Consider the following 56,499-nt stretch of genomic DNA (forward strand, 5'->3'; position numbering starts at 1 on the left):
GAACCGCATCCATGCGCGTTGCGTCAACCTGCTCGCACCGGCCGTTCTGTCGACGCGCGGCCTGAAGGCCATGCTGCTCGACGAACCGGTGCTGAAGAAGCAGTTCGAGCTGATCCACTCAACCAACCGCATCCTGTTCGGCGTCGGCGATATCGGGCCGGGCTCGACGGTGCGCGGCTCGGGCATCGCCAGCGGTGCCGAGATGGACGCCTATGTGCGGCAGGGGGCGGTCGCCGTCATCATTGGCCGCTTCATCGACAGCCAGGGCCGGCCGATCGGCGGCGATCACGACGAGCGCATGGTCGGCATCTCGCTGGACGAACTGAAACAGGTGGAGAGCCGCATCTGCGTTGCCGGCGGCCCGGTCAAGATCGCGGCCATCATGGCCACGCTCGAGGCCGGCTATGCCACGCATTTCGTCACCGACGTCGCGACGGGAGAGGCGCTGCTGGCCGGTTGAGCCGTTCGCCGGGTGCGAGCACGACGCCGGCCGTGGCGCCATGTTTGGAAGGAGAACCGCATGCCTGGCGAGCGTTACGTTGTCGGCATGGATTCATCGACCCAGTCGGTCAAGGCGATCGCCTGGACGGCGGACGGGACGCCGCGTGCCGAAGGCCGCGCCCCGCATGCCATCAGCACGCCCGCGCCGCGCCATGCCGAGCAGAACGCCGACGACTGGTGGATCGCCGCCCAGGCCGCCCTGCGCATGGTGACCGGGCAGGTCGATCCCGGCCTGATCGACGGCATCGCCATCTCCAACCAGCGCGAGACGATGGTGTTGCTTGACGCTGACGAGCGGCCGCTGGCGCCGGCGTCATTGTGGCTCGACGGGCGGGCGCACGAGATGGTCGACGTGCTGGCTTCCGAGGTCGGGCGCGAAGAACTGCACGCCATATCCGGCAAGCCGGTGGACGTGATCCCTTGCGTCTATCGGCTGCGCTATTTTCGCGAGCACCAGCCCGACTTGCTCGACCGCGCCAGATGGATCTTCAGCGTCCACGACTTCCTGACCATGAAGCTGACCGGCCGAGCCTCGGCCAGCTGGACCAGCGCCGACCCGTTCGGCATCTTCGATATCCGGCGCAAGGAATGGTCGAAGCCCATCCTCGACGCGCTCGGCATCGACGAGGCGAAACTGCCGGCGCTGCACCGGCCCGGCTCGGCGATCGGCACGGTGAGCGCCGAGGCCGCCGCCGCAACGGGCCTGCGGGCCGGCACGCCGGTATTTGCCGCCGGCGGCGACGGCCACTGCGCAGCACTTGGGGTCAGCGCCATCAGCCCCGGCATCGTCTATCTCAATCTCGGTACGGCCGTGGTGGGCGGCATGTGGTCGGCGACGCCGCAGATCAGCCGTTTCTGGCGCACGCTGGTTTCCCCCACCGGTGAGGGCTATCTTCTGGAAAGTTGCCAGCGCGGCGGCGCCTATTTCGTCAACTGGCTGCTCGACACCTTCGCCGGAGGACGGGCCGATCCGGCCATCTTCGCCCGCATGGAAGAGGAGGCGAGCCGGCTGCCGATCGGGTCCGAGGGCGTCATGGTCTGCTCCTACCTGCTCGGCTGCATGGATCCGCATTGGGACGAGAACGCGCGCGCCACCTTCACCGGCATGGGCGCGACGACCGGCATGCGCCATCTCTATCGCGCCTCGCTGGAAGCGATCAGCCTCGAATTCGCCCGCGCGCTCGAGCAGATGCGGTCGATGGGCTTGCAGCCCGACCGCATCCTCGCCATCGGCGGCGGCGCCGGCAGCCGCCTGTGGCGCAAGATGCTCGCCGACTCCACCGGCTTGCCGGTGGTCAGCAGCCTGTCGGACGAAGCCTCGGCGCTGGGAGCGGGCATGGCGGCCGCCGTCGGCGCCGGCTGGCATGCCGATTTCGCCGCGGCCACCGCAGCGATGACCCGCACGGCGGGCCAAATCGATCCGGACCCGGCGGCCTATCCAGCATGGCAGGCTCTGTCCCGACGTCAGGCGAAACTCTACGAACTTGCCCGGCTTACCCAAGAGCCGATCTAGCCGTGCCGCGCGACCGGCACACAACCACGAACAGGATGAAGACCATGAGTAACGAACGTGCCTTGCGGGAAGAGATGGTGGCGATCTGCCGGCGGATGAATTCCAGCGGCATCAACCAGGGCACCGCCGGCAATCTGTCGGTGCGCTCCGGCGACGGCTTCCTCATCACGCCGTCGTCATTGCCCTACGACACGATGACGCCCGACGATATCGTCGAGATGGGCTTCGACGGCACCTATGTCGGCCGCCGGCCATCGTCGGAGTGGCGCTTCCACCGCGACATCCTGAAGGAGCGCGGCGACATGAACGTTGTGCTGCACTGCCACTCGGTCTACGCCACGACGCTGGCCTGCCATCACAAGACCATCCCTAGCTTCCACTACATGACCGGTGTGGCCGGCGGCACCACCATACGCTGCGCCGAATACGCCACCTTCGGCACGCAGGCGCTGTCCGACAATGCGCTGGCCGCGCTGAAGGACCGCAAGGCCTGCCTGCTCGGCCAGCACGGCCAGATTTCGCTCGGCACCAACATGGAAGGCGCGCTCTGGCTGGCCATCGAGGTGGAGACGCTGTCGCGCATCTATGTGCAGGCGCTCACCCTCGGCGAGCCGCCGGTTCTCTCCGACGAGGAAATGGGACGCGTCATCGACCAGATGAAGCGCATGAGCTACGGCCTCGGCCCGGAGGCGGAAGGTTCCAACGACGTCGCCCGCCCGCGCAAGGCCTGACGCCGGCAACCGTACCTGCATGCGGGCGGCGCGTCAGACGATGCCGCCGCCGCCCGAAGCGACAGCCGGCCGCTCGCCGGCGACCTTCCTGCGATAGCCGCTGGCGCGATAAGCCGCGATCGGATCAATCGCCCCGCCGCGATTGAAGCGCGCCATCGCCAGGATCGGCTCGACGTCGGTGCGGAAGGCGGTTTTCAGCGTCTGCGTCGCCATCAGCGCATCGTTGTCCTGCTGGTAGCCGGCGAGCGCTTCGCGGTCGACCAGCAGCGCCGCCGCGTAGGCGCGCTGCACCTCGGCGGCCGACAGCATCAGGCTTTCGATCGGGTCGGTGACGTTGTGGCTCTGGTCGAGCATGTGGGCAGGGCGGAAATCTTTCGCTCCCGCAAGCTCCGCATCGACCAGTTCATTGAAGACGAGGAACAGGCGGTAGGGATCGATCGAGCCGGCGTCGAGGTCGTCGTCGCCGTATTTGGAATCGTTGAAGTGGAAGCCGCCCAGCTTGCCGAACTGGATCAGCCGCGACACGATCATCTCGATGTTGACGTTCGGCGCGTGATGGCCGAGATCGACAAGGCAATAGGCCCGCTCGCCCGTTTCCCTGGCGATGATGTAGTTGGTTCCCCAGTCCTGCACCACCGTCGAATAGAAAGCCGGTTCGTACATCTTGTGCTCGGTGAACAGCCGCCAGTCGTCCGGCAATTCGGCATAGATGGCTTTCACCGCCTCGAGATAACGTTCGAAGGCGCGGGCGAAGTTCACCTGGCCGGGAAAATTCGAGCCGTCGCCGATCCAGATCGTCAGCGCTTTGGAGCCGAGTTCCTTGCCGATCTCGATGCATTCGATGTTGTGCTCGACCGCCTGGCGGCGCGTGGCGGCGTCGGTGTGCGACAGCGATCCGAACTTGTAGGACAGGCTTTGTCCGGCGCCGTCGGAAAAGGTGTTGGAATTCATGGCATCGAACCCCAGCCCGAAGCGCGAGGCCGCCTGCTTCAGCCGCTTCGGGTCTGCCCTGTCCCAGGGAATGTGGAGCGAAACGGTTGGCGTTGCGCGCGTGAGCTGCTGGATGACGGCGCAATCCTCGATCTTGTCGAAGATGTCGCGCGGTTCGCCGTCGCCGGGGAAGCGGGCGAAGCGGGTGCCGCCGGTGCCGACGCCCCAGGAGGGAACCGCGACGCCGAAGGCTTCCACCTTTTTCAGGATGGCGTCGATGGCCATGCCGCGCCGGTCGAGCTGTTCGCCGAGCGCGGCGTAGTCGGCGCGCATGGCCTTTTCCCGGCTTCGGTTGTTTTCCGCGACGCCGTCTTCGGCAAGTATCGCTTCCATCGTCTTGTCCTCATCACCAGTAGAAGCCCGGCAGGGTGAAGCCGGGCACGACGCCGTAGCGCTTATAGAGCCGCCGTCTCTCGTTCTCGTGGCTAGTCGCCAGGATGCCGGTCTCGACCAGCGCCGTCGCCAGACCGGCTTCGGCGCCGCCGGCGATATCGTGCTCGACGCTGTCGCCGACGCAAACGACACGCGCGGGATCGGGGTTCCCGGCCAGCGCCAGTGCCGCCGTGTAGATTTCGGGAAACGGCTTGCCGATCCAGGTCACCGGCCCGCCGAGTTCGGCGTAAAGTTCGGCGATCCGTCCAGCGCCGAAGCTGGGGCCGGCCGGCGTCAGCATGATCTTGTCGGGATTCGTACACAGGCACGGCACGCCGCGCCGCGCAGCCGGACCAAGCAGCTTCTCGTAGTGCGCAAGGTCGTAGCGGTCGCTCTCGGAGGCCGATAACAGCACCACATCCGCCTGCGCGCCGTCGTCGACAAGCTGCAGCGGCAGCCCGTCGACCGCCGACGTGTCGCCGTCGCGCGCCACCAGCAGGCAGCGGCGGCCCGACTGGCCGGCATCGGCAAGCTGGCGCCAGGCGACCTCGCCGGACGACAGGAAATGCGACCAGCTTCCCGGCTTGAAGCCGAGCTTGACCAGCCGCGCCTCGTTAGGTGCCGACCGCTTGCCGGAATTCGACAACAGCACCGTCGTCTTGCCCGATGCCGTCAGCCGTGCGAGCGCCTCGACTGCGCCCGGATAGGGGGCCGTGCCGTCGTGCAGCACGCCGAACTGGTCGATAAAGAAGACATCGAAACGGTCGGCCAGGGCGCCTGTGCCGGAAAGAGCGATGGGCGCGGTCATGCCAGAAGGCCCGCCGCACGCGCGCCGGCCAACGCAAGCCGCGCGGTGCCGGCCGCCGCTTCCTGCGACCGGGCGTCGAGGAAGGGAACGCCGAGCCTGCGTTGCCGGATGCGCGTCCAGGCGGCGTTGGCCGCCCCGCCGCCGACGCTGCGCATCGATTTCAGCTGCGGCGCGCCGAGTTCGGCCAGCCGGCGGTAGCCAAGCGCCTCGATGGCCGCGATGCCTTCCAGCATTCCTTGCAGGAAGGTTGCGTCGCTTTCCGGGCGCGGCGTGAGCCGGGGCGGATAGACCGGATCGGCTATCGGAAAACGCTCGCCGGGCTTAAGCAGCGGATAGTAGCCGAGCTCGGTGTCGGCCTCGGGATCGATTTCGGCGCTGAGGGTGCGGATGCGGTCGATGTCGAAGAATTGCCCTAAAACCTTGCCGCCGCTGTTGGAGGCGCCGCCGGCCAGCCACATGCCGAGGATGCGATGGCTGTAGACGCCGTAGCGCGGCGCGAAGATCGGTCTGTCCGACAACAGTTTGAGCGTCAGCGTCGAGCCGAGCGCCGTGACGCCGTCGCCGAGAGCGCTCGCCCCCGTCGCCAGGAACGATGCGCAGCCGTCCGTCGTTCCCGCCACCACCAGCGTATCGACCGGCAGGCCGAAACGGTCGGCTGCCTGCCGGGAAATACGGCCGACGGGCGCGCCGGCCGCGACGACACGGGGCAGCAGCGCCATATCGAGCCCTGTCGCTGCCATCCAGTCCGGCCAGCGCGCGGCGACCGGATCGTAGCCGGTCTTCAGCGCATTGTTTTCGTCGGTCGTGTCGAAATGGCCGGTGAACTGGCCCATGATCCAGTCGGCCTGATGCAGCACGCGCTCCAGGCCGCGCACCGATTGGTGGTGAAGCGCCTTGGCGAGGCCGGAGGTCGGGCCGTTCGCCGCCGACCCGGCCGGGACGATCGGTGCGATGCGCTCGACGATTGTAGGGTCGGGAACGGCATCGTTGTACATCAGCGGCGCGTCCAGCGGAATGCCGGCCGCATCGACGGGAAGGGTGGTGCCGGACGTGCCGTCCACGGCGAGCGCCCGCACCGCATGGCGGGAAATCGTGCCGAGCAGTTCCGCCAGCGCCAGTTCCACGGCGCGCAGCCATGTCTGCGGGTGGCGCGGATCGGGTCCCGTCGCATCCATCGCGCACGCGCCTTGCCCGACGAGCCGTTCGGCGGCGTCCATCGCCACCGCCCGCACGCCGGATGTGCCGACATCGATGCCGATGAAGAGGTCTGCCGTCATCGCTTCGCCGCCGCGGCGTCGAGTTTCTGGCGGTATTTCTCGGCGTCCCAGTTGGTCAGCTCGTGATTCTCGTCTTCGCTCAGATAGCGCAGCGGCGCGCCTTTCGGGATGCGCGTGGCGACGTCGGCGAGGCAGCGCGCCATGGCGTCGGCGCTGGCGCTGGCGTCGGCGCGCATCAACACGCCGAGGCCCGGAAACAGGATGGAGGCCGGCGCCGATCCGATCCTGCGCCGGACATCGGCGGGCGTTTCGCCCGGTTGCGCGACGGTCGAGCCGACGCCGAGGAAGATGACGTGGTCGGGGTAGAGGCTGCCGCCAGCCGCGATCGCCGTGGCGGCGGCGTCGAGCGCGACCGCATGGGCCGCGCGATCCGCCGGCAAGCGGTAGCCGGCGGCATCGGCCAGTTGCGCAAGCCGTTTCGTATCGGCCGGCGGTGTGGGCCGTGCGTCCTGCCTCAGGTGCTGCTTGACCGTGCGCAGCAGCGCTTCCGCTTCGGCGACGCTTTCGGCGGCGACGACAAGGCCGTGGTTGCCGAGGATAAGCACGTCGGGGCGTTGCGCGCGGTGCAGCGCAATTCCCTTCGCCAGCGGCAGGCCGGGCCGGTGATACGGCACATAGGCCCAGTTGAAGCCATCGAGGCGTTGGCCGAGTTCGGCAACCGCGTCGGTGCGGACTGCCAGTGCGATGGTGTCGACGCAATGCACATGGGCGACGACGCGCTGCGGCATCAGCGCATGCACGGTCGTCTCGATCGACGGCCTGAGGCCCGAAGGGTTGCGCGCGGCAATGGTGAAGCGGTGCGCCTGTTCGGCGGCGGGATCGCCGGCTTCGACCGCTGCGAGCAGCGGCGTCATTTCCACCGGCACCATGATGTCGCGCTCCAGTGCGTGCGCCAGCCATGTCCCGGATGCCTTGATCCAGAGCGTGTCGCCGTCCTTGATGGAGGTGTTGCCGCCGGCGGCCTGCGTCAGCGACGGGTCGGAGCCGACGGCCGCCGAGAAGGCGCGCAACGCCGCCATTTCGGCTTGCAGGTCGGCGGTATCGGGTGCGCTTGTCATGGTTCGGTCGTGAGTTTTCGGGGCACGAGAGAAAAGGGGCGGGAGGCGCTGGCGCGCCTCCCGCTTCGACCTAGAAGTCGAAATCGTTGATGTTGTCCTTGGTGAAGACGAACGGCGCGCCGAGCAGGATCTCCGAGCCGTTGATCACCGACAGGTCGCCGAGCTTGCCGGCCTTGACCGAGGTCGCGCCGGGCGCCAGCGTGCCGTCAGCGGCGGCCCGCAGCACATAGGCGGCGGCATAGCCGAGGTCGACCGGGTTCCAGAGAACCACCGACTTGACGCAACCCGCCCCAACGTAGGGCTTCATAGCGTTCGGCGTGGCCAGGCCGACGACGGCGACGCTGCCGCACTTCTTGGCCTGCGTCACCGCGTCGGCTGCCGCCGGCGTCGCCACCGAAGTCATGCCGAAGATACCCTTCAGCTCATCGCCGTATTTGTTGATGAGCGTGTTCGACTGGTTGAACGACAGGATGTTGTCTTCCTGCGCTTCGACCGTCTCAAGCCACTTCATCTTCGGATGGCATTTCGCCTGGTAGGCCGCCATCTCCGAAATCCAGCGCGCCTGGTTGGGCGTGGTGAAGGTGGAGGTGACGATGGCGAAGGAGCCTTCCTCACCGATCTCGGAGGCCATGGAATCGACCATCGCCTTGGCGATGCCGTTGAACTCGGCCTGGTTGACGAACCACTGGCGTGCGTCCGGCTCCGAATTGGCGTCGTAGCCGACGACGTTGATGCCGGCGGCAAGCGCCTTCTTCAGCACCGGCGAGATGGCGACGGGATCGTTGGCGGCGAACAGGATGCCGTCGACGCCGCTGGTGATGTAGTTGTCGATCAGCGTGATCTGGTCGTCGATGTTGGCCTTGCTCGGACCGTCGGTCTTGGCGTTCATCGTGCCCATTTCCTTGGCGGCGTCGGCGATACCTTTCGACGTCGCGTTGAAATAGCCGATGCCGACGAGCTTCGGCACGTCCACCACGGTCAGCGTCTTGCCCTTGCGGTCGGGCGGGTTGGTCGGCTGGCCGCCGTCGTAGGGCTTCGCCTCGGCGGTCGCGGGCGTGGCGTCGCAGGCGAGCGGGTTGGTCGGCAGGTCGTCGCCGCCCGTCCAGGCGGATTGGGCGTGGCTCAGGCTTGTCGAGAATGACAAGGCAAGAAGCGCGGAAAGTACGATTTTGTGCATTTCATCCTCCAAATAATCGTCCGGACACTGATGAGCGGCAGTGAAGGACGGTCTTCTCCCATTTATCGAGTGCCGCTCCTCTCGAAGATCGCGCTGGCGAGGACCGCCAGGATAAGCACGATGCCGATCAACATGATCGTACCGTCGCCTTTGACGCCCGCCAGCGACAGGCCGTTCTTCAGCGCCTGGATCAGGCACAGCCCGAGCACCGTGCCGAGCACCGTGCCTCGCCCGCCGAAGATAGACGTGCCGCCCAGCACCACCGCCGTGATGGCGTCGAGCTCGATGCCGGAGCCCATGTCCGAGCGCGTCGTCGAGACGCGCGAGACGAAGATGACGGCGGCGACGGCGGCGGCGAATCCCGACATCGTATAGAGGGCGAGCTTCGTGCCTTCGACCGAAAGGCCGGAAAAGCGCGCCGCCACTTCGTTCGAGCCGATGGCGTAGGTGGTGCGGCCCCAGCGCGTATAGGCAAGGATGACGGCCGCGACGACCGCCGCGATCAGCAGGATCCAGAGCTGGGTGGGCACGCCCAGCACCTCGCCCTGGCCGAGCACGTAGAACCAGTCCGGATAGCCGCGCACCGAGCGCGCCTGGCTGATGCCTTCGGCAAGTCCGCGATAGAGCGCCAGCGTCGCCAGCGTGGCGATCAGCGCCGGAACCCGGAAGCGGGTGATGATGAGGCCATTGACATAGCCGGCAAAGGTGCCGACGGCGATCGCCGCCACCGCTGCGGCCGGCAGCGGCACGCCGAGGTTCTTCCAGAATACGCCGGTCAGGATCGCCGTCAGGCCGAGGATCGAGCCGACCGAAAGGTCGATGCCGCCAGTGGCGATGACGAAGGTCATGGCAATGGCGATCAGGCCGGTCTCGGTCATCAGCCGGCCCTGGTTCAGTAGGTTGGCGACCGTGAAGAACCTGTCCGACTGCCATGACAGAACGACCAGCGCCAGCACCAGCAGGATGGCCAGGAACGTTTCGTGGCGAATGAGGGATCGAAGCGTCATCGCCGGCTCCTACACGGTCCGCCGGCGGCGCAGCATGTCGGCCAGCACCGTCGCCAGGATCAGCAGGCCGATCACCGCGCGCAGCCAGTAGGCCGAGACGTTGACGAAGATCAGCGCCGAGCCGATGGTGGCGAACAGGATCGCCGCCAGCGTCGAGCCGATCACGGTGCCCGATCCGCCCAGGATCGACACGCCGCCGATGACGGCGGCCATGATGATGGTGAGTTCCAGGTTCGGCGGCACGGTCGACTGGATAACCTGCAACTGGGTGGCGAACAGGATCGTCGCCAGCCCGGCGAAGAAGCCGTTCAGGATGAAGACCGCGACGATGCGGCGCTCGATCGGAATACCGGTGGCGACGGCAGCCTCCGGGTTGCCGCCGACTGCGTAGAGCGAGCGGCCGAAGGCCGAATAGCGCATCCAAAGTGCGGCAAGCACGGTCAGCACGATCATCGCGACCAGCGGCACCGGCAGGCCGAGCCATTTCTGCTGGGCGATCAGGAAGGCCGGCGGCAGGTCGCTGATCCAGGTGCCGCCGGTGACCGAGATCAGCCCGCCGCGCAGGATCGACAGGGCGCCGAGTGTCACCACGATGGAGGGAATGCGGAAATAGGCGACCAGGATGCCGATCAGCCCGTTGATCGCCATGCCGACCAGGACGGGGAAGAACCAGGCGACCCAGATCGGATAGCCGGCGACCGCCAGCGTGCCGGAGATCGTCGCCAGCACGCCGATCAGTGCGCCGATCGAGACGTCGATGTTGCCGGTGATGATGACCATCGCCATGCCGATCGCGGCGACGGCGATATAGGCGTTGCCGGAAAAGATCGACGTCAGGTTGTTGGCCGAGATGAAGCGGGGGTTGACTGCCGTCACCGCGATGAACAGCACCACGATGGCCAACAGCACGATGAGTTCCTGGCCGTAGTCGGCCATAAGCCGGCGCAGGAAGCCCGGCCGCTGCAGGCTGGTCTGCGGCCGCACGGGAGGCAGGTCGACGCCGCTCATCGCCATCACGCGGCCTCCTTGTGCGCGGTCATGGCGGCTCCGACCCGCTCGGGCGTCGCCTCTTCGCGGCTCAGTTCCTCCATGATACGTCCGCCCGCCATGACAAGCACGCGGTCGCTCATGCCCAGCACCTCGGGCAATTCGGACGAGATCATCAGGATCGCCACGCCCTGCCTGACCAGTTCGCCCATGATGGTGTGGATTTCGGCCTTGGCGCCGACATCGACGCCACGCGTCGGTTCGTCGAGGATCAGCACCTTGGGGCTGGTTTCCAGCCATTTGGCGATGACCACCTTTTGCTGGTTGCCGCCGGACAGTTCGCCGACCGGCTGGCCGATGCTGCGGCAGCGCACGCCGAGCCGCTTGACGGCTTCCGTCGCCCGTCTGGCCTCCTGGGCCGCGCGGATGAAGATGCCGGAGGACAGCCGGTCGATGGTCGCCATCGAGATGTTCTTGCGGATCGCCATCGGCTTGACGAGGCCTTGCAGGCCTCGGTCCTCGGGAACGTATGCGATGCCGAGGTCGCGCGCCTGCCGCGGCGAGCGGATCGCCACCGGCTTACCGTCGAGCACAACCGTTCCGGACGTGGCGGGCGTCATGCCGAACAGCGTCAGCGCCAGTTCGGTGCGGCCGCTGCCGACCAGCCCGGCGATGCCGAGGATCTCGCCCTTGCGCAGCGAAAACGAGATGTCGCGCACCTGCCGGCCCCGGTTCAGCCCGTCGACCTGAAGGACCGTGTCGCCGATCGCCGCTTCGACCTTCGGGAACAGGCTGTCGATCGGCCGGCCGACCATGAGGGAGACAAGCTGGCGCTCGTCCACCTCGCCGATGTCCTTGGTCGCCACATGCGCGCCGTCGCGCAGCACGGTGACGCGGTCGGCCAGCGCAAAGATTTCGGGCAGGCGGTGGCTGACATAGACGATGCCGACGCCGCGTTCGCGCAACTGGCGCACGATCCCCATCAGCCGTTGTACGTCGGCCTCGACGAGCGAGGCGGTCGGCTCGTCCATGATGAGGATTTTGGCGTCGCGCGAGAGAGCCTTGGCAATCTCCACCCTTTGCCGCTGCGCGACGGAAAGCGTAAGCACCTTGGTGTCGACATCCAGTTCGCGGGTGTCGAGCTGGTCGAGCAGGTCGCGGGCGCGGCTGCGCACGGCGCTCCAGTCGATGGCGCCCGAAGAGGTGCGAGGATAATGGCCGAGAAAGATGTTTTCGGCGACCGACAATTCGGGGAACAGCAGCAGTTCCTGGTAGACGGTGGCGATCCCGGCGGCGGTTGCATCGCGCGGCGAGGTGAGCTTGATTTGCCGCCCGTCGACCGTGATCGTGCCGCCGTCCGGCATATAGAGCCCGGACAGGATCTTGATCAGTGTCGACTTGCCGGCGCCGTTCTCGCCGAGCAGTGCATGGACTTCGCCCGCCCGCACGTCAAAGCTCACGTCCTTCAGCACCTTCACGCCGGCAAAGGCCTTGGAGACGCCGGAGAGCGTGACGAAAGGCGTGTCCGCGCTCATGCCCTGGCTCCCTTCGCATTTCGGCGCGCGTCGTCGCGGCGCGATTCGGCCTGCGCGCGCCAGGCGTCGCGATAGGCTTCGAGGCCCGCGATGGCGCTGGCCGTGATCGCCTGCGTTTCATCCTTGAAGGGATGATGGCCGAGCGCGTCGAAGGCGAGCGCCGCGGCCCCGGTCGCCGAACCTTCGCTCATCGCCGAGCGCACGAAGCGCTGCGCCGGCCGCAACTGCGCCAGCATTGCGCCAAAGAGATCGATGCGAGCGAGCCCGCCGTCGACGATCACCGTGTTGTCGGAGCGGATGAGATCCAGCGAGAAGTCGGTCATCATCACCACATAGAGAGCTGCGACCGCCGCGCGCTCCTCGCCGCTGACCTCGCCGCCGACGATTTCTCCGGTCGTCTCGGGAAAGGGGCCGCCGGCGGTCCACGACGGCATGGCGTAGACGCCGCGCCGTATCACCGCTTCGACGGCAGCCGGGCCGATCGGCTTGTTCCAGCCCCCGGCGATGTCGTCGTATTCGCGCCCGCCCATGAACCGCAGCGACGGCGCCGGTTCGCCCCGCACCGTGACGTTGGAGATCATGTCGCGCTCCTGCTGGAGCGCCGACAGCGGGCAGTCGAGGTTGATGATGATGACCCAGGTGCCGGTCGACACCAGGGTGAAATCGGACAGGCCCGTCATGCGGTAGTAGGCGAGCGCCGCGTTGGAATCGTGGACGCCGTTATGCACGGCAAGGTCCCGCGCCGATCCATCGGCAAGCGGCACGGTCACGCTGTCGACCACTGCTCCGGCGGGGGCGATTTCCGGGAACAGGTGCCGCCAGCCGAGCTTATGGACGAGGGAACTGTAGTCGCGCTTCAGCGGCGCCCAGGCCTGCGTGTGCGCGCCGAGGTAGGAATATTCCGACAGTTTGCGGCCGGTCAGCCGCCAGCCCCAATATTGCGGATAGCACAGGATGGCGTCGGCGCCGGCAAAGGCCTCGGGCTCTTCCTTCTGCAGCCAGTAGATGTGGCGGGTGATGCAGAAGCCGAGCGGCAGGTGCGGGGTGAAGGTTTCGGAAAAGTCCGGCAGTTGCGGATCGATCTCGGCGGCGACGGAGGGCGGGATTTCCTGTTCGTAGTCGAGGATCGGATGCCTGAGGTCGTCGTCGCCGCTAACCAGCGCGAATGTGCAGCCATGGGCGGAGACGATGACGCGCTCGACGCCGTGCCGCTCGACTGCGCCGGCCAGTTCCGCCCGCATCCAGGCTTCGAGCCGCTCGGCGTCGAGCACGCTCCTGCCGTGATGTGTCAGCCAGACGGGCTTGGTGCGGCGCTCGTCGAGGACGGCTCCGTCGCGCGAAAAGACGAACAGCTTGGAATTCGTCTTGCCGAGATCGAAGACCGCCAGCGCACCACTCATGGCGCCCCTCCGGCGATTCTCACGGCGACGCCGGCGCTTTCCAGCATGCGGGCGGCAGCGTCGCTGAGACCGTCGTCGGTGATCAGCGTGCCGACCCGCGCGAGCGGCAGCGCGACGTTGCGGGCGTGGATCGAGAATTTGCGGCTGTCGGCCAGCACGACGATCTGGTCCGCCGTCTGGCTTAGTTCCTGGATAGAGCGGACCATCAGCGGATGGGATTCGAGCAGGCCCTCGGCACTGATCCCCTGGGCGCCGAGAAAGAACTTGGAGCCGTAGAAGGCGGTCGGCGCGGCCGAGGAATAGATCACCCGCGGCTCGCGGTGCAGGTCGCCGCCGGCCACGGTCAGGCTGCACGAACCGTTCTCGCCGAGATAGGCCGCCAGCGGCATCGAATTGGTGAACAGGCGGATGTTGCGGTCGGCGAGCTTGACGCCGAGATGGAAGCAGGTCGAGCCGCCGTTGACGATGACAGCGTCGCCGTCCTTCACCAACGTGGCGGCGAGATCGGCGATCTGCCGCTTCGCCTCGACCGCGAGATCGCGGTTCTCGTCATAGGGGCGGGCGAAGACGGCGCCGGACGTCTCCAGCGCGGATACGCCGCCATAGACCTTCCGCGCATCGCCGGACTCGTCGATCTTGTCGATGTCGCGGCGCACCGTGGCGGCGGAGACGCCGAGGCGCTCCTGCAACTCGCGAACCGATGCGAAAGGGCGATCCCGCAAAAGCTCGACGATCTGCCGCTGGCGGGCCAAATCGTTCAAATTGTCCTCCCTGGCCGGTCATCCTCCTGACCTTGAAGCAGGTTACGCAAAACGGTGATGTTGGCAAGCCTGTTTTGAGAGACTTCAATCATTTTGCAATGCAATACGATTACATTGCGCTGCAAAATGAGCTATTTGCATCTTTTGATGATTGACTTTTTGCACGCAAGCTTCTGAATAGAGCGAGGGCGCACGGCGCCATCCGGAGGTCCATTCATGCCCGACAAACGTTCAGCGCTGCTCGCCAACCTGTGGGATGAGAAGAAGGCGGCCGCCATGAGCGAGCCTGAGCGTCTGGTGTACCGCTCGAACCTTTTGGGTTCCGACAAGCGGGTCACCAATTACGGCGGCGGCAACACGTCCTCGAAGATCATGCAGAAGGACCCGCTGACCGGGGAGGCGGTGGAGGTCCTGTGGGTCAAGGGGTCCGGCGGCGACAGCGCCTCCATCAAGCTGGACGGTTTCGCCACGCTCTACATGGACAAGCTGTGGGCGCTGAAGGGGCTCTATCGCGGACCCGACCACGAGGACGAGATGGTCGGCTACCTGCCGCACTGCACCTTCAATCTCAACCCTCGCGCCGCCTCCATCGACACGCCGTTGCACGCCTATGTGCCGAAGCCGTTCGTCGATCACATGCATCCCGATGCCATCATCGCCATCGCCGCGGCGAAGGACTCCAGGGCGCTGACGAAGACCGTCTTCGGCGATGCGATCGGCTGGCTGCCCTGGCGGCGGCCGGGCTACGAGCTCGGCCTGTGGCTGGAGAAATTCTGCAAGGAGAATCCGAAGGCCAAGGGCGTCGTGCTGGAGAGCCACGGCCTGTTCACCTGGGGCGACACGCCCGAAGAATGCTACCGGACCACGATCGACACGATCAATGCGGCGATCGAATGGTTCGACGGGCAGACCAGCGGCAAGCCGGCCTTCGGCGGAGCCGCCGTCAAGGCGCTGGCGCCGCAGGAGCGGCGCGCTGTCGCCGCCCGCCTGATGCCGAAGATTCGCGGCATGATTTCCGGCGCGGTCAGCAAGGTCGGCCACTTCGACGATTCCGAGGCGGTGCTGGAATTCGTCAATTCCCAAAAGCTGCGCCCGCTGGCGGCGCTCGGCACCTCCTGTCCCGACCATTTCCTGCGCACCAAGATCAGGCCGCTGGTGATCGACTTCGACCCGGCCAAACCGGATGTCGACGCCGTCGCGGCGCGGCTGGCCGACGACGTGGCTGCGTACCGAGCGGACTATCAGGCCTATTACGACCGTTGCCGGCACGACAATTCGCCCGCCGTGCGCGATCCCAACGCCGTCGTCTACCTGATACCGGGCGTCGGCATGCTGACTTTCGCCGCCGACAAGGCGACCGCCCGCATTTCGGGCGAGTTCTACGTCAATGCGATCAACGTCATGCGTGGCGCCTCGGCGGTGTCCGCCTATGTCGGTCTGCCGGAGCAGGAGGCGTTCGACATCGAATACTGGCTGCTCGAGGAAGCCAAGCTGCAACGCATGCCCAGACCGAAATCGCTTGCCGGGCGCATCGCGCTGGTGACCGGCGGCGCCGGCGGCATCGGCAAGGCGACGGCGATCCGCCTGTTGCGCGAAGGCGCCTGCGTGGTGCTGGCGGATATCGACGCGACGGCGCTGGAGGTCGCGAACAGCGAGCTCGGCACAGCGTTCGGCAAGGACTTCGTCCGGTCCATCAGGCTCGACGTCACCAGCGAGGCCGATGTCGCCGCCGGCTTCGCCTCGACGGCGGTCGAATTCGGCGGCCTCGACATCCTCGTCTCCAATGCCGGCATCTCGTCTTCGGCTCCCATCGAAAACACCGAACTGTCGATGTGGAACCGCAACATGGACATTCTCGCCAAGGGCTATTTCCTCGTTTCGCGCGAGGCCTTCCGGCTTTTCAAGCAACAGGCGGTCGGCGGCAACGTCGTCTTCATCGCCTCGAAGAACGGCCTTGCCGCTTCGCCGAACGCAGCCGCCTACTGCACCGCCAAGGCTGCTGAAATCCATCTGGCGCGATGCCTGGCGCTGGAAGGGGCGGAACATCAGATCCGCGTCAACACCGTCAATCCCGATGCCGTGCTGCGCGGTTCGAAGATCTGGACCGGGGAATGGCGCGAGCAGCGCGCGGCCGCCTATTCGATGCAGCCGGACGAACTGGAAGAGCACTACCGCAAGCGCTCCATGCTCAAGCGCTCGGTCTTCCCGGAAGACATCGCCGAGGCGGTCTACTTCCTCGCGTCCGATATGTCGGCCAAGTCCACCGGAAACATCGTCAACGTCGATGCCGGCAACGCCCAGAGCTTCACCCGCTGAAGCTGGGTACAGCGTCAGGGCGGGGCGCCGGCAGCAGGTTCAGGCCTTCGGCGCGCAGATCTGCCAGGCGTCATAGGCTGCGACGACCGTTTCCGCCTGCGCCTTGTAGCCGGCTACCAGAGCGTCGCCGTAGATCGTCTCGTCGGGATATTCGGTGATCAACGTCACCGGCACGCTGGAGCGCTCGTCCAGCGAACAATGGCATGGAAAGCCGTTGATCATCTGGAACCCTGCATCGCCGGCATGGATTTCGTAAAGGGCAATCTGCCTGCGGTTGAGGTCGGCGAGGCCCGGCACCTTGCCCAGTCGCCTGGTCACGCTATCCAGCATCGTCATGGCCGGCTCTTCCCATCCCTGATGGTAGCGCAGGATAAGGAAAAAACCCTTCGGCAGCGTCCACATCTCGAAGCCGCGCGGAATGTATCCCATCAGCGGCCGGGTCCATTCGTGCGACGGGTAGCCGTGCAGGTTGACATGCAGTGTCGCACCGGTGAGGCGCTGGGCGACAGCTCGGATTTCCTTCTCCCACAGCTTGTCCGATGACCGGTATTCCAGGTCGTCGCCCAGCGCGGTGTAGCGCGCGGCGTGGTGCATGTGGTTCGGGTTATCGCGGCACAGGCGCTGGTGCAGCGCATAGCCGTCCGGGTTTTCGACCGGCGAAACGGTGAAATGCGCGTTGGGCTTGCTTGTCAGCGCCTGTCCGCCGAACAGCGCGCCGAGCACCCCGGTCACCTCGTTCGGATGCTGCCCGCCGCTAACCATGACCGGAACGTCGCTCCCCGACACATGGTGCGCGACGATCCTGCGGCCGCCGACCGAGCGCACGTCGAACGGTGTGCCGCCCACCTTCTTCAATTCGGCCGCGATGCGCGCGAAACCCGGTGCCGAGCGTATGGGTTCCGAAGGCCGGTCGTTCGCCTTGGTCGCGAAGCGGCGGATCGGCCGCACCTCGACACGCGCGCTGATCTTTTCTCCTCGACCGACGACCATCGGCACGATGCGGCCGGGTTGCAGCGTCCGGTCTCCCGGCGCGCGGCCGGAACGCCTATGGAAGACGTCCAGAAGCGTGAAATAAAGGTCCTCGTGCAGCGCCTCCCTGAGGCTCACGGCTTCCTGCTGGAAGTCGAGCGGCTCGTCTTCGGCGGGAAAGGCGACGTCGACGGCGAGTTCAGGAAAGAACGGTTCGCTCTCCGGCCAATCGGCCGTCGTCGCCGCCGTGCAGATCGCCTCGAACAGGCGCTCGTAGTCCGTCTCCAGCCGTTCGCCGGGACCCTTGCCGTCGCGGATGATCCAGCCTGTCGGCGATACCGTCGGCCGGTCCTGCGCGTCGCCATGCAGCCGGTTGGGCGCCAGCACCGCATGGGTCTCCCGCCGGCCATCCTTGAAACGCAAGTCGACGTCGTAGACGAAACCATCGCCCTGCCGTGGCTCGAAAGCGAGGTCGACGCCTTCGAGCAGGCCGGCAAGAGGATAGGCCTCCAGCCGGAACCGGTTCGCCGCGGCCTGTTTGTGGATTGGATAGGCGATCCTTGCGGCGACCAACTCGGTACGCTCGACCTCTTCCAGGAAGAAATGAAGCAGCGGCTTGTAGGCGCTGCGGCAGCGCGCGGAAATGCCGGCCTTGGCGAAACGCGCCTCGGCCTCGCGGCGATGCCTGCGGTCGTCGAACGTCCACAGCTCCAGTGTGGAGGTGCCGCGCTCAGCCTTGAGGACGGTATCCAGCGTGCGCTCGAAGCGCTTGTCGAGCAGCACGGTCATCGCGACGTCCTTCCGGTCGGGTCGAGACTGTCACGCAGCCAGTCGCCCAGGAGATTGAGGCCGAGCACGGTCAGCAGGATGGCGAGGCCGGGGAAGACACTGACCCACCATGCCGTCTGCAGATAGGTGCGCGCATCGGCCAGCATGCCGCCCCAGCTCGGAATGGTCGGGTCGACGCCGAGGCCGAGGAAGGTCAAGCTGCTTTCGAGCAGGATGTTGTTGGCGAAGTTCAGCGTTGCCAGCACGATCACCGGACCGAGCAGGTTGGGCAGCAGATGGCGCAGGATGATGTTGCGGTCGGCCACGCCGATGGCGCGCGCCGACAGGATGAATTCGCGTTCGCGCAGCGACAGCACCGACCCGCGGACGAGGCGGGCATATTGCACGCATTGTGACACGATCAGCAGGACGATGGTGTTGATCAGGCTGCCGCCGAGGATGGCGAAGAAGGTGATGGCAAGCAGGATGAAGGGCAGGGCGAGCTGCACGTCGACGAAGCGCATCAGGAGTGCGTCCCAGGCGCCGCGATAGTAGCCGGCGACCAGCCCCATCGCCACGCCGACGAAGATCGAGCCGACCACCGAGGCGAAGCCGACGACGAGCGAGACCTTGCCGCCGGTCACCACGCGCGCCAGCACGTCGCGGCCGAGCGGATCGGTGCCCAGCACATGCGCGAAGCTCTGGAACGGTGCCGTCAGGCGAGCGGCGAGGTCGATCTTGGTGCCGCCGTCGGGAAACAGGAGCGGCGCAAACAGGACGGCAAGGCAGATCGTGCCGAACAAAAGGATGCCGACGACGAACTCCATCGCCTTGAAGCGGTTGAGACGCCCGGATGTCGTTGCATTGGCCATGTCACTGCGTCCTGATGCGTGGGTCGATCAGCCCGTAAGCAAGATCGATCAGAAGGTTGACGCCGATGATGAGAGCCGAGAGCACGGTGATGACGGATTGCAGCACCGGATAATCGCGCGCGGCGACCGCGTCGAAGGCGAGCGTGCCCATGCCCGGCCAGTTGAACACGCGCTCGACGACGACGATGCCCCCGAGCAGGCCGCCGAACTGCACGCCGAGGAACGTCAAAAGCACGATGGCGCAATTGCGCAACGCGTGCTTGTAGAGCACCTTGGTTTCGCTCAGGCCCTTGGCGCGGGCGACCATGACATATTGCGAGCGCAGCGTGTCGAGCATGGTGGTGCGCACGAGCCGCACGTTGGTTGCCGTCAAGATCAGCCCCATGGTGACGGCCGGCATGATGTAGCTGGAAAAGCCGTCATAGCCGGACGGCGGCAGCCATTGCAGCGCGATGGCGAACAACAGCACCAGCATCGTCGCCAGCCAGAAATTCGGGAAGGACAGGCCGATCAGCGAAAAGATACGGATCGCCTGGTCCGGCCATTTGCCGCGCGTTGTGGCGGCTTTCACGCCGAGCGGAATGGACAGCATGATGGAGACGAAGAGCGAAGCGAAAGCGAGCGTCAGCGTCGCCGGCAGCGCCGTGCCGATCAGTTGCGATACCGGCGTGCCGCCGACGAAGCTGCGGCCGAAATCGAGCGTCAGCAACCCTTTGAGGAAACCGAAATACTGCACGTAGAACGGCCGGTCGACGCCGAGCGCGACTCGGATGCGCTGCAGGTCCGCCTCGGTGACGGTGCCGCCGCCCTGCGCGCTGATCAGCGCCGGGTCGCCGGTGAGGCGTATGGCGAAAGCGACGACCAGCGTCACCACGAGAACGGTGAAGATCGCCTGCAGGATGCGTTTGGTCAGAAAGCCGATCACGGGGCCGCTCCGATTTGGGAAGGACGCCGCGCAGGGTGCGCGGCGTCCGCAGTGGTCACGCCTAGTCGACGGTCACTTCGTTGAGCTTGATGCGGTTGTCGGGAGCGGGCGTGAAGTTCTTCACCCGTTTGTTGACGCCGTAGATGGCGTTGGAATTGTAGAGCGGCAGTTCCAGCGCCTTGTCGTTCACATAGGCGGCGATCTGCTTAAGCACCTTCTCGCGCTCGGCCGCATCGGTCATCGGCCGCTGCGATTCCAGGAGCTTGTCGAGTTCGGCGTCCTTCTCGTAGGGGTTCCACTTCTCGCCGCTGTGATACATCGAATAGGCGGTGTTGTCGTAGTCGAAGGTCCAGCCGCCCCACTTCTGCTGGAACAGCGCGCCCGTCTTGCCCTGCGGGATGATGTCGTTGAGCAGCACGTTCAGCTCATAGGGCTTGATGGTGGGGTTCAGGCCGACGGCCTGCAGGTAGCTGCTCACTGCCTGCGCCACCTCGTTCATCGTCGCGTCATTGCCGCGGATGTCGATCTGCAGCGGCGCGCCCGGCTTGACGCCGGCCTCGGCCAGAAGCTTCTTCGCCCCTTCCGGATCGAAGGGCAGGCCCTTGAGGTCCGGATCGTAGCCGAGCGAGAGCGAGCTTTGGAAGCTGACGATCTCCGAGGCCTGGCCGGCAAGGATGGCATCGACGATGGTTTTGCGGTCGACGGCCATGATGATCGCCTTGCGCACGCGCACGTCGGCGGTGATGCCGTCGCGGGTGTTGAAGCGCAGCGCATCGACCGTCGGCCCCGGAACGCTCATCAGTTCGAGGCGGGAATCGCCCTTGATGGTCGGCACCATCGAGATCGGGATGATCGGCGGCACGACGATGTCGACGCGGCCTGCCTGCAATTCGGCGACGGCGGTGGCCGGCTCGGTGATGAACTTGTAGTCGAGTTCGGAAATCTTCGGCGCGCCGCCCCAATAGTCCGGGTTCGCTTCGAGCTTCACACCGATCTTCGGCTCATAGGAGATGAACTTGAAGGCGCCGGTGCCGACCGGGTGGGTGTTGAAGTAATCCTCGCCCTTTTCCTTGATGTAGTTCGGCGGCACGATCATGGCGCCATAGCCGGCGAGCTTGGTCAACAGCACCGGATCGGGGCTCTTCAGGATGAAATCGACGGTCGAGGGATCGACCACCTCGACCTTTTCGATCGCCGCGTAGTTGGATTTCTGCGGCCCCTTCGAGCCTTCGTCGCCGAGCAGGCGGTCGAAGGTGAATTTCACGGCGTCGGCGTTGAAGGGCTCGCCGTCGTGGAACTTGACGTTCTGGCGCAACTTGAAGGTGATCTTCTTGCCGTCGTCCGACACCTGCCAGGATTCGGCCAGGCCAGGCACCAGCTTCAGGTCCGGCCCGCGATAGGTCAGGCCATCGAAGATGTTCGTCGCTACGGTCGCCCAGGCCACCAGGAAGATGTCGACCGGGTCCCAGCTGCCGGGGTCCTGAGACAGCGAAACCGTCAGCTTGCCGGCGGCGAGGGACGGCGAAGCGGCAATGAGGGCGGTGGACATTGCCAGCGCACCGAGCAGCGATCGGGTTAGTTTAAGTGTCATGCGTTGGTTCCTCCTGTGGATTGTTCCTAACCGGCGACGAAATGGCCGGTTTCGATCTCGCTCATGGTGACGATGGCCGGTTCGTCGCCGACCGGGCGAAGCGGGCTCGGGATCTCGCCGGTGGGGACCGGCGTATCGCGGCGGACCGTGGGATCGGCGACCGGAACCGCCGACAAGAGCCTTTTGGTGTAACTGTGCGCGGGCGTCTCGAATACCTGCCTGCGTCGGCCGAGCTCGACGATCTGGCCGAGATAGAGCACGGCGACACGGTGGCTGATCTTCTCCACCACCGCCATGTCATGGCTGATGAAGAGATAGGCCAGGCTGCGCTCGGCCTGCAGGTCCATCATCAGGTTGATGATCTGCGCCTGGATCGAGACATCCAGCGCCGACAGGGATTCGTCGGCGACGATGAGTTCCGGATCGCAGGCGAGCGCCCTGGCGATGCAGACGCGCTGGCGCTGGCCGCCGGAAAACTCGTGCGGATAGCGGCCGGCATGCGCCGCCGTCAGGCCGACGCGCTCCAGCAACTCATGCACCTTGCGCCTGGCATCGGCGGCAGACATCAGCCTGTGCGTCAGGATCGGTTCGGCGATGGAAAAGCCGGCGGTCTTGCGCGGGTCGAGAGACTCGAACGGGTCCTGGAAAATGTACTGGATCTTCTGCCGCAGTGCGTGACGCTCGGCCTTGTTCAGGTCCGTCAGCTGGCGGCCGCGGAACGAGATCGTGCCCGAGGTCGCCGCCTGCAATTGCTGGATGGTGCGCCCGATGGTCGACTTGCCCGATCCGGATTCGCCGACGAGTGCCAGCGTCTCGCCCGGATAGATGGAGAAGCCGACCTTCTCGACGGCGTGGACGCGATGGCTGACGCCGCCGAACAGGCCGCGCTTGACGTCGAAGCGCACGACAAGGTCGCGCACTTCCAGAAGCGGCGCCGCGTCGTAGCGGGCAGTATCCTGGATACGCTCCTCTTCGGCCGCGGTCGTCACGCCGTCGTCGGTTGCGGCGGTCAGCGGCGTGCGCAGGGGCAGGTCCTTGCCCTGCATGGCGCCGAGCTTCGGCACGGCGGCGAGCAGCGCCTTGGTGTAGGGCTGCACGGGCTTGGCGAAGATGGTCCTGACGTCGCCTTCCTCGACCTTGCGGCCATTTCGCATCACCACCACGTCGTCGGCCATTTCCGCCACCACGCCCATGTCGTGGGTAATGAAGATCACGCCCATGCCGAATTCCTTCTGCAGGTCGCGAAGGATGGCTAGAATCTGCGCCTGGATCGTCACGTCGAGCGCCGTGGTCGGCTCGTCGGCGATCAGCAGCTTCGGCTTGCAGGCCAGCGCCATGGCGATCATCACGCGCTGGCGCATGCCGCCTGACAGTTGGTGCGGATAGCGCTTCAACTGGCCCTTCGGGTCGGGCAGGCGCACCTTGGCCAACAGCTCCGCCGCCGCCTCCAGCGCCTGCGCGCCGGTCAGGCGCTCGTGCAGGATCAGCGCCTCGCTGATCTGGTCGCCGATGGAAAAGACGGGGTTGAGCGAGGTCATCGGCTCCTGGAAGATCATGGCGATCTCGTTGCCCCGGATCGAGCGCATCTGGTCCTGGCTGAGCGCCAGAAGGTCGACCGGTCCCTTGCTGCTTTGGAACAGGATCTTGCCGCCGGCGAAGCGGGCGCCGGCCATGTCGGCCAGCCGCATGATCGAAAGGGCCGTCACCGACTTGCCGGAACCGGACTCGCCGACGATGGCAAGTGTGCGTCCGGCCTCGACCGAATAGGACAGATTGTCGACCACGCGGCTGGCACCGAATTCGACGCTGAGGCCCTCGATCGACAGGATCGGATTGCTCATTCCTCAACCTCCGCCGCTTCGGTCGTGTCGGCATCGGCGGGCGCGATCCGCGCGATGACGGCGCCGGCAGTTTGCATCGATCCCGCCTTCGCCAGAAGCGTTATTCTGCCGCCGTGCGGCGCCGCCACGGTCGTTTCCATCTTCATGGCGTCCATCACGGCGACGACGTCGCCCGTCTCGACACGGTCTCCATCCGATACGCGCCACAGTGCGAGCACGCCCGGAACCGGCGCGTGTACGGCATTTTTGTCCGGCGTGGGCGAGGAGGGTTCGACCGGGATACCTGCTGGTCGTCCGAGCAGACCGAGCAGCGCGTCGGGAATGCCGATCTCGACGAGCCTGCTGTCGATCTCGATCCTGCCGCGCAACATGCCAGCCTCGACCACTGGCGCCGGACGCCTGCCGGCGTCCAACACCCCGGCAAAATCCGTCTCGATCCAGCGGGTGTGGATGGCGAAGCTTTTCGAGAAATCCGGATGGTCGAGCGCGGCGCGGTGGAAGGACAGGACCGTCGGCACGCCCTCGATGCGGAATTCGCCGAGTGCCCGCCGTGCCCGGGCAATGGCCTCGTCGCGCGTCGATCCCCAGACAACCAGCTTGGCTATGAGGGAATCGAACAGCGGCGGCACCGTCGAGCCCGTTTCGACGCCGCTGTCTATCCGAACACCCGGACCCGACGGCGGTGCGAACAGGGAAATCGCGCCGGCCATCGGCAGGAAGCCGCGGCCTGGGTCCTCGACGTTGATGCGGAACTCCAGCGCATGGCCGCTCGGTTTCGGCGTCTCAGTGAAGGAGAGCGGCAGGCCTTCGGCGATGCGGAACTGCTCGCGCACGAGGTCGACGCCGGTCGTTTCCTCGGTCACCGGATGCTCAACCTGGAGGCGTGTGTTGACTTCAAGAAAGGAGATCACGCCGTCGGCGGAAAGCAGGAATTCGACTGTGCCGGCGCCGGTATAACCGGCCGCCTTGCAGATGGCGCGCGCCGCCTCCTCGACGCGTTCGCGCTGTTCGTCGGTCAGGAACGGCGCCGGAGCTTCCTCGATCAGCTTCTGGTTGCGGCGCTGCATGGAGCAATCGCGCGTGCCGACGACGACGACGTTGCCCAGCCTGTCGGCCAGCACCTGCGCCTCGATGTGGCGCGGCCGGTCGAGGAACTGTTCGATGAAGCATTCGCCGCGCCCGAAGGCGGCTGTGGCTTCGCGTGTGGCGGAATCGAAAAGCTCCTCCACTTCGTCCATTTTGCGCGCGATCTTCAGGCCGCGACCGCCGCCGCCATGGGCAGCCTTGATGGCGATGGGCAGGCCGAATTTTCGGGCAAAGGCGAGTGCCTCGGCGGCGGTGGCGACCGGCCCGTCGCTGCCGGCGACCAGCGGCGCGCCGACGGCGCGGGCGATGTCGCGCGCCTGAAGCTTGTCGCCCAGCGTCTCGATAACCTTCGGGGAAGGCCCGATCCAGGTCAGGCCGGCGTCGATGATCGCTTGCGCGAACTCGGCCCGCTCCGACAGGAAGCCGTAGCCCGGATGGACGGCATCCGCGCCGGAACGCTTCGTGATGGCGATCAGCTTGCCGATGTCGAGATAGGTATCGCCCGCCTTTTGCCCATTGAGCGCATAGGCCTCATCGGCCATGCCCACGAAGGGTGCGTCGCTGTCGGCATCGGCATAGACCGCCACCGATGCCAGGCCGGCGTCCTTGCAAGCCCGGACGATGCGGACAGCGATCTCGCCGCGATTGGCGATCAGAACCTTCTTCACGACGCGGCTCCGATCTCGGCAAAGGGGCCGAGCGCGTTGAAGCGCACCTTGGCGCCGATGGGGACTTGCCCGGCAAGGTCGAGATGGTGGGCTGCCACGTTGGCGATGACCGGATAGCCGCCGGTCAGCGGATGGTCGGCGAGGAAGAGCACGGGCTGGCCGCTTGCCGGCACCTGCACGGCGCCCTGCACCGTCGCCTCACTCGGCAGTTCGCGCGTGTCGCTGCGTTCGAGAGCGGAGCCCTTCAGGCGGATGCCGACACGGCTCGATTGCGGCGTGACCTCCCAGTCCTGTGACAGGAAGCTTGCGATGGCCTGCAGCGTGAACCAGTCCGTGCGCGGCCCCAGCGTGACGTCGAGCGTCACCACCTCGCCGGCCTTCGGAAGGTCGGGATGGATCGTCTGAACTGTCGAGACGAGCGCACCCATCGGCGCAGCCAGAACATCGACACGATCACCTGTCGTGAGCGCGCGCGGCCCGATCTGCGCCAGCGTATCGCCCGAGGCGCTGCCCAGCACCGGCTCGACGGCGAAGCCGCCGCGCAGGGCCAGATAGGAGCGGAAGCCATGCGTCGCCTCGCCGATCGAAACCGTGTCGCCGTCTTCCAGTGCCATGGCTGCATCGTTGGCCGCGGCGAGGGTGGCTCCATTCGCCGCCTCGATGGTGATAGAGGCCGGTGCTCCGGTCAGCGCCATGACGCCGGCGCCCTTCATCCTGAAACGAAACCGGCCGAAGGTGATTTCGAGCGCCGCCGTGTCCGGTGGGTTGCCGACCAGCCGATTGGCCGCCTTGAGGCTCGCCTTGTCGGCGGCGCCGGAGATGCTGACGCCCTGGCTGGCCTGTCCGGGGCGCCCGAGATCTTGGAATAGGACCGGAAAGGCAGCGTCGAGGATGTGCATCTGCGCGGCCGCGATCTCCTTGCCCGCCACTTGCCTCGACGCCTTGCGCCGGTGCGCGGCGATTGCCGTAGGGCGGTGCGATCCAGCCATGTCGACAAAGCGGACACGATATCCCGGTTGCAGGATCGTGGCCGGATCGCGCCCCAGATCGAACATTGCGAGCGGCGTAGAACCAATCAGCTGCCAGCCGCCGGGGCTGGTTTTCGGATAGACGCCGCTGAATGCTCCCGCCAGTCCCACGGCTCCCGCCGGCACCTGCGTTCGCGGTGTCTTGCGGCGCGGAACGTCGAGCAGCGGATCGCCACCGGCGAGGTAGGCGAAGCCGGGCGCGAAGCCGGTGAAGGCAACTGTGTAGTCGGCGGCCGTGTGGCGTTGCACGACTTCCGCCTCGCTTATTCCCAGCAGTGCGGCGACCTCGGCAAGATCCTCGCCATCGTAGCGAACCGGAATTTCGACCAGCGGGCCGGTCGCTGCCGGGGCGGTCGAGAGGTCGCGGCCGGAAATCTCATCGACCAGACGTGCTGGCGGCAACTGGCTTGGGTCGAACGCGACGAGCAGGGTGCGCGCCGCCGGGATGAGTTCCGAAATCCCGGCAATCGGCTCGTTCTCGAGCGAAGCAAGCAGGGCGAGCGTCGTTTCCAGATCGGGGAGTTCGACGAGGATACGGCCTGCGCGGACGGGAAGAAAGCGCAGTACCGGGTGCCGGCCGGCGATCGGCGAGCCAGCGGCTCCAGCAGGCGATGTTTTCGCCAGCGCGGTCACCGCGCCTCGGCCTTGCCGGAAAACGGCTGCACGGACAGGCCGGCTTCTTCCAGCCCGGCCCGCAGGCGCCGGGCGATTGCCACAGCGTCGGGGCTGTCGCCATGGACGCAGACGGATTGGGCTTCGATGGCGACGTCGCCGCCGTCGATCGACCGGATGACGCCCTCCTTGACCATGCGCACGATCCTCTGCGCAATCTCCTGCGGGTCGTGCAGCACCGCGCCCTTCTGGCGCCGGGAGACGAGCTGGCCATCGGTTGTGTAGGTCCGGTCGGCGAAGGCTTCCGCCACGACGGTCAGGCCGGCGGCGCGGGCCTGCGCGATCAGCGGCGATCCCGCCAGCGCCATCAGGACAAGACCGGGATCGACGCTGCGGATGGCGGTGATGACGTCGCTGGCCTGCCGTTCTTCGTGGGCGATGGTGTTGTAGAGTGCGCCGTGCGGCTTGACGTAGGTGACGGTCGTGCCGGCCGCCGCCGCCAGACCCTTCAGCGCGCCGATCTGGTAGATGACGTCGCCGACCAGCTCTTCGCTCGACGGGTCCATGTTGCGGCGTCCGAAGCCGGCAAGGTCGCGGTAGCCGACATGCGCACCGATGGCGACGCCGCGCCGGCAGGCAGCCTCGAGCGTGCGCAGGATTCCGGCAGGGTCGCCGGCATGGAATCCGCAGGCCACGTTGGCGCTGCTGACGATGTCCAGCATCGCCGCGTCGTCGCCCATCGTCCAGGCGCCGAAGCTTTCACCCAGGTCGCTGTTGATGTCGATTACCGGCATGACGGGGCTCCATCGCGGCAAAGGCGGCCTTGGGGCATCCGGAGCGAGCGGCTGCAATCAGGACAAAAAGCGTGAATGCCGATGAGCGTCACCGAACGGACCCCTCCCAAGGTCTCCATCTCTCCTGGCATCCCTTAGCAGAAAGTGACTGGCTTGTCCATATTGTTCAACAATCTTATCATAGTAGTATACAATATGGGAAGCGACGGCCGCCTATTTGGTGGGCTGTGTTCCCGGACCGGGTTGAAGCGGGGCCGGTCAGATCGTAAGTCTCGGCTCGGCCGGTTCCTCGGAGATCGGCGCCATGATGGAGCGCACAGTGACTGCTCGCCCTGACGCCGATGCGGCCGGTTCGCTCTCTTCCCTTGTCGAGCGGCAGGCGACCGGCGTCGCCCAATCCCACCGCATCGCGGCACGTCTTCGCGAGCGCATCGTCGCCGGCACGCTCAAGCCGGGTGCGCATCTTTCCGAAGCGGCGTTGAGTGAGGAACTGGACGTCTCGCGCAACACCTTGCGGGAGGCGTTCCGGGTGCTTGCCAAGGAAGGCATCCTGAACCATGAGGTGAACCGGGGCGTGTTCGTCTCGATCCCGAGCACGCAGACCATCGTCGATGTCTACCGCGTGCGGCGGCTGGTGCAGTGCGCGGCGTTGGCCCAGGGTTATGCCGGGCATCCGGGCGCCGTCCGCATGCGCGCCGCCTTGCAGGAAGCCGAGCGCTGCCGCGGCATCGGCGACTGGCTCGGTGTCGGCAGCGCCGACATTGCCTACCACGCGGCCATCGTGGAACTGGCCGACAGCCCGCGTCTTTCGGCCTTCTTCGGGCAGGTTCTTCTGGAACTGAGGCTCGTCTTCGGCCTGCTGCCGAATGCCGAGCATCTGCACGCGCCCTTCGTCGATCGCAACCGGGCCATTCTGGGCCTGCTCGAGGACGGCCGGTCAACGGAAGCCGCACAGGCGCTCGAGACCTATCTCGGCCAGGCCGAACGCCTCATCCTCTCGGCCTATTCGCCCCTCTCGAAATAGACCGCGCGACCGCTCGCCCGTCGCGATCGATGTGTCTTGAGCCGTGCATTCGGCCGCGATGGCACGCCGCCTTGCGCTGCCGGTTTGTTCGCTTGCCTTTCAAACTCATATGTGAATATGATCTTCACAAGAGAAGATCGGGAGGATCGATCATGCGATCGCGCGGCGTCACGCCGGTGCGATGCATGCTTTTCCCGCAGCGGATGGACAAGTCATGACCAGCTTCGCACCGACCGTTGGCGTTGCCTCCACTCATCCCGCCGATATGCCGGCCGATCATGCCGGCCTGCCGGTGTGGAATGCCGAGAACTGGTTCTACGAGGACTGGCCGGTCGGCCAGAAGATCCGCTCCTTGCGCCGCACCATGGCCGAAGGCGACAGCCATCTTTTCAATGCGCTGGTGCTCGACATCCACCCTTACGTGCAGGATCAGATGTTCGCCGAGCGCGAAGGCATTTTCGGCAAGCGACTGGTTGCCGGCGCTTTCGTCTTTTCCGCCGGGCTCGGCCTCGTCGCCACCAACTGCGTCAACGCCTTTTCCTATGGCTACGACAAATTGCGCTTCATCAAGCCGGTCTTCATCGGCGACACCATCTATTCGATCCGCACCAACCTGGACAAAACCCCTCGCTACAAGGAGATGGGGCTGATCCGCGCCAGCTACGAGGTGTTCAAGGGTGAGGGCGAACTGGTGCTCTATTGCGAGCATCTGCAGACGGTTAAGTACAGGAATCCGGCTGATTTCGCCGGCAAGACGGAGAAGTGACGATGGCCGCCGCTGACCTGCCGCTCGCCGATCTGCCCCTGGCCGGTCTCGTCGTTGTCGACATGAGCCAGTTCCTGTCGGGGCCGTACTGTTCGCTCAGGCTTCTCGACCTCGGCGCCCGCGTCATCAAGGTCGAGCGGCCGGACGGCGGCGACCTGTCGCGCCGGCTCTATCTCAGCGATACCGAGATCGGCGGCGATTCCACCATCTTCCACGCCATCAACCGGGCCAAGGAAAGCTTTGCCGTCGACCTGAAGAACGAGGATGATCTGGCGGCCTTGCGCGGCCTGCTCGCCCATGCCGACGTGCTCATCCAGAATTTTCGCCCGGGCGTCATCGAGCGCCTCGGCCTCGACTATGAGCACGTCAAGGCGCTCAACCCGCGTCTGGTCTATGCCTCGATCAGCGGCTACGGCGAGGAGGGGCCATGGGTGAAGCGGCCGGGCCAGGACCTGCTCGCCCAGGCGCGTTCCGGCATCATGTGGCTGAACGGCGACGAGGAGCAGGGGCCGGTGCCGTTCGGCCTCGCCGTCGCCGACATGCTGGCTGGCGCCGCCTGCGCGCAGGGCATCCTCGCCGCACTGGTGCGGCGCGGTATCACTGGCAAGGGCGGCCATGTCGAGACGAGCCTGTTCGAGGCGTTGATCGATTTCCAGTTCGAGGTGCTGACCACCCACCTCAACGATGGGCAGCGCCTGCCGCGCCGCTCCTCCTTCCGCAGCGCCCATGCCTATCTGGCAGCGCCCTACGGCGTCTATCCGGCCAGCGACGGCTTTCTGGCGCTCGCTATGATGCCCATTTCGAAGCTCGCCGATCTCTTGCAGATCGAGGCGCTTGCGCCCTATCGCGACGAACCCGCGACCTGGTTCACCGCGCGCGACGAGATCAAGGCCATCATCGCCAGGCGCATCGCCGAGAAAACCGTCGACGAATGGCTGGCGATCCTGGAGCCCGCCGACGTCTGGTGCGCCAGGGTTCTGAACTGGCGCGAGATGCTGGACAGCGACGGCTTCAAGGCGCTCGACCTGTTGCAGACGGTGACGCGCGAGGACGATGTCGCGATCCACACCACGCGCTCGCCGCTGAGGGTCGACGGCGTGCGGGCAAAGGTCGAGCGGGCGGCGCCGCGCATCGGCGAGCACAGCGAAAAAATCCGCATGGAGTTCGGCCTGTGAGCGGCGTGCGCTTGAAAGGCATGACCTGGAGCCATCCGCGCGGCTATGACCCGATGGTCGCCTGTTCCGCGCTCTGGGAGGCCAAGACAGGCGTTTCCATCGCATGGGAAAAACGCTCGTTGCAGGATTTCGAGTCCTTCCCGGTGGAGGAACTGGCGCGCGCCTACGACCTCATCGTTATCGATCATCCGCATGTCGGTCAGATCACCGCCGAAAATTGCCTGGCGCCGCTCGACGTGGCGGGACGCGAGGCGGAACGTGAAGCGCTGGCCGCCGGAAGCGTCGGTCGCTCCTATCCGAGCTACCGGTGGCAGGACCGGCAATGGGCCTTTCCCATCGATGCGGCCGCACAGGTACAGGCCTGGCGGCCTGACCTGATCGATGCGCCGCCGGCGACATGGGCGGACGCGCTGGCCCTTGCCCGGCAGGGACGAGTGCTGCTGCCGCTCAGGCCACCGCATTCGCTGATGGCGTTCTATACGCTCGCCGCCAATCTCGGCCGGCCCTGCGCCGTCGAAGGACCGGGTGACCTGATCGACCGCGAAACCGGCGAAACGGCCTTTGCCATGCTCGCCGAAATGGCGGCGCTGGTCGATCCGCACTGTCTCGCGATGGACCCGATCGCGGTGTCGGAAAAGATGGCCGAGGCCGGTTCGCAGATCGCCTGCGCGCCGCTGATCTACGGCTATGTTTCCTACGCTATGGCTGGCTTCCGACCGCACCGGCTGGCCTTCGGCGACATTCCGGCGGCAGGCGGCGACGGTCGGGTCGGCTCCGCGCTCGGCGGCACCGGCATCGCCGTATCGGCCCTTTCCACGGCGAGGGACACGGCCATCGACTTCGCTTATTGGATTGCCAGCGGTGCCGTGCAGCGCGGCCCCTATGCCGCCGCCGGCGGTCAGCCTGGCCATGCCGACGCCTGGCAGGACGGTGCGGTCAACGCCGCCACCGGCGATTTCTATCGCGCCACGCGCGCGACCCTCGAAGGCGCCTGGGTGCGTCCGCGCCACGACGGCTATATGGCCTTCCAGCAAGCGGCGTCCGACGCCATCAACGAAGGCCTTGCCGCAAGGCGGTCGGCTGCGGCCGTGATCGCGGACCTGAACCGCCTCTTTCGCGGCAGCTTTTCCAAGCGCCCGGTCTGAGCGGAATTAGGGCGTCGTCCCGACGTCTGAGCCCGCCAGCTTCGACAGGCGGGCAGTGGCCTCCTGAAGCAGCGCGATCGTTTTGGTGATGTCCGGGGCGGTTGGGGCGTTGACCAGCGTGATGTAGGGAATGGTGAGCGCCGCGATGCCGCGCCCGTCCGAGCCGAGGACCGGTGCGGACAGATTGTAGACGCCCGCCGTCTGCAGCGAGGCCATCATCTCGTAGCCGCGCTGGCGCACCTGGTCGAGCCGGGCGAAGAAGTCCGGCGACTGCTTCATCTCCTCGTTGCTACGCAGGTGTTCGGCGATCATCATTGCGCGCTCCTCAGGCGAGCGGAACGCCAGCAGCACATGGCCCGAACCGGTGTCGAAAAGGCTGATATGGGAGCCGACGCGGATCGAGATGCCCCAGTAGTGAGGCGCTTCCTGTTGCGCGATGACGACGGCGTTGCCACGGTCGAACACGACGAGCTGGTTGGCCTGCCACGAGGTCTCGGCCAGTTCGCGCATGATCGAGGTGGCGTAAGAGACGAGCCGGCGCACCGGCGCGTGAAGTTGCGCCAGCCCGAACAGTTTCAAAGTCAGCGAATAGCGGTCGCCGTCGGGGCGCGTAACGTAGCCGCGCCTCACCAGCCGGTCGAGCATCCGGTAGAACTCATTCGGGCTGCGGTCCAGCCGCTTGGCGATCTCGGCCTGGGTCAGGCCGCCGTCCACGCTGGCAAGCAGCTCGAGGATGTCCAGCCCCTTGTCGAGCGCCGGTGCGCGGTAGCGGTCGTCCTCGTCGTCCTGCACCATGGCCTCTCTGGTGAATTTCAATCTTCATATACGCAAGCGGTCGGCGTTGGGAAGATATTTGGCTTGACCGGCCGTAAATATTTTGTTTGCATATGAATGAAGCAAGTGGACAGCTTCAAATCACGGGCAGCCGACGGATGCCCCAGGGAGGATATTCATGAACAGACTGCTTTCCGGCGTCGCCGCCGGTGCATTGCTGCTGGTGTCGGGCGTGGGCATGGCGCAGGCGGCCGATCTGCCTGGCAAGTTTCCCGGCGTCACCATCGATGCCAAGCTGATCGGCGGCCAGCAATACGAGAAGCTCTACGAGCGCATCGGTGAATGGGAGAAGGCGACCGGCGCCAAGGTCAACGTCCTGTCGAAGAAGAACCACTTCGACCTCGACAAGGAAATCAAGTCGGACATCGCCTCCAACTCGATCACCTGGTGCGTCGGCTCCAACCACACCTCGTTCGCTCCGCAATATCCGGGCATCTATGTCGACCTGAACACGCTCCTGCCGAAGGAGGAGATTGACGCCTTCGTTCCGGCCAACATCGCCGCCGCGACCCTGGACGGCAAGCTGGTGATGCTACCGCGTGCCCAGTTCGACGTTTCGGCGCTCTACTACCAGAAGAGCCTCTATCAGGACGAAGCCAAGAAGAAGGCCTACAAGGAAAAGTACGGCGAGGAACTGGCGCCGCCCGACACGTTTGACGAGATGGCCCAGCAGGCTGAATTCTTCGCCAACCCGCCGGATTTCTACGGCACGCAGTTCGCCGGCAAGGAAGAGGCCATCAACGGCCGCTTCTACGAGATGCTGGTGGCCGACGGTGGCGAGTATCTCGACAAGGACGGCAGGCCCGCCTTCAATTCCGAGGCCGGCGTGCAGGCGCTCGACTGGTTCGTAAACCTCTACAAGGCCAAGGCCGTGCCGGCCGGCACCACCAACTACCTGTGGGACGATCTCGGCCAGGGTTTTGCGTCGGGCACCGTCGCGCTCAACCTCGACTGGCCGGGCTGGGCCGGCTTCTTCAACGACCCGAAGTCGTCCAAGGTAGCCGGCAATGTCGGCGTCAAGGTGCAGCCCAAGGGCTCGTCGGGCAAGCGTTCCGGCTGGTCGGGCGCGCACGGCTTCTCGGTGACCGAGAACTGCGCCAACAAGGAGGCTGCCGCCTCGCTGGTGTGGTGGCTGACCAACGAGGACAGCCAGAAGCTGGAAGCCGCCGCCGGCCCGCTGCCGACGCGCACCGCCGTGTGGGAATGGGATATCGAGCAGGCGAAGTCCGATCCTTACAAGACCGAAGTGCTGCAGGCCTTCCAGGAAGCCGCCAAGAACGCCTTCCCGGTGCCGCAGACGGCCGAGTGGATCGAGATTTCCAACGCTGTCTATCCTGAGCTCCAGGCTGCTATCCTTGGCGACAAGACGTCCAAGCAGGCGCTGGACGACGCGGCCGCCAAGGCGACGCAGATCCTCGAGGATGCCGGCAAGCTCTGACTTGTGCTTCCTGCGGCGCCGTCGCGATTGCCCGGCGCCGCTTCCTTTTTTCGCCCCATCGCCGATAGTCTGCATCGAGCAGGGGCGTCGCCCCATGCTCCGTTCGCGTGGCGCCCCAGGGATTGTCTTCGCATGAAAGCCAGGCGGCTATCCGCACCCACCCTCCTGCTGCTGCCGGCCGTGATCGTGCTGGCGGCGGTGGTCGTGGTGCCGCTCATCCTGTCGTTCTATTCCAGCTTCACGCCTTTCCGCCTGACCCGGCCCGAGACCTTCTTCACCTTCATCGGCCTGCGCAACTACCAGCGCATCCTCTCCGACTGGAATTTCTGGATCGCCTTCGGCCGCACGGTGCTGTTGCTGACGGTGGCGCTCAACCTTGAAATGCTGCTCGGCCTCGGCCTCGCCCTGCTGGTCGAAAAGGCGACGCGCGGCCAGCGCGTGCTGCGCACCATCATGATGTTCCCGATGATGTTCTCGCCGATCCTCGTCGGCTTCCAGTTCAAGTTCATGTTCAACGACAATATCGGCCTGGTGAACAACGCCCTGCAATCGCTCGGCCTGACCGAACGGGCCATTCCCTGGCTGATCGACGGCAAGCTCGCCTTCGCCGCCATCTCGATCGCCGAGATCTGGTCCTCGACGTCGATCTTCGCCATCCTGATCCTGGCCGGCCTGCTTGCCATGCCCAAGGAACCGGTGGAGGCCGCACGCGTCGACGGCTGCACGCCCTGGCAGACGTTCCGCTATGTCACCCTGCCGTTCGTCATGCCGTTCGCCTACATCGCCATGACGATCCGCTCGCTCGACGTGGCGCGCGCCTACGACATCGTCAAGATCATGACAGACGGCGGGCCTGCCGGCCGCACCGAGCTCCTGTGGACGCTGATCGCGCGCACCGCCTACAGCGACGCGCGCATGGGGCAGGCCAACGCCATGGCTTATGTCTCGATCCTTTTGTCGATCGTCTTCACCGTCTATTTCTTCAGGAAGCTCGCTGCGGCGCGCACCCAGATCGGCGCGGAGTGGTGACGATGGACGCCAACGCATCCGCCCGCCTGAAGCGTCGCATCGCCACGGTCGCCCACCGCGTCGGCCTGTTCCTCGCCATGCTGGTGATCTGCCTGCCCGGCCTGTGGATCGTGCTTTCCTCGCTGCGGCCCACCGTCGAGATCATGGCCAAGCCGCCGGTGTGGATCCCGCAGCAGGTCTCGTTCGACGCCTATGTCGCGATGTTCTCCGGCGTCGGCAAGGGCGGCATTCCCGTCCTCGACTATTTCCGCAATTCGCTCATCATCTCGGTCACCTCGACGGTCATCGCCATCGCCATCGGCATGGCCGGCGGCTACGCCTTCGCTCGCTACCGCTTCCGCGGCAAGTCGGCGATGTTCCTCGGCCTGATGCTGACGCGCACGGTGCCCGGCATAGCGCTGTCGCTGCCGCTGTTCTTCGTCTATGCCAAGCTCGACATCATCGACACGCATTTCGGCCTGATCCTCGCCTATGTCGCGCTCAACGTGCCGTTCACCATCTGGCTGATCGACGGGTTCTTCAGGCAGGTGCCGAAGGATCTGGCAGAAGCGGCCCAGATTGACGGCTGCACGCGCTGGCAGGCCTTCTGGCAGGTCGAGTTCCCGCTCGCCGGGCCGGGTATCGCCTCCTCGGGCATCTTCGCCTTCCTCACCTCGTGGAACGAATTCGCCCTCGCTTCGCAACTCACGCGCTCGGTCAACTCCAAGACGCTGCCGGTCGGCTTGCTCGACTACACCGCCGAGTTCACCATCGACTGGCGGGGCATGTGCGCGCTGGCGGTGGTGATGATCGTACCGGCGCTGCTCCTCACCTTCATCGTCCAGAAGCACCTCGTCGGCGGCTTGACCTCCGGCGCGGTGAAAGGCTGATTTTCATGGCGACCGTATCCCTGAAAAAACTCACCAAGCGCTATGGCACGATGGAGATCGTCCACGGCATCGACCTCGATGTCGGCGATCGCGAGTTCATCGCGCTGGTCGGCCCGTCCGGCTGCGGCAAGTCGACGACGCTGCGCATGATCGCCGGGCTGGAAGAAATATCGGACGGCACGATCGAGATCGGCGGCCGCGTCGTCAACGACCTGCCGCCGCGCTCGCGCAACATCTCCATGGTGTTCCAGTCCTACGCTCTCTACCCCCACATGACCGTACGTGAGAATCTCGGCTTCTCGCTCAAGATCGCCGGCGCGCCGAAAGAGGACATGGAGCGCCGGGTGGCGGAAGCTTCGGCCATCCTCGGCCTCGACGCGCTGCTCGAACGCCGCCCCTCTCAGCTTTCGGGCGGCCAGCGCCAGCGCGTCGCCATGGGCCGCGCCATCGTGCGCGATCCGGATGTCTTCCTGTTCGACGAGCCGCTGTCCAACCTCGACGCCAAGCTGCGCACGCAGATGCGCACCGAAATCAAGAAGCTGCATGCCAAGGTTAAGTCCACCGTCATCTACGTCACCCACGACCAGGTCGAGGCGATGACGCTCGCCGACCGCATCGTCATCATGCGCGACGGCTATATCGAGCAGGTCGGCACGCCGGACGAGGTGTTCAAGCGGCCGGCAACGCGCTTCGTCGCCGGCTTCATCGGCTCGCCGCCGATGAACTTGCAGGAGGCAACGGTGGCGGACGGCAAGCTGGTTTTTGCCGGCGGCCAGAGCCTCCCGCTGCCGAGCCGCTTCAAGTCGGCCGTCAGCGCCGGCGACAAGGTGGTGTTCGGCCTGCGGCCGGACGATCTCTATCCGGTCGGCCATGGCCTGCATTCCGGCGACGAATCCGACGTTCATGAGTTGGAAGTGCCGGTAACGGTAACCGAACCGCTCGGCAACGAGACGCTGGTGTTCGCCGAATTCGACGGCCGCGACTGGGTCTCGCGCATGCTGAACCCCAGGCCTTTGAAAGCTGGCGACCGCGTTACCATGAGCTTCGACCTGTCTCAGGCGCATCTGTTCTCCGCCGAAACCGGCAAATCGCTGAGGACCTGACGATGGCCAGGATCGAGAAGGTCGAACTGCGCATGGTCGACCTGGTGCCGAAGGTGAAGCGCACCGACGCCATCCAGAGCTTCGTTTCCCAGGAGACGCCGATCGTCACCGTCACCGACGCCGACGGCGCGGTCGGCATGGGCTACAGCTACACCATCGGCACCGGCGGCTCCTCGGTCATGCGGCTTTTGGCCGACCATCTGGCGTCGCGGCTGATCGGCCGCGATGCGGATAGGATCGAGGCGATCTGGCACGAGCTGGAATTCGCTACCCACGCAACCACCATCGGCGTCATCACCGCGATCGCGCTCGCCGCCATCGACACTGCGCTGTGGGATCTGCGGGCGAAGAAGCAAGGCTTGCCGCTGTGGAAACTTGCCGGCGGCGCCAAGGATCGCTGCCCGCTCTACACCACCGAGGGCGGCTGGCTGCACATCGAGACCGAGGCGCTGGTCGAGGATGCCCTGGCGGCCAAGGCCAAGGGGTTCACCGGCTCCAAGGTCAAGATCGGCAGGCCGCACGGCGCCGAGGACTTCGCCCGACTTTCGGCTGTGCGCAAGGCGGTCGGCGACGGCTACGAGATCATGACCGACTGCAACCAGGGCTTTGCCGTCGACGAGGCCATCCGCCGTGCCGAGCGGCTGCGCGACCTCGATCTCGCATGGATCGAGGAGCCCCTGCCCGCCGACGACATCGACGGCCATGTGCGGCTGTCCAATTCCACGGCGACGCCGATTGCGGTCGGCGAGTCCCTCTATTCGATCCGCCATTTCCGTGAATACATGCAGAAGGGCGGCTGCTCCATCGTACAGGTCGATGTCGGCCGCATCGGCGGCATCACGCCCTGGCTGAAAGTGGCGCATATGGCGGAAGCCTTCGACATGCCGGTCTGCCCGCATTTCCTCATGGAACTGCATGTCAGCCTCGCCTGTGCGGTACCGAACGGCAAATATGTCGAATACATTCCCCAGCTCGACGAACTGACGGGGCAAAAGATGCGCATCGAGAACGGTCACGCACTGGCGCCGGACGCTCCCGGCCTCGGCATCGACTGGGATCACGACGCGATCAAGGCGCGCAGCATCGCCGAATTCAACGCCACCGTTACCGAGCGGAGAAACTGAGATGCAACGCATGGGCATGGTGCTTGGCCTGAAGCCGGAAAAGGTCGAGGAGTATGTGCGCCTGCATGCCGCCGTCTGGCCGGATGTGCTGGCCACGATCTCGGCCTGCAATATCAAGAATTACTCGATCTACCTGAAGCGGCCGGAGAACCTGCTGTTCTCCTATTTCGAATACCATGGCACTGACTTTGCCGCAGACATGGCGAAGATGGCGGCCGACCCGAAGACGCAGGAATGGTGGGCGGTGTGTATGCCTTGCCAGGAGCCCTTCGAGACGCGCAGGGATGGCGAATGGTGGGCCTCGATGGACGAAGTTTTTCATCATGGATGAGGGGATCGCCATTCCTTCGCCCCGTAAACGGGGAGAAGGTGGCCCGAAGGGTCGGATGAGGGGCAGCGCCAGTATTGGGAGGTACGCGCCGCCCCTCATCTGCCTGCCGGCATCTTCTCCCCGTAAACGGGGAGAAGGACGCTAATGTTTGACCCTGCCGCCCTCGCCCAGTCCTGGCCGATGCCGTCGAAGCCGCGGCCGATCGTCACTTTCGGTGCCGGCTCGATCGTCGGCGACGCGCATTTCCCTGCCTATAGGAGGGCGGGTTTTCCAATGACCGGCCTTTACGACCCCGACCATGCCAAGGCGCAGAAGCTGGCATCGGAGTGGGGCGTCGAAGCTTTCGCTTCGGTGGCCCAGGCAGCTTCCGTCGAAAATGCCATCTTCGACCTTGCAACGCCCCCTTCCCGTCACGCCGAGGTGTTGAAAGCGCTGCCGGACGGCGCGGTCGCGCTGATCCAGAAGCCGATGGGCAACAATCTCGTCGAGGCGACGGAAATCCTGGAAATCTGCCGTGCCAAGAAACTTTCGGCGGCGGTCAACTTCCAGCTTCGTTTCGCGCCGATGATGCTGGCGCTGAAGGATGCGATCGCGAAGGGCTGGCTCGGCGAGGTGGTGGATTTCGACGCTTGGCTGGCGCTCGACACGCCATGGCAGCTCTGGGAGTTCCTGCTCAAGGCGCCGCGCGTCGAGATCGCCATGCACTCCATCCACTATCTCGACCTGATCCGGCAACTGCTCGGCGATCCGGCCGGCGTTCACGCCAGGACGCTGGGGCATCCGAACCATACGGTGGCGCAGACGCGCACCAGCGCCATCCTCGACTACGGCGAGACCGTGCGCTGTTCGCTGTCGATCAACCACGACCACAAGTTCGGCCGCCGCCATCAGGCCTGCGAATTCCGCATCTCGGGCACCGAGGGCGCGGCCTGGCTGCAACTCGGCGTCAATCTCGACTATCCGCGCGGCGAGCCGGATATCCTCGAAATCTACCCGAAAGGCGGCGACGGTTGGGTCGCGGTTCCGCTGTCCGGCGCCTGGTTTCCGGACGCCTTCGTCGGCCGCATGGCCAATGTCCAGCGCTTCGCCGCCGGTGAGGATGCCGAACTGGTCAGTTCCGTCGAGGATGCTTGGAACACGATGGCGCTGGTCGAGGCCGCCTATCGATCGAGTGCCGCGCCCGCCACGCCGTTGGCGAGGAAACCTTGATGGAACAGACCACCTATTTCGAGGACTACGAGATCGGCGCGTCGCGCAAGACCAGCGGGCGCACCATCACCGAAACCGATTTCGTCGTCCATGCCGGCCACACCGGCGATTTCTTCCCGCATCACATGGACTCCGAGTTCATGAAGGCAACGCCGTTCGGCCAGCGCATCGCCCATGGCACGCTGGTCTTTTCCGTCGGCGTCGGGCTGACGGCGAGTGTCATCAATCCCGTCGCCTTCTCTTACGGTTACGACCGGTTGCGCTTCATCAAGCCGGTCTTTATCGGCGACACCATCCATACCCGCACCACCATCGCCGCCAAAGAGGACGATCCGAAGCGTGCCGGCTCCGGCCGGGTGATCGAGCGTATCGAGGTCATCAACCAGCACGGCGAGGTCGTTCTGGCGGCGGATCACATCTATATCGTCGAGCGGCAAACCAAGCCGGCTTGACGCAGCAAGGAGACAGGACGTGTCACAGGATTTGAAAGGCAAAACGGTGGTCGTCACCGCCGCCGCACAGGGTATCGGACGGGCATCGGTGCTGGCGTTCGCGGCTGCCGGCGCCAACGTGATTGCCACCGACATCAACGAGGCGGCGCTTGCCGAACTGAGCGGCACGCCAGGGCTCGTCACGCGCCGGCTCGACGTGCTGGACGATGCGGCGGTCAAGGCGGCGTTCGCCGAGATCGGGCAGGTCGATGTCCTGTTCAACTGCGCCGGCTTCGTGCATGGCGGCTCGGTGCTGGACATGAAGGAGGGCGACCTGGATTTCGCCATCGACCTCAACGTGAAAGCGATGGTCCGCACCATCCGCGCGGTCCTGCCAGGTATGCTGGAACGGAAAGACGGCGTCATCATCAACATGTCGTCGGTTGCGAGTTCGCAGAAAGGCGTACCCAACCGCTTCGTCTACGGCCTGACCAAGGCCGCCGTGATCGGCCTGACCAAGGCGGTTGCCGCCGACTACGTGGCCAAGGGCATCCGCTGCAACGCCATCTGCCCTGGCACGGTCGAAAGCCCGTCGCTGGAAGGCCGCATGCGCGCGCAGGGCGACTATGAAACGGCCCGCGCCGCCTTCATCGCCCGCCAGCCGATGGGCCGCCTGGGCAAGGCCGAGGAAATCGCCGATCTGGCAGTTTATCTGGCCGGCGCGACCTATACGACGGGACAGGCCTACAATATCGACGGCGGCTGGTCGATCTAGGAACGCGTTCAAGTCCCTGTTTCGGCAGGATGGACGAAACGATCTCAAGTGGCCTTTCCCGGCCGCGATTCAATCAGGAGAGAAAAGATGAAACTTCTTCGCTATGGCGAGCCGGGTGCCGAAAAACCGGGTCTTCTCGATGCGGACGGCGTCATCCGCGATCTGTCGGCCCATGTTGCCGATATTGGCGGCGGCGCGCTTGACGCGACCTCGCTCGCGGCGCTGGCGAAGCTCGATGCGAAAAGCCTGCCCGTCGTTGCCGGAACCCCGCGCCTCGGCGCCTGCGTGGCGGGCACCGGCAAGTTCATCTGCATCGGCCTCAATTATTCCGACCATGCCGCCGAGACGGGGGCCACCGTGCCGTCCGAGCCGATCATCTTCATGAAGGCGACCTCGGCTATCGTCGGCCCCAACGACGATGTCCTGATCCCGCGCGGGTCGGAAAAGACCGACTGGGAAGTTGAGCTTGCCGTCGTCATCGGCCGGAAGGCCAAATATGTCTCCGAAGCCGAAGCGCTGGACTATGTCGCCGGCTACTGCCTCACCAACGACGTCTCGGAGCGTGCTTTCCAGGCCGAGCGGCAGGGCCAGTGGACCAAGGGCAAGAGCTGCGACACCTTCGGGCCGATCGGTCCCTGGCTGGTTACGAAGGACGAGGTCAAGGACCCGCAGGACCTGAAGATGTGGCTGACGGTCAATGGCGAGACGCGGCAGAACGGCTCGACCAAAACCATGGTCTACGGCGTCGCCTTCCTCGTCTCCTACCTGTCGCAGTTCATGTCGCTGATGCCCGGCGACGTCATTTCGACCGGTACGCCGCCCGGCGTCGGCCTCGGCATGAAGCCGCCGCGCTACCTCAAGGCCGGCGATGTCGTCGAACTCGGCATCGAGGGGCTGGGCACGCAGAAGCAGACCTTCCGGGCGGACGTCTAGGCGGACCATCGGCATGACCAGCATCACCGGTCTGCGCGTCTTCGATCTGCGCTTTCCGACCTCGCAAAGCCTCGACGGTTCCGATGCGATGAACCCGGACCCGGACTATTCGGCCGCCTATGTCATCCTCGACACCGACATGGCCAACCTGAAAGGGCATGGGCTGACCTTCACCATCGGTCGTGGCAACGAAGTCTGTTGTACCGCGATCGAGGCGTTGCGGCATCTCGTCGTCGGGCTCGACCTCGATTGGGTCAAGCAGGACCCGGGCCGCTTCTGGCGTCACGTCACCGGCGACAGCCAGTTGCGCTGGATCGGCCCCGACAAGGGGGCGATGCATCTGGCCGTCGGCGCCGTCGTCAACGCCGTCTGGGACCTGTGGGCGAAGGAGGCGGGCAAGCCGGTGTGGCGGCTGGTGGCTGAGATGAGCCCCGAGGAGATCGTTCGCATCGTCGATTTCCGCTATCTCACCGACGCGATCACGCCCGGTGAGGCGCTGGAAATCCTGAAGAAGGCCGAAGCCGGCAAGGCCGATCGCATCGCCACGCTCGAGCGCGAGGGTTATGCCTGCTACACGACCTCGGCCGGCTGGCTCGGCTATTCCGACGAGAAGCTGGCCAGGCTTTGCCGTGAGGCGGTCGAGCAGGGCTTCGATCACATCAAGCTGAAGGTCGGCCGCGACCGGGCCGACGATATTCGCAGGCTGAAGATCGCCCGCGACGTCATCGGCCCGGATCGCTTCCTGATGATCGACGCCAACCAGGTCTGGGAGGTCGATGAGGCCATCGACTGGTTGAAGGACCTTGCCTTCGCCAAGCCCTTCTTCATCGAGGAACCGACCAGCCCAGACGACATCGCCGGTCATGCGGCGATCCGCAAGGCGGTGGCGCCGATGAAGGTGGCGACCGGCGAGATGTGCCAGAACCGCATCCTGTTCAAGCAATTCATCGCCGGCGGCGCCATCGATGTGGTGCAGATCGATTCCTGCCGTATGGGCGGCCTGAACGAGGTGCTAGCGGTGCTCCTGATGGCGGCCAAGTATGATCTGCCGGTCTGGCCGCATGCCGGCGGGGTCGGCCTGTGCGAATATGTCCAGCACCTGTCGATGATCGACTACGTCGCCGTTTCAGGCACGAAACAGGGCCGGGTGATCGAATATGTCGACCACTTGCACGAACACTTTCTCGATCCTTGCGTCATCCGTGACGCGGCCTACATGCCGCCGGCGACACAGGGTTTCTCCATCGAGATGAGACCGGCGTCCATCGAAGCTTACCGCCATCGCACCTGACCGGTCGGCGCTGTTGGCTGGCGATCCATCCGTAAACGATTGCTAACAGATCGAAATTATATCGCGTCGCGACGCGGCATCGTGGCGGAGTGGTGAGGCAAAGGACCGCAAATCCTTCGATCCCCGGTTCGATTCCGGGGCGAGGTCTCCATCAATCACTATTTCTCGCCTTGAGCGATCGTTCCGGCCGAACCTCAATCAGGTCGACATGACGTCTATTGTTGCGCCGGCGCCTGCTTGGCGCGGGCGACGATCTGCGTCGGATTGACGAAGCGCAGCGCGATCAGCAGCCAGACGAGCGTGGTGATCATGTAGATGACGGCCATGGCGTCGATCGACTGCACGGCGCGCACGCCGGAGGCGAAGACCGAATAATAGAGCGCGACAACCAGCGTCTGGCTGGTCGGCCCGGCGGTCAGGAAGGTCAGCTCGAACATGCCGACCGTGCGCACCAGCACCAGGAGCAGCGCCGCCAGGATGCCGGGCACCAGCATCGGCAAAAGCACGTGGATGAAGAGCTGGAAGGTGTTGGCGCCGAAGACGCGGGCCGCCGCCTCGATCTTGGGATCGATCTGCTCGATGAAGGGGATCATCACCAGGATGACGAAGGGGACAGTCGGCACCAGGTTTGCGATCACCACACCCCAGAAGGTGCCGCCGACACCGGCCTGATAGAGCACGGTAGCCAGCGGAATGCCGAAGGTGATCGGCGGCACCAGCAGCGGCAGGAGGAACAGCAGCATCACCAGCTTCTTGCCGGGGAAGTCGCGCCGTGCCAGCGCATAGGCGGCGGTCACCCCCAGAAGGCCGGACAGGGCGACGACGATGAAGGCGATCTGGAAGGTGACGATCAGCACGTCATGCAACTGGAATTCCGACCATGCGGCGAAGTACCAGCGATCGGTGAAGCCGGCGGGCAGCCAGGTGCCGAGCCAGCGGGTGCCGAAGGACGACAGGATGACGGCGACGATCATGGCGGCGAGGTTGAGGACGAAGAAGATCACCACCGCCCAGACCGCGGTGATCCACAATTTCGCGCCGATGGTGGTGTCGCGGATCATCGGATCACCTCAGCCTTTCCCGCCGGCCGTGGAGCCGCGGTAGAACAGGTTGCGGAACGCCAGTATGGCGACGACGATGACCATCTGAACGGCGGCCATGATCATGGCGATGGCCGAGGCCATCGAGTAGTCGTACTGCTCGAAGGCGGCCTGATAGGCGGCGATCGAGATGACGCGCGTCGGTCCCGCCGGCGCCCCGAGCAGGATCGCCGAAGGAAAGACGGCGAAGGCCTGCACGAAGGACAGGCAGGCCGAGATGGCGAGGCCCGGCGCCAACAGCGGCAGGAATACGTGGCGGAAGCGCTGCCAGGCGCCGGCGCCATGCGTGGCTGCGGCATGTTCCAGCGCCGGGTCGATGCCGGTCACGTAGGACAGCGTCAACAGGAAGGTGAACGGAAAGCCGGTGATGATGAGGGACGCGAACACACCCCAGTAGTTGTTGGTAAGCTTCAACGGGTGCTCGATGACGCCGAACAGCATCAACGTGCGGCTGAACCAACCCTGCGGCCCGAGATAGTTGAGCAGGCCTTCGGCAACCAGAACCGTGCCCAGCGTCACCGGCAGGACGAGGATGGTGGTCAGCAGGCGCTGGCGTGTCATCAGCCGGACTCGAAGCGCGATCGGTACCGCCAGCGCCAGGCTGATGACGGTGACGGGACCCGCCAGCCACAGTGTCGTGGCGATGGTCCTGTAAAGGAACGGATCAGAAAAGAAGCGCTGGTAGTTGGCAAGCGCGCCGCCTTCCTTCGGCTCGAAGGAGAGCAACAGGCCGTAGGCGAAGGGATAGATGAAGACGGCGAGCACGAACAGGATTGCCGGCAGCGCCAGAAGCGTCACGCCATCGATGCCCCTCAGGGCAAGGCGTTGGCGCAGGGAAGGCTGTGGGTCGGCCATCGTCGCTTGCCTTAAGCCGGGAAGATCAGCATGCGATCGGCGTCGACCGAGAGTAACACCGGGCTGCCGACCGAAACCGGCCGCGCGGCGTGGAAGACGACTTCCGCGCCGTCCGCCTTGCGCGCGGTGCCGACATATTCGCGCCCGCGGTATTCGATCGTCTCCACCGTCGCCGCCAGCGCGTTCGCCTCGTCGTCCGTCACGGTGATGTCGTCGGAGCGCGCCACCACGATGGCCGATCCGCCGGTGGCGATGTCGCCGCGCACCGTGCCGGACAATTTGACGCCGCCGACATCGACCGTCCCGCGTGCGCCGTCGCGGTCGACCAGCGTACCAGTGAGGCGGTTGCGGTAGCCCATGAACTCGGCGACGTCGAGATGGTCCGGATTTTCGTAAAGATCGCGCGGTGAGCCGACTTGCCGAATGGTGCCGTCGCGCAGCACCACGATGCGGTCGGCGAGCGACAGCGCTTCGTCCTGGTCGTGCGTGACGTAAACGGTGGTGGCGCCGAGCTGGTTATGGATGCGCCTGATCTCGGCGCGCATTTCGAGCCTGAGCTTGGCGTCGAGATTGGACAACGGCTCGTCCATCAGCACCAGCGGCGGCTCGATGACGATGGCGCGGGCGATGGCGACGCGCTGCTGCTGGCCGCCGGACAGTTGCCCCGGCAGCTTGTTTCCCTGCGTTTCCAGCCGAACCAGCGCCAGCGCTTCGTCCACCCGCCGCGCGGCTTCGGCCTTCGCCATGCCGCGCATCTTCAGCCCGAAGCCGACATTGGCCTTGACCGTCATGTGCGGAAACAGCGCGTAGTTCTGGAACACCATGCCGAAGCCGCGATCCTCCGGCTTCAACTGGTCGAGGCGGCGGTCGTCGAGATAGATGCTGCCGCCGGTCGTCGCCAGAAGGCCGGCGAGGCAATTGAGCGCGGTCGACTTGCCGCAGCCGGAGGGGCCGAGCAGGGCGATGAACTCACCCTTGCGGATGGTCAGCGAAATGTCCTTGAGCGCGTTCACGGTTCCGAACGAACGGCTCATGCGGTCGAGACGGAGTTCGTCGAATTGCGACGAGGCAAGCAGCATCCGTCGTGGCTCCACTGTAGAGGGAAGTCCGGCCGTACCCAGGCCGGACCTTGAACGAAAATGTCAGGCGGCAGCCGTCACTTCGGCGCAGCGGCGACCTGCTCGTCCCAGATGCGGAACGCGGTGACCATGGCCGAAGGCTCCAGCGGCAGCTCGATCGGGTTGTTGGCGATCAGGTCGGCATATTCGGCGCGACCGAATTCCTTGATCGCGTCCTGGCTTTCCTGCGGCGCCATGTCGAGGGTGACGTCCTTGACCGCCGGGCCGGGATAGAAATAGCCTTCGTCGTAGGTGAAGGCCTGCTGCTTCGGCGTCAGGAGGAAGGCCATCAGGTCCTTGAGCACGGCGAGCTTCTCGTCGCTGACGCCCTTCGGAACGCACATGTAATGCGCGTCGGCCACCCAGTGGAAGCCCTTCAGCGCGCCGACTGCTGCCTCCTTCGGCACGACGCCGAGGACGCGCGGGTTGATGTCCCAGCCGGTCGTCGTCACCGTCATGTCGCGCGTGCCTTCGCCGAGCTCCTTCATCAAGGCGCCGGTGCCGGTCGGATAGTATTCGATGTATTTGTGCAGTTCTTTCAGATAGGCCCAGGTCTTGTCCCATCCCTTCACCGGGTCCTTGGGATCGGTGTCGCCGAGCAGGTAGGGCAGGCCCATCAGGAAGGTGCGGCCGGGGCCGGAATTGGCCGGGCGGGCATAGAGGAACCGGTTGGGGTTCTCCTTCGCCCAGGCAAGCAGTTCCTCCGCCGTGGTCGGCGGGGTCTTCACCTTTTCGGGCATGTATTCGATGAGCGGGCCGGACGGATAATAGGTCACCACCACGCCGTGATCCTGCGCCAGCGTCTGCATGCGTGCAGCCGGCTCCTGGTAGACGTCTGCCAGCTTGGGCAGCGCGCCGCTGTCGTCGGGCAGGAGCTTCACCCACAGCCCCATTTCCAATCCGGCGGAAAGCGCGTCGGTTCCCGTCAGCACGAGATCGATATCGACGCGGCCGGCGTCCTGCTGCGCCTTCAGCTTGCCGGGCAACTCCGGCGCCGGCGCCTTGGTGAAAGAGATGTTGGAAACGAATTCCGGCTTGGCCTCTTTGTAGTTCTCTATCGCCTTCTGCGTCAGCGCCAGGTTGCCGGCGACATCGACGATGTTGAGGGCGACGGGCGAAGCCGGCGCCTTGGACTGCGCGAAGGCGCCCATCGCAGGCAACACCGCGATACCAGCCATGCCGCCCAATGCCTGTCTGCGGGTGATCTTGTGCATCTTGTTCTCCTCCCTGTGCCGCCTCTCCCGTAGCGCGGCTTCACTAGTAATATATTAGTCTATCAGTTGGCAAGCGCAATCGCTTTCTGCGTCCTTATAGGTTCAGGCGGCGGCCATACGCGCCGCGCTGGCAGCCGCCCCGTTCGCCAGAAGGTCGTCCAGTGCCGCCTCGACAGCCGCTACGAAGTGGGGATTGGCCGGAAGGTCGAGGCCGAAGACCTGTTCCAGTTCCAGGAACGCCGCCGTCAACTCCGCCGCCGAGGCACAACCCTCGGCCCGCTCTCTCATGGTCTCGGCGAGCGGATCGCGCACGTCGATGCGCCCGCCTTTTTCGTCCGTGCCGGCGGCATAGCGGATCCATGCCGCCACGCCGAGCGCCAGTCTGGCGAAGGGCGCCCCCGCCGCGATCCGGTCGCGGATGGTGCCGAGCAGCCGTTGCGGCAGTTTCTGCGAGCCGTCCATGGCGATCTGCCACGTGCGATGGCGCAGGGCCGGATTGCGGAAGCGTGCCAGAAGGTCGGTCTTGTAGGCCTCGAGGTCGATACCGGGCAGCCGCGGCAGGGTCGGCGTCACTTCCTCGTCCATCATCGAGCGCACGAGCGTCGCAAAGCCGGGTGCCGCCATGGTGTCGGAGACCGTCTCGTGCCCGGCCAGATAGCCGAGATAGGCCAGCGTCGAATGGCTGCCGTTGAGCAGCCTGAGCTTCATCAATTCGTAGGGATCGACGTCGCTCACGAACGTCGCCCCGGCCATCTCCCATGCCGGCCGCCCTGCCGGGAAGTCGTCCTCGATCACCCATTGGGAAAACGGCTCGGTCATGATCGGCCATGCGTCTTCCATGCCCAGCGCGCGGGAAACGGCGGCGCGGTCGGCGTCGGTGGTAGCCGGCACGATGCGGTCGACCATCGTCGAGGGGCAGGCGATTTCACCGGCGACGAAGCGGCCGAGATCGGCGTCGCGCAACGCGGCGAACCGGCTGACGACACGTTTCAGCGTTCGGCCGTTCGCCGGCAGGTTGTCACAGGAGAGCAACGTAAAGGGCCGAACCCGTGCGGCGCGCCGGCGCGCGATCGCCTCGACGATGAAGCCGATTACGCTGCGCGGCAGGTTCGGCGAAGCGAGATCGTGGCGGATGTCGGGATGAGCCTCGTCCAGTTCGCCGCTGGCCGGCGAATGGCAATAGCCCTTTTCGGTCACCGTCAGCGAGATGATCTTCACCTGCGGATCGGTCATGGCCGCAAGCAGCGCCTGCGGGTTTTCGGGCGCGACCAGCAGGCCGGTGCTGGAGCCGATCACGCTAAGGCGCTCGCCGCCGCCGTCACGCACCACCACTGTATAGAGCCCGTCCTGCGGCGCCAGCGCGTCGCGCGTGTCGACGCTGCGCAGGGAGGCGCCGACGATACCCCAACCGAGATCGCCCCCGGCAAGCACGGCGTCCGTGTAGACGGCCTGGTGCGCGCGGTGGAAGGCGCCGATACCGATATGCACGATGCCGGTTTGCATCCGGCTGCGGTCGTAGCCCGGCCGGGCTACGGTCGAAGGCAGGTCGCGCAGGCGGCTGTTGGAAAGGCGATCCGTCGCGCTCACAGCCGGTATGCCTTTTTTGCCAGATTGTAGGCGAGGTCGTGGGCGACCTCGTACGCTTCGTCTTCCTCCAGCCGATGGTCGGAAACCAGTTCAGCCAGATAGGCGCAGTCGATGCGGCGCGCCATGTCGTGCCGGGCCGGGATCGAGCAGAAGGCGCGCGTGTCGTCGTTGAAGCCGACAGTGTTGTAGAAGCCGGCCGTCTCGGTGGTCAGTTCGCGGAAGCGCCGCATCCCGTCGGGACTGTCGAAGAACCACCATGCCGGCCCCAGCCGCAGCGCCGGATAATGGCCGGCGAGCGGCGCAAGCTCGCGGCCGTAGGTCGTCTCGTCCAGCGTGAACAGGATCAGCGTCAGCCGCGGGTCGTTGCCGAACAGGTCGAGCAGCGGCTTGAGATCGCGCACGTAATCCGTGCGGGTCGGGATGTCGGCTCCCTTGTCGAAGCCGAACGTCTCGAAGAGTTGCGGGTTGTGGTTGCGGAAGGAGCCGGGATGGATCTGCATCACCAGCCCGTCCTCGATGCTCATGCGCGCCATTTCGGTCAGCATCTGCGCCCGGAACAGTTCGGCATCGCGGGCATCGACTTCCGGCTTCATCACACGGTCGAACAATGCTGCGGCGTCGGCTTGCGAAAGGTTCGCCGTCAGAGCCGTGGGGTGGCCGTGGTCTGTCGAGGTCGCACCGCGCGCCTTGAAATAGGCGCGGCGGCGGCGATGCGCCTCCAGATAGCCGGCAAAGGTCGCTGGTGTTTCGGCAAGGCCAAGGAGTCCTTCGACGGCTGTGTGAAAACCGGTGCGCGATGCATCGACCACGGCATCGGGCCGATAGGCGGGCACCACCCGGCCCTTCCAGCCCGAGGCGAGGATCGCGTCGTGCGCGGCCAGGGCGTCGGTGGCGGCGTCGGTGGTCGAGATCGCCTCGATGTTGAAGCGCTCGTAAAGCGCGCGCGGCCGCATGCTCGGATCGGCGAGCTGTTCCGAAATCCTGTCGTAGAGCCTGTCGGCATTGTCCGCGCCGAGGCGCTCGCCGATGCCGAACACCGTTTCCAGCGAGTGCTCGAACCACAGGCGCGACGGCGTGCCGCGAAACAGGTGGTAGTTGTCGGCGAAGAGCCGCCATATCTTGCGCCCGTCCGTCTCGACCGGTGTGCCGTCGGGCCGGGGCACGCCGAGCGCTTCCAGCGCGATGCCCTGCGAATAGAGCATGCGGAAGATGTAGTGGTCGGGCTTGACGAACAGCGTCGCGGGGTCCGGAAACGGCATGTCCTCGGCATACCACGTAGGATCGGTATGGCCGTGCGGCGAGACGATGGGCAGGTCGCGTACATGCCCGTAGAGCCGTCTGGCGATATCCCGCTTTGCGGGTTCGGCAGGAAAAAGCCTGTCGGGGTGGAGCGGCATGACGGGTATCCTCTGGTCCGGACCGGCGGCAAGCGGCTTGTCGGAAATGCCCGCTTCCGGGCATATTTTGTCCATGGCGCGTTTGCGAGTGTTGGCTAAGGGTAGGGAATAATATATTAGTATGTCAACCGGGATGAAGATGGGATTCGGGTCATGGAAACGATGAAGGCGGAACAGGCAGCGCAGGAAGCCGGCGCGGTTGCTGCCCGCACTGCGCCCCGCGCCAAGGCGCGTCCGGCTGGGATCGTACGCACCACGGCCGCCGACGCCATCTACCGCGAACTGCACGCGGCTATCGTTTCCATGCAACTCAGGCCGGGCAACCCATTGAACGAGAAGGCGCTGACGGAGCGTTTCGGCGTCAGCCGCACGCCGGTGCGCGAGGCGCTCATCCGCCTCGTCGAGGACGGACTGGTCGAAGTCTATCCTCAGTCTGGCACCTTCGTGGCGCCGATTCCCACCTCGCTCATTCCCGAGGCCGTCGTCATCCGCAAGGCGCTGGAAGGCGCCACCGTCGAGCGGGCGGCCACCATAGCGAGTGCCGACGACGTGGCGCGGCTCGATGATATTCTGGCAAGGCAGCGCTTCCTTGCCGGACGGCAGGACACGAACGGTTTCCACGAGGCCGACGAAGCTTTTCATGAAGCGATTGCCGGCATCGCGGGATATCCCGGCATCTGGAACTATCTGCGGCCTGTGAAGGTGCAGATCGACCGGGCGCGGCGCATGACCCTTCCGGCGCTCGGCCGGATGGAGCATGTCATCGGCGAGCACCAGACGATCCGCGATGCCATCGCCGCCCATGACGTGTCGGCCGCCTGCGCCAGCATGAAGGTCCATCTCAGCGCCGTCATCCCCGACGTCGAACTGTTGCGTGAAACCTACCCGGATTGTTTCGTCTGAAGCGGCGTCCGGGCCGAGGAACGGCGACGATCGCACGAAGCGGGGAGGACGAAGCTGGTGCTGAGGCGTCCGCGCGCTACAGGTGCAATCGCTTGAGGACGCCGGTCGCCCGGATGGTTTTCAGATCCACGCCTTGGTGCTGCGCGGCGTCGCCAGGAGCAGGCTGGTCTCGCTGCCGGTGATGCCGGGGATCAGCCGGATACGGCGCAGCACGGCGTCGAAATCGCTGAGGCTCGACGTGCCGAGCTCGACCACGAGGTCCCACCGGCCGTTGGTGGTGTGGATGGTCGAGACTTCCGAGAATCCGCCCAGCGCGCGCACCACCCGGTCGGCGGCGTGGCCCTCGATCTCGATCATCATGATGCCGCGTATGCGCTGGTCGACCGCATCGGCGCGCAGGATCACCGTATAGCCGACGATGTCGCCCGACTTTTCCAGCCTTTCCATGCGCGCCTTGACCGTGGCGCGGGAGACGCCGAGATCGACCGCGAGGTCGGAGATGCTGCGCCGCGCGTCGTGGCGCAGCAGTGCTATCAGTTTCCGGTCCAGCGTATCCATTTTTTCATTATGATAAAGATGCCGATCATATTGCAAACTATATCCGACAAATTGGCAATTATCGCTGTTCGATCCGACGGACGATCGTGTTTGACTCGCCCTGACGCAGGAGATCGACACGATGCGATGCAGGATTGTTGGAGCGCCGGTTCAGGAGGGCAATTCCTACCCCGGCTGCGATATGGGGCCGTCGAGCCTGCGTGTCGCCGGCATCGTCTCGGCGTTGCGGGATCTCGGCCATGAGGTCGAGGATCTCGGCGGCATCCAGCCGGGCGCGATCCGACCCATGGCGCATGCGAATCCGGCGCTCAAGGCCTTGCCCGAAATCTCCGCCTGGACAGCGGCGATCGCCGAAGCCGCCTACGCGGCAAGCGCCGGCGCCATGCCGATCTTCCTCGGTGGCGATCATTCCATTTCCGCCGGTACGCTTGCAGGCGTCGCCCGCCGCGCCGCCGATCTGAAACGCCCGCTGTTCGTGCTCTGGCTGGACGCGCATCCCGACTTCCACACGCTGGACACGACGACAAGCGGAAACCTGCACGGAGTGCCGCTCGCCTATGCCTGCGGCCAACCCGGCTTCCGCAACTATTTCCCTGACCTTGCCGTCCCGGTTGATCCCGAGCGGGTCTGTACGCTCGGCCTGCGCAGTGTCGATCCGGCCGAGCGCACGGCGCTCAAGCAGGCAGGCGTTACGGTGCACGACATGCGCGCCATTGACGAACACGGCATCGGCGCATTGCTCCGGGCCTTTCTCGAGCGCGTCGCCAAGGCCGACGGCATGCTGCATGTCAGCCTCGACGTCGATTTCCTCGATCCCTCGATCGCGCCGGCGGTCGGCACCACCGTTCCTGGCGGCGCTACATTGCGCGAGGCGCATCTGGCGATGGAGATGCTGAGCGACAGCGGGCTTGTAACCAGCCTCGACCTCGTCGAACTCAATCCTTTCCTCGATGAGCGTGGCCGCACCGCCACGCTGCTGGTGGACCTGACGGCGAGCCTGATGGGTCGCCGCATCATGGACCGCCCGACCCGCAGCCATTCCGGGAGACACTGACCATGACCCAGCCTTCACGCCTTGCCATCGTTCCGTTCGTCAGCGTCGATTCGATGATGAAGCTCGTGCTGGCAGTCGGCGTCGAGCGGTTCCTGACCGAGCTTGCCGCCTATGTCGAGGAAGATTTCCTGCGCTGGGAAGCCTTCGACAAGACGCCGCGCGTCGCCTCCCATAGCCATGACGGCGTGATCGAGCTGATGCCCACCTCGGACGGCACGCTGTACGGCTTCAAATACGTCAACGGCCATCCGAAGAACATGCGTGAGGGGCGCCAGACCGTCACCGCCTTCGGCGTGCTGGCCGATGTCGGCTCCGGCTATCCGATGCTGCTCACCGAAATGACCATGCTGACGGCGCTGCGCACCGCGGCGACGTCTGCGGTGGCGGCGAAATATCTGGCACCGAAGGGCGCACGTACCATGGCCATCATCGGCAACGGCGCACAGTCGGAATTCCAGGCCGTGGCCTTCAAGGCGATTGTCGGCATCGATACGGTCAGGCTCTACGACATCGACCGCTCGGCTTCGGAAAAATGCGCGCGCAACCTCGCCGGCCTCGGGCTGGAGACGGTGATCTGCGCGTCCGGTCAGGAGGCGGTGGAAGGTGCCGACATCATCACCACGGTAACGGCGGACAAGCAGTACGCCACCATCCTGACCGACAACATGGTTGGCTCGGGCGTCCACATCAACGCCGTGGGCGGCGACTGTCCCGGCAAGACCGAGCTGCACAGGGACATCCTGCTGCGCTCCGACATCTTCGTCGAATATCCGCCGCAGACGCGCATCGAGGGCGAGATTCAGCAGCTCGCGCCGGACCACCCCGTCACCGAGCTTTGGCAGGTGATGACCGGCAAGGCCGAAGGCCGCACGGCGTCCAAGCAGATCACCCTGTTCGACTCGGTCGGCTTCGCCACCGAGGATTTTTCCGCCTTGCGCTACGTGCGCGACAAGCTGGCGTCCACCGGCTTCTACGAGGAACTCGACCTGCTCGCCGATCCCGACGAACCCCGCGACCTCTTCGGCATGCTGCTCAGGGCGGCCAAGTCGTAGCGCATGCTGTGACGCCTCCTGCCGTCCGCGCTCTTGACAGCTAGGGCGGTAGCGGTAGCTTTTGTTCGTATTGTCTTGCAATGTTCGCCATGCGCACATTGTCGATCCGAAGAAGGGCGCGGAGAGGTCGTTTGTGGTTCAATTCCAAGAGCGATCCCGTCCGGATCGTTCCGCTCCTTCAGTTCCATCGCGTCGGACTGCGCTGACCATGGCGTTCGTGCAGGCAAACGGACTTGCCTTTCATGTCGCCGATAGAGGCGAGCGTGAGAAGCCCGCGATCGTCTTCAGCAATTCGCTGGGCAGCGACTTCCGCATCTGGCAGGAAGTCGCGGACCGCCTGGGTGGACGCTATCGCATCCTCCTCTACGACAAGCGCGGGCACGGCCTCTCCGACGCGCCGCCCGGCCCGTACACGATCGACGACCACACAGACGACCTGCTTGCCTTGCTCGATCATTTCGGCATCGCCAACGCCGCCGTCGTCGGTGTCTCCGTCGGCGGCATGATTGCCCAGCGCCTTGCGGCGCGGGCGCCGCAGCGGATCAAGGCGCTGGTCCTGTGCAGCACCGCGGCGAAGATCGGCACGGCCGAAAGCTGGGCCGCCCGTGTCGAAGCCATCCGCAGCGGCGGCATCGCCTCCATCGCCGACGCCATCCTTGTGAACTGGTTCACGCCGGGCTTCCGCAGCGAGCGTACGGCTGACTACGCCGGCTGGCGCAACATGCTGGTGCGCATGCCCGTCGAGGGTTACATCGGCACTTGTGCCGCGCTCCGTGATGCGGACCTGCACGCCGATGCCGGCCGCATCGCGGCACCCACGCTGTGCGTGGCGGGTGCTCACGACGGTTCGACGCCGCCGGACTTGGTGCGAGCCACCGCCGACCTCATCCCCGGCGCCCGCTTCACCGTGATCGGGGACGCTGCCCACATTCCCAGTGCGGAGGCCCCGGACGTGCTGGCGGAACTGATCGACAACCATCTGCGCGAGGCCGGCCATGGCTGACGACGACACTCGTTACGAGGCCGGCATGGCCATCCGCCGCAAGGTGCTGGGGGATGTACATGTCGATCGCGCCGGCGCGCAGGCTGGCGATCTCGACCGCGATTTCCAGACCTTCATCGCCGAAGGCGTCTGGGGTTCGGTGTGGACCCGACCGCATTTTTCGCTGCGCGAGCGGTCCATCGTCACCATCGCCCTTTTGGCCGCGCTCGGCCATGACGATGAATTCGCCCTGCATATCCGCGCCACCCGCAACACCGGCGCGACGGTCGACGATGTGCGCGAGACGCTGCTGCACGTCGCCGCTTATGCCGGCGTGCCGGCCGCCAACCATGCTTTCAAGATCGCCCGCACGGTCTATGCTGAGATCGCGGACGGAGCGGAACGGTAGGCGGGGAGGGCGCTTCTTTGGCGGACAAGGACACGAACGCGATCCGCGACCTGGGGTCGTTCTACCAGCGCGACAGGGCCTGGCATCCGCCGGCCTTCACGCCGCAATACAAGACCTCGGTGCTGCGCTCGCCGCAGCACGCGCTGCTGTCGATGGAAGGCACCGTGTCGGAGATGACCGGTCCGCGCTTCGGCCATGGCCAGCTCGGCCCGCTCGACAACGACCTGATCCATAATTTTTCCAGGGACGGCGAGCCGATCGGTCAGCGCATCATCGTCCATGGCCGGATTCTGGACGAGAACGGGCGCCCGGTTCTCGGCGCGTTACTGGAATTCTGGCAGGCCAATGCCGGCGGCCGCTACCGCCACAAACGCGAAGCCTATCTCGCCCCGCTCGATCCCAATTTCGGCGGCTGCGGCCGAACCATCACCGACGACGACGGCCGCTACTGGTTCCGCACCATCCGGCCCGGCGCCTATCCCTGGCCGAACGGCGTCAACGACTGGCGCCCGGCCCACATCCATTTCTCCATCTTCGGCCATGCCTTCACCCAGCGCCTCATCACCCAGATGTATTTCGAGGGCGACCCGATGATCTGGCAGTGCCCGATCGTCTCGACCATTCCAGACCGCGCGGCGGTGGAGCAACTCATCGCGGCGCTGGACCGCAACAACACGCTGCCGATGGATGCGCTCGCCTACAAGTTCGACATCGTGCTGCGCGGCCGCCGCTCGACCCTGTTCGAGAACCGCATGGAGGGCAACTGATGGTGCAGAAGCTCGACATGTTGAAGGAAACGGCCTCTCAGACGGCGGGACCTTACGTCCATATCGGCCTGACGCCGAACTGGTGCGGTATCGACGGCGTCTACCCCGAAGATCTCGGCCGCGTCATGGTCGGGCCGCAGGCCAAGGGCGAGCGCATAACCGTCACTGGTCGGGTCCTGGACGGCAGCGGCACGCCGCTGAAGGACGCGCTGATCGAGATCTGGCAGGCCGATGCCGCCGGCCTGCACAACAGCCCGCTGGAAAGGCGCGGCGCGGCCGACCCGCATTTCACCGGCTGGGGCCGCCAGCCGACCGACGGCGTGACCGGCGAGTTCCGCTTCGAGACGATCAAGCCCGGCCGCGTGCCCTACAAGGACGGTCGCCTGCAAGCGCCGCATATCACCTTCTGGATCGTCGCGCGCGGCATCAATATCGGCCT

At 65.6% G+C, this 56,499-nt stretch carries 52 protein-coding genes and 1 tRNA gene (2 of these 53 running past the window's edge); 27 read left to right on the forward strand and 26 right to left on the reverse strand.

From position 1 onward, the window contains the following. The 3 genes in view from FGU64_RS19885 to FGU64_RS19895 are tightly spaced (at most 60 nt apart) and all read left to right on the forward strand, a layout consistent with a single transcriptional unit that may run on beyond the window. On the forward strand, positions 1–460 hold the final stretch of the coding sequence (locus FGU64_RS19885) for a sugar-binding transcriptional regulator (protein ID WP_246671161.1). Its footprint begins 527 nt before the window's first position; 460 of the gene's 987 nt are visible here — the last part of the coding sequence; its start codon lies off the left edge, out of view; it ends in the stop codon at positions 458–460. Positions 461–520: 60 nt separating this feature from the next. After that, complete coding sequence (locus FGU64_RS19890; RefSeq protein WP_139954721.1) at positions 521–2,014, forward strand: FGGY-family carbohydrate kinase; 1,494 nt, start codon at positions 521–523, stop codon at positions 2,012–2,014. A 35-nt stretch (positions 2,015–2,049) separates the two neighbouring features. Further along, positions 2,050–2,745 carry a class II aldolase/adducin family protein gene (locus FGU64_RS19895; RefSeq protein ID WP_139954722.1) on the forward strand — a complete coding sequence of 232 codons (696 nt, stop codon included), beginning with the start codon at positions 2,050–2,052 and terminating at the stop codon, positions 2,743–2,745. A 33-nt stretch (positions 2,746–2,778) separates the two neighbouring features. Here FGU64_RS19895 and rhaI read toward each other — a convergent pair whose 3' ends face one another. From rhaI to FGU64_RS19945, 10 genes are all read right to left on the reverse strand, one after another. Further along, entirely contained in the window at positions 2,779–4,068 is a 1,290-nt protein-coding gene (gene rhaI / locus FGU64_RS19900) for an L-rhamnose catabolism isomerase (protein WP_139954723.1), read from the reverse strand. A gap of 13 nt (positions 4,069–4,081) precedes the next feature. Next, on the reverse strand, positions 4,082–4,915 hold the full coding sequence (locus tag FGU64_RS19905; protein ID WP_139954724.1) for a TIGR01459 family HAD-type hydrolase: 834 nt from the start codon (positions 4,913–4,915) through the stop codon (positions 4,082–4,084). Next, complete coding sequence (locus tag FGU64_RS19910) at positions 4,912–6,192, reverse strand: FGGY-family carbohydrate kinase (RefSeq protein WP_139954725.1); 1,281 nt, start codon at positions 6,190–6,192, stop codon at positions 4,912–4,914. Before FGU64_RS19910 ends, FGU64_RS19905 begins: the two co-directional genes overlap by 4 nt. After that, positions 6,189–7,250: a class II aldolase/adducin family protein gene (locus tag FGU64_RS19915; RefSeq protein WP_139954726.1), complete on the reverse strand. Its 1,062-nt coding sequence runs from the start codon at positions 7,248–7,250 to the stop codon at positions 6,189–6,191. Before FGU64_RS19915 ends, FGU64_RS19910 begins: the two co-directional genes overlap by 4 nt. Before the next feature lie 70 nt (positions 7,251–7,320). Continuing rightward, entirely contained in the window at positions 7,321–8,427 is a 1,107-nt protein-coding gene (locus FGU64_RS19920; protein ID WP_139954727.1) for a substrate-binding domain-containing protein, read from the reverse strand. 62 nt (positions 8,428–8,489) lie between these two features. Continuing rightward, positions 8,490–9,434, reverse strand: a complete 945-nt coding sequence (locus tag FGU64_RS19925) for an ABC transporter permease (protein WP_139954728.1) — start codon at positions 9,432–9,434, stop codon at positions 8,490–8,492. Positions 9,435–9,443: 9 nt separating this feature from the next. Then, the gene (locus tag FGU64_RS19930; protein WP_246671379.1) at positions 9,444–10,370 is read right to left on the reverse strand and encodes an ABC transporter permease; all 927 of its coding nucleotides are present in this window, start codon (positions 10,368–10,370) and stop codon (positions 9,444–9,446) included. A 77-nt stretch (positions 10,371–10,447) separates the two neighbouring features. Next, on the reverse strand, positions 10,448–11,956 hold the full coding sequence (locus tag FGU64_RS19935) for a sugar ABC transporter ATP-binding protein (RefSeq protein ID WP_139954729.1): 1,509 nt from the start codon (positions 11,954–11,956) through the stop codon (positions 10,448–10,450). Beyond that, positions 11,953–13,356 (reverse strand): FGGY family carbohydrate kinase, encoded by a 1,404-nt coding sequence (locus FGU64_RS19940; RefSeq protein ID WP_139954730.1) that lies wholly within the window; start codon positions 13,354–13,356, stop codon positions 11,953–11,955. The genes FGU64_RS19935 and FGU64_RS19940 overlap by 4 nt, the downstream gene beginning before the upstream one ends. After that, positions 13,353–14,117: a DeoR/GlpR family DNA-binding transcription regulator gene (locus FGU64_RS19945; protein ID WP_139954731.1), complete on the reverse strand. Its 765-nt coding sequence runs from the start codon at positions 14,115–14,117 to the stop codon at positions 13,353–13,355. The genes FGU64_RS19940 and FGU64_RS19945 overlap by 4 nt, the downstream gene beginning before the upstream one ends. Positions 14,118–14,333: 216 nt before the next feature. On the opposite strand from FGU64_RS19945, the gene FGU64_RS19950 reads away from it, so the two are divergent. Continuing rightward, entirely contained in the window at positions 14,334–16,433 is a 2,100-nt protein-coding gene (locus tag FGU64_RS19950; RefSeq protein WP_139954732.1) for a bifunctional rhamnulose-1-phosphate aldolase/short-chain dehydrogenase, read from the forward strand. Positions 16,434–16,472: 39 nt separating this feature from the next. Here the strand turns inward: FGU64_RS19950 and FGU64_RS19955 are convergent, their stop codons facing one another. The 8 genes from FGU64_RS19955 to FGU64_RS19990 form a co-directional block, all read right to left on the reverse strand. After that, a complete protein-coding gene (locus FGU64_RS19955) occupies positions 16,473–18,191 on the reverse strand; it encodes a peptidase M14 (protein WP_139954733.1) in 1,719 nt (572 codons plus the stop codon). Further along, positions 18,188–19,042: an ABC transporter permease gene (locus FGU64_RS19960; RefSeq protein WP_136358455.1), complete on the reverse strand. Its 855-nt coding sequence runs from the start codon at positions 19,040–19,042 to the stop codon at positions 18,188–18,190. Before FGU64_RS19960 ends, FGU64_RS19955 begins: the two co-directional genes overlap by 4 nt. A 1-nt stretch (position 19,043) precedes the next feature. Continuing rightward, entirely contained in the window at positions 19,044–19,967 is a 924-nt protein-coding gene (locus FGU64_RS19965; RefSeq protein WP_139954734.1) for an ABC transporter permease, read from the reverse strand. A gap of 61 nt (positions 19,968–20,028) precedes the next feature. Next, positions 20,029–21,558: an ABC transporter substrate-binding protein gene (locus FGU64_RS19970; protein ID WP_139954735.1), complete on the reverse strand. Its 1,530-nt coding sequence runs from the start codon at positions 21,556–21,558 to the stop codon at positions 20,029–20,031. Between the two features lie 26 nt (positions 21,559–21,584). Continuing rightward, positions 21,585–23,399 (reverse strand): ABC transporter ATP-binding protein, encoded by a 1,815-nt coding sequence (locus tag FGU64_RS19975; RefSeq protein WP_139954736.1) that lies wholly within the window; start codon positions 23,397–23,399, stop codon positions 21,585–21,587. Further along, positions 23,396–25,153, reverse strand: coding sequence for a biotin carboxylase N-terminal domain-containing protein (locus FGU64_RS19980; protein ID WP_139954737.1), 1,758 nt, complete (start codon positions 25,151–25,153; stop codon positions 23,396–23,398). Before FGU64_RS19980 ends, FGU64_RS19975 begins: the two co-directional genes overlap by 4 nt. Beyond that, on the reverse strand, positions 25,150–26,814 hold the full coding sequence (locus FGU64_RS19985; RefSeq protein ID WP_348639772.1) for an urea amidolyase family protein: 1,665 nt from the start codon (positions 26,812–26,814) through the stop codon (positions 25,150–25,152). The genes FGU64_RS19980 and FGU64_RS19985 overlap by 4 nt, the downstream gene beginning before the upstream one ends. Then, the gene (locus FGU64_RS19990; protein ID WP_139954738.1) at positions 26,811–27,587 is read right to left on the reverse strand and encodes a 5-oxoprolinase subunit PxpA; all 777 of its coding nucleotides are present in this window, start codon (positions 27,585–27,587) and stop codon (positions 26,811–26,813) included. Before FGU64_RS19990 ends, FGU64_RS19985 begins: the two co-directional genes overlap by 4 nt. A gap of 304 nt (positions 27,588–27,891) precedes the next feature. Between FGU64_RS19990 and FGU64_RS19995 the strand changes: the two genes are divergently transcribed. From FGU64_RS19995 to FGU64_RS20010, 4 genes are all read left to right on the forward strand, one after another. Then, a complete protein-coding gene (locus tag FGU64_RS19995; RefSeq protein ID WP_246671162.1) occupies positions 27,892–28,611 on the forward strand; it encodes a GntR family transcriptional regulator in 720 nt (239 codons plus the stop codon). A gap of 214 nt (positions 28,612–28,825) precedes the next feature. Then, on the forward strand, positions 28,826–29,377 hold the full coding sequence (locus FGU64_RS20000; protein WP_139954739.1) for a MaoC family dehydratase: 552 nt from the start codon (positions 28,826–28,828) through the stop codon (positions 29,375–29,377). Positions 29,378–29,379: 2 nt separating this feature from the next. Beyond that, the gene (locus tag FGU64_RS20005; protein ID WP_139954740.1) at positions 29,380–30,552 is read left to right on the forward strand and encodes a CaiB/BaiF CoA-transferase family protein; all 1,173 of its coding nucleotides are present in this window, start codon (positions 29,380–29,382) and stop codon (positions 30,550–30,552) included. A gap of 20 nt (positions 30,553–30,572) precedes the next feature. Beyond that, positions 30,573–31,697 (forward strand): extracellular solute-binding protein, encoded by a 1,125-nt coding sequence (locus tag FGU64_RS20010; protein WP_180375734.1) that lies wholly within the window; start codon positions 30,573–30,575, stop codon positions 31,695–31,697. A 6-nt stretch (positions 31,698–31,703) separates the two neighbouring features. Here FGU64_RS20010 and FGU64_RS20015 read toward each other — a convergent pair whose 3' ends face one another. Next, positions 31,704–32,489, reverse strand: coding sequence for an IclR family transcriptional regulator (locus tag FGU64_RS20015; protein WP_139955470.1), 786 nt, complete (start codon positions 32,487–32,489; stop codon positions 31,704–31,706). Between the two features lie 160 nt (positions 32,490–32,649). On the opposite strand from FGU64_RS20015, the gene FGU64_RS20020 reads away from it, so the two are divergent. The 12 genes from FGU64_RS20020 to FGU64_RS20075 all read left to right on the forward strand — a co-directional run bounded on the left by FGU64_RS20020 (position 32,650) and on the right by FGU64_RS20075 (position 43,215). Then, complete coding sequence (locus FGU64_RS20020; RefSeq protein WP_139954742.1) at positions 32,650–33,969, forward strand: sugar ABC transporter substrate-binding protein; 1,320 nt, start codon at positions 32,650–32,652, stop codon at positions 33,967–33,969. Between the two features lie 132 nt (positions 33,970–34,101). Then, positions 34,102–34,998: a sugar ABC transporter permease gene (locus FGU64_RS20025; RefSeq protein WP_139954743.1), complete on the forward strand. Its 897-nt coding sequence runs from the start codon at positions 34,102–34,104 to the stop codon at positions 34,996–34,998. 2 nt (positions 34,999–35,000) lie between these two features. Further along, positions 35,001–35,867: a carbohydrate ABC transporter permease gene (locus FGU64_RS20030; protein ID WP_139954744.1), complete on the forward strand. Its 867-nt coding sequence runs from the start codon at positions 35,001–35,003 to the stop codon at positions 35,865–35,867. Between the two features lie 5 nt (positions 35,868–35,872). After that, positions 35,873–36,970 carry a sn-glycerol-3-phosphate ABC transporter ATP-binding protein UgpC gene (ugpC, locus tag FGU64_RS20035; protein WP_139954745.1) on the forward strand — a complete coding sequence of 366 codons (1,098 nt, stop codon included), beginning with the start codon at positions 35,873–35,875 and terminating at the stop codon, positions 36,968–36,970. Between the two features lie 2 nt (positions 36,971–36,972). Beyond that, the gene (locus FGU64_RS20040; protein ID WP_139954746.1) at positions 36,973–38,094 is read left to right on the forward strand and encodes a mandelate racemase/muconate lactonizing enzyme family protein; all 1,122 of its coding nucleotides are present in this window, start codon (positions 36,973–36,975) and stop codon (positions 38,092–38,094) included. Between the two features lies 1 nt (position 38,095). Continuing rightward, positions 38,096–38,425 carry an L-rhamnose mutarotase gene (locus tag FGU64_RS20045; protein WP_139954747.1) on the forward strand — a complete coding sequence of 110 codons (330 nt, stop codon included), beginning with the start codon at positions 38,096–38,098 and terminating at the stop codon, positions 38,423–38,425. 144 nt (positions 38,426–38,569) lie between these two features. Beyond that, the gene (locus FGU64_RS20050) at positions 38,570–39,634 is read left to right on the forward strand and encodes a Gfo/Idh/MocA family oxidoreductase (protein WP_139954748.1); all 1,065 of its coding nucleotides are present in this window, start codon (positions 38,570–38,572) and stop codon (positions 39,632–39,634) included. After that, positions 39,631–40,086, forward strand: coding sequence for a MaoC/PaaZ C-terminal domain-containing protein (locus FGU64_RS20055; RefSeq protein ID WP_180375576.1), 456 nt, complete (start codon positions 39,631–39,633; stop codon positions 40,084–40,086). The genes FGU64_RS20050 and FGU64_RS20055 overlap by 4 nt, the downstream gene beginning before the upstream one ends. Before the next feature lie 19 nt (positions 40,087–40,105). Beyond that, on the forward strand, positions 40,106–40,840 hold the full coding sequence (locus tag FGU64_RS20060) for an SDR family oxidoreductase (RefSeq protein WP_139954750.1): 735 nt from the start codon (positions 40,106–40,108) through the stop codon (positions 40,838–40,840). Positions 40,841–40,927: 87 nt separating this feature from the next. After that, the gene (locus FGU64_RS20065; protein WP_139954751.1) at positions 40,928–41,773 is read left to right on the forward strand and encodes a fumarylacetoacetate hydrolase family protein; all 846 of its coding nucleotides are present in this window, start codon (positions 40,928–40,930) and stop codon (positions 41,771–41,773) included. Positions 41,774–41,786: 13 nt separating this feature from the next. After that, complete coding sequence (locus FGU64_RS20070) at positions 41,787–43,064, forward strand: L-fuconate dehydratase (protein ID WP_139954752.1); 1,278 nt, start codon at positions 41,787–41,789, stop codon at positions 43,062–43,064. Between the two features lie 75 nt (positions 43,065–43,139). Then, a tRNA-Cys gene (locus FGU64_RS20075) sits at positions 43,140–43,215 on the forward strand. A 64-nt stretch (positions 43,216–43,279) separates the two neighbouring features. Here the strand turns inward: FGU64_RS20075 and FGU64_RS20080 are convergent. The 6 genes from FGU64_RS20080 to uxaC all read right to left on the reverse strand — a co-directional run bounded on the left by FGU64_RS20080 (position 43,280) and on the right by uxaC (position 50,335). After that, positions 43,280–44,125 carry an ABC transporter permease subunit gene (locus FGU64_RS20080; protein ID WP_139954753.1) on the reverse strand — a complete coding sequence of 282 codons (846 nt, stop codon included), beginning with the start codon at positions 44,123–44,125 and terminating at the stop codon, positions 43,280–43,282. 9 nt (positions 44,126–44,134) lie between these two features. Continuing rightward, positions 44,135–45,019, reverse strand: coding sequence for a sugar ABC transporter permease (locus FGU64_RS20085; protein WP_139954754.1), 885 nt, complete (start codon positions 45,017–45,019; stop codon positions 44,135–44,137). A gap of 11 nt (positions 45,020–45,030) precedes the next feature. Beyond that, the gene (locus tag FGU64_RS20090; RefSeq protein ID WP_139954755.1) at positions 45,031–46,098 is read right to left on the reverse strand and encodes an ABC transporter ATP-binding protein; all 1,068 of its coding nucleotides are present in this window, start codon (positions 46,096–46,098) and stop codon (positions 45,031–45,033) included. A 77-nt stretch (positions 46,099–46,175) separates the two neighbouring features. Next, complete coding sequence (locus tag FGU64_RS20095) at positions 46,176–47,351, reverse strand: extracellular solute-binding protein (RefSeq protein WP_139954756.1); 1,176 nt, start codon at positions 47,349–47,351, stop codon at positions 46,176–46,178. Positions 47,352–47,453: 102 nt separating this feature from the next. Continuing rightward, entirely contained in the window at positions 47,454–48,938 is a 1,485-nt protein-coding gene (locus FGU64_RS20100) for a mannitol dehydrogenase family protein (RefSeq protein WP_246671163.1), read from the reverse strand. Continuing rightward, positions 48,935–50,335: a glucuronate isomerase gene (uxaC, locus tag FGU64_RS20105; RefSeq protein ID WP_139955471.1), complete on the reverse strand. Its 1,401-nt coding sequence runs from the start codon at positions 50,333–50,335 to the stop codon at positions 48,935–48,937. Before uxaC ends, FGU64_RS20100 begins: the two co-directional genes overlap by 4 nt. A 162-nt stretch (positions 50,336–50,497) precedes the next feature. Here uxaC and FGU64_RS20110 point away from each other — a divergent pair, with 162 nt between their 5' ends. Beyond that, positions 50,498–51,238: a GntR family transcriptional regulator gene (locus FGU64_RS20110; protein ID WP_139955473.1), complete on the forward strand. Its 741-nt coding sequence runs from the start codon at positions 50,498–50,500 to the stop codon at positions 51,236–51,238. 120 nt (positions 51,239–51,358) lie between these two features. Here the strand turns inward: FGU64_RS20110 and FGU64_RS20115 are convergent, their stop codons facing one another. Beyond that, entirely contained in the window at positions 51,359–51,796 is a 438-nt protein-coding gene (locus FGU64_RS20115) for an Lrp/AsnC family transcriptional regulator (protein ID WP_139954757.1), read from the reverse strand. A gap of 121 nt (positions 51,797–51,917) precedes the next feature. Here FGU64_RS20115 and rocF point away from each other — a divergent pair, with 121 nt between their 5' ends. The 6 genes from rocF to pcaG form a co-directional block, all read left to right on the forward strand. After that, on the forward strand, positions 51,918–52,850 hold the full coding sequence (gene rocF, locus FGU64_RS20120; RefSeq protein ID WP_139954758.1) for an arginase: 933 nt from the start codon (positions 51,918–51,920) through the stop codon (positions 52,848–52,850). 2 nt (positions 52,851–52,852) lie between these two features. Then, positions 52,853–53,902, forward strand: coding sequence for an ornithine cyclodeaminase (locus FGU64_RS20125; RefSeq protein WP_139954759.1), 1,050 nt, complete (start codon positions 52,853–52,855; stop codon positions 53,900–53,902). Between the two features lie 208 nt (positions 53,903–54,110). After that, a complete protein-coding gene (pcaD, locus tag FGU64_RS20130) occupies positions 54,111–54,905 on the forward strand; it encodes a 3-oxoadipate enol-lactonase (protein ID WP_139954760.1) in 795 nt (264 codons plus the stop codon). Further along, positions 54,898–55,293, forward strand: coding sequence for a 4-carboxymuconolactone decarboxylase (gene pcaC / locus FGU64_RS20135; RefSeq protein ID WP_139954761.1), 396 nt, complete (start codon positions 54,898–54,900; stop codon positions 55,291–55,293). The genes pcaD and pcaC overlap by 8 nt, the downstream gene beginning before the upstream one ends. 17 nt (positions 55,294–55,310) lie before the next feature. Beyond that, entirely contained in the window at positions 55,311–56,060 is a 750-nt protein-coding gene (gene pcaH, locus FGU64_RS20140; RefSeq protein WP_139954762.1) for a protocatechuate 3,4-dioxygenase subunit beta, read from the forward strand. Next, positions 56,060–56,499, forward strand: the 5' portion of a protein-coding gene (pcaG, locus tag FGU64_RS20145) for a protocatechuate 3,4-dioxygenase subunit alpha (protein WP_139954763.1). The gene runs 187 nt beyond the window's last position; only the first 440 of its 627 coding nucleotides appear in the window; the start codon lies at positions 56,060–56,062; the stop codon falls past the right edge of the window. Before pcaH ends, pcaG begins: the two co-directional genes overlap by 1 nt.

This window comes from Mesorhizobium sp. 8, assembly GCF_006351905.1.
Classification (GTDB): Bacteria; Pseudomonadota; Alphaproteobacteria; order Rhizobiales; family Rhizobiaceae; genus Mesorhizobium; species Mesorhizobium composti.

Excerpts from the sequence above, each read along its gene's own strand:
- FGU64_RS19890 (WP_139954721.1), top strand. The coding sequence starts at position 521 with ATGCCTGGCGAGCGTTACGTTGTCGGCATGGATTCATCGACCCAGTCG.
- FGU64_RS19895 (WP_139954722.1), top strand. The coding sequence starts at position 2,050 with ATGAAGACCATGAGTAACGAACGTGCCTTGCGGGAAGAGATGGTGGCG.
- rhaI (WP_139954723.1), bottom strand. The coding sequence starts at position 4,068 with ATGGAAGCGATACTTGCCGAAGACGGCGTCGCGGAAAACAACCGAAGC.
- FGU64_RS19905 (WP_139954724.1), bottom strand. The coding sequence starts at position 4,915 with ATGACCGCGCCCATCGCTCTTTCCGGCACAGGCGCCCTGGCCGACCGT.
- FGU64_RS19910 (WP_139954725.1), bottom strand. The coding sequence starts at position 6,192 with ATGACGGCAGACCTCTTCATCGGCATCGATGTCGGCACATCCGGCGTG.
- FGU64_RS19915 (WP_139954726.1), bottom strand. The coding sequence starts at position 7,250 with ATGACAAGCGCACCCGATACCGCCGACCTGCAAGCCGAAATGGCGGCG.
- FGU64_RS19920 (WP_139954727.1), bottom strand. The coding sequence starts at position 8,427 with ATGCACAAAATCGTACTTTCCGCGCTTCTTGCCTTGTCATTCTCGACA.
- FGU64_RS19925 (WP_139954728.1), bottom strand. The coding sequence starts at position 9,434 with ATGACGCTTCGATCCCTCATTCGCCACGAAACGTTCCTGGCCATCCTG.
- FGU64_RS19930 (WP_246671379.1), bottom strand. The coding sequence starts at position 10,370 with ATGGCCGACTACGGCCAGGAACTCATCGTGCTGTTGGCCATCGTGGTG.
- FGU64_RS19935 (WP_139954729.1), bottom strand. The coding sequence starts at position 11,956 with ATGAGCGCGGACACGCCTTTCGTCACGCTCTCCGGCGTCTCCAAGGCC.
- FGU64_RS19940 (WP_139954730.1), bottom strand. The coding sequence starts at position 13,356 with ATGAGTGGTGCGCTGGCGGTCTTCGATCTCGGCAAGACGAATTCCAAG.
- FGU64_RS19950 (WP_139954732.1), top strand. The coding sequence starts at position 14,334 with ATGCCCGACAAACGTTCAGCGCTGCTCGCCAACCTGTGGGATGAGAAG.
- FGU64_RS19955 (WP_139954733.1), bottom strand. The coding sequence starts at position 18,191 with ATGACCGTGCTGCTCGACAAGCGCTTCGAGCGCACGCTGGATACCGTC.
- FGU64_RS19960 (WP_136358455.1), bottom strand. The coding sequence starts at position 19,042 with ATGGCCAATGCAACGACATCCGGGCGTCTCAACCGCTTCAAGGCGATG.
- FGU64_RS19970 (WP_139954735.1), bottom strand. The coding sequence starts at position 21,558 with ATGACACTTAAACTAACCCGATCGCTGCTCGGTGCGCTGGCAATGTCC.
- FGU64_RS19975 (WP_139954736.1), bottom strand. The coding sequence starts at position 23,399 with ATGAGCAATCCGATCCTGTCGATCGAGGGCCTCAGCGTCGAATTCGGT.
- FGU64_RS19990 (WP_139954738.1), bottom strand. The coding sequence starts at position 27,587 with ATGCCGGTAATCGACATCAACAGCGACCTGGGTGAAAGCTTCGGCGCC.
- FGU64_RS19995 (WP_246671162.1), top strand. The coding sequence starts at position 27,892 with ATGATGGAGCGCACAGTGACTGCTCGCCCTGACGCCGATGCGGCCGGT.
- FGU64_RS20000 (WP_139954739.1), top strand. The coding sequence starts at position 28,826 with ATGACCAGCTTCGCACCGACCGTTGGCGTTGCCTCCACTCATCCCGCC.
- FGU64_RS20005 (WP_139954740.1), top strand. The coding sequence starts at position 29,380 with ATGGCCGCCGCTGACCTGCCGCTCGCCGATCTGCCCCTGGCCGGTCTC.
- FGU64_RS20010 (WP_180375734.1), top strand. The coding sequence starts at position 30,573 with ATGACCTGGAGCCATCCGCGCGGCTATGACCCGATGGTCGCCTGTTCC.
- FGU64_RS20020 (WP_139954742.1), top strand. The coding sequence starts at position 32,650 with ATGAACAGACTGCTTTCCGGCGTCGCCGCCGGTGCATTGCTGCTGGTG.
- FGU64_RS20025 (WP_139954743.1), top strand. The coding sequence starts at position 34,102 with ATGAAAGCCAGGCGGCTATCCGCACCCACCCTCCTGCTGCTGCCGGCC.
- FGU64_RS20030 (WP_139954744.1), top strand. The coding sequence starts at position 35,001 with ATGGACGCCAACGCATCCGCCCGCCTGAAGCGTCGCATCGCCACGGTC.
- ugpC (WP_139954745.1), top strand. The coding sequence starts at position 35,873 with ATGGCGACCGTATCCCTGAAAAAACTCACCAAGCGCTATGGCACGATG.
- FGU64_RS20040 (WP_139954746.1), top strand. The coding sequence starts at position 36,973 with ATGGCCAGGATCGAGAAGGTCGAACTGCGCATGGTCGACCTGGTGCCG.
- FGU64_RS20045 (WP_139954747.1), top strand. The coding sequence starts at position 38,096 with ATGCAACGCATGGGCATGGTGCTTGGCCTGAAGCCGGAAAAGGTCGAG.
- FGU64_RS20050 (WP_139954748.1), top strand. The coding sequence starts at position 38,570 with ATGTTTGACCCTGCCGCCCTCGCCCAGTCCTGGCCGATGCCGTCGAAG.
- FGU64_RS20065 (WP_139954751.1), top strand. The coding sequence starts at position 40,928 with ATGAAACTTCTTCGCTATGGCGAGCCGGGTGCCGAAAAACCGGGTCTT.
- FGU64_RS20070 (WP_139954752.1), top strand. The coding sequence starts at position 41,787 with ATGACCAGCATCACCGGTCTGCGCGTCTTCGATCTGCGCTTTCCGACC.
- FGU64_RS20080 (WP_139954753.1), bottom strand. The coding sequence starts at position 44,125 with ATGATCCGCGACACCACCATCGGCGCGAAATTGTGGATCACCGCGGTC.
- FGU64_RS20085 (WP_139954754.1), bottom strand. The coding sequence starts at position 45,019 with ATGGCCGACCCACAGCCTTCCCTGCGCCAACGCCTTGCCCTGAGGGGC.
- FGU64_RS20090 (WP_139954755.1), bottom strand. The coding sequence starts at position 46,098 with ATGCTGCTTGCCTCGTCGCAATTCGACGAACTCCGTCTCGACCGCATG.
- FGU64_RS20095 (WP_139954756.1), bottom strand. The coding sequence starts at position 47,351 with ATGCACAAGATCACCCGCAGACAGGCATTGGGCGGCATGGCTGGTATC.
- uxaC (WP_139955471.1), bottom strand. The coding sequence starts at position 50,335 with ATGCCGCTCCACCCCGACAGGCTTTTTCCTGCCGAACCCGCAAAGCGG.
- FGU64_RS20110 (WP_139955473.1), top strand. The coding sequence starts at position 50,498 with ATGAAGGCGGAACAGGCAGCGCAGGAAGCCGGCGCGGTTGCTGCCCGC.
- FGU64_RS20115 (WP_139954757.1), bottom strand. The coding sequence starts at position 51,796 with ATGGATACGCTGGACCGGAAACTGATAGCACTGCTGCGCCACGACGCG.
- rocF (WP_139954758.1), top strand. The coding sequence starts at position 51,918 with ATGCGATGCAGGATTGTTGGAGCGCCGGTTCAGGAGGGCAATTCCTAC.
- FGU64_RS20125 (WP_139954759.1), top strand. The coding sequence starts at position 52,853 with ATGACCCAGCCTTCACGCCTTGCCATCGTTCCGTTCGTCAGCGTCGAT.
- pcaD (WP_139954760.1), top strand. The coding sequence starts at position 54,111 with ATGGCGTTCGTGCAGGCAAACGGACTTGCCTTTCATGTCGCCGATAGA.
- pcaC (WP_139954761.1), top strand. The coding sequence starts at position 54,898 with ATGGCTGACGACGACACTCGTTACGAGGCCGGCATGGCCATCCGCCGC.